Here is a 57,165-nt window from a genome sequence, read left to right on the forward strand (position 1 = left end):
ACGGCAGGATTGCGGCTGCTGACTCGACGCCCGTCGATGGTCAGGTCGCTCATGCGCGGATGCGCAGCCACCAGCGCCGCCAGCTTGTCAGGATCCGGCCGCACCGGCACGAAGGTATCGGTATGAAACCCCCACAGCTCGATCAGGCCGCCCAGCGCCGGATCGAATAGCTCATCACCCGCGGCCGCCAGGCGTTGCGCGTCGCGCAACATCGTCGCCAGCTCTTCCGACACCTCCATGGTCTCGCCGCGCGCAATGGCCGCATTCAGCGCTGTGAGCTCGGACGGCTCCCACGCATGATAGGCCCGATGCAGGCGGTCGAACTCGCGCAGCACCTCAGCGCTCGCGGCATCCGCCTGCGCCTTGTCCTCGCCATAGACCGCGACATCGACTCGGGTGCCGAAGACGAAGGACTCCTGGTGAAAGACCTGCGGCCGCGCGCATCCGCCAAGCACGAAGACGCAGGCAAGCAGCCACAGCGCCGCCCGCATGCAGGCGCAGAGACGCTCCGCACGAATCATCCGGCGCACACCTCTTCGAGCGTGTCGATCACCAGCCCGGGGACGTCGAATCCCTGCTGGGCGGTGATCTCGACCATGCACGTGGGGCTGGTGACGTTGATTTCGGTCAGATGGCCGCCAATCACGTCGAGGCCGACGATCAGCAGCCCGCGCGCCCACAGGATGGGGGCAAGATGCTCGGCGATCTCGCGTTCGCGGTCGGTGAGCGCCATGGCCACGCCACGCCCACCCGCTGCGAGGTTGCCACGCGTCTCGCCCTGCTTCGGAATACGCGCCAACGCGTAGGGCACGACCTTGCCGCCGATGATCAGTACACGCTTGTCGCCCTCGGCAATCTCGGCCAGGTAGCGCTGCGCCATGATCGTACGGCTGCCTTCGTGGGTCAGGGTTTCGACGATCACGTTGCGGTTGGGATCGTCCGCGCGCACGCGGAAGATCTGGCTTCCGCCCATGCCGTCGAGCGGCTTGAGAATGACGTCGCCCAGTTCGTCGATGAAGGCGTGCACATCGGCCGGATCGCGCGCCACCAGCGTCGTCGCGGTGAATTGGGCAAACTCGGTGATGGCGATCTTTTCCGAGTGGTCCCGGATCGAGCGCGGATCGTTGAACACCCGCACACCGGCCTGCGCGGCACGCTCGAGCAGCCAGGTCGCGGTGACGTACTCGAAATCGAAGGGCGGGTCCTGGCGCATCAGCACGGCATCGAACGCGGCCAGCGGCAAGGGCTGCGCCTCGCCTGCTGTATACCAGTCGTAGTTGTCGTTGCGCACAGTCAGCGGCACGCAGTCCGCGATCACGACGCCTTCGCGCCAGGTCAGTGCTTCACGGCGGATCGCCCACACCGCGTGGCCGCGCGCCGACGCCGCGCGCATCATCGCCACACTCGAATCCTTGTACGGTTTGAGTCCTTCGATCGGATCGAGGATGAAGGCAAGCTTGAGCGGACGGGACATGGTCGGGCTTCCTGGTGCGGACGGATCGGGCAGGCAGGATGTTACACCAAGCCCCGCACGGACTCGCCCCCGTGGCAGCGCAAGTGCTCGCCGCCTACAGATCCACCCGGCCCAGCGGCAGGCAGCGTTCGTCCTTGACGACCTCCATCACCACATAGGTGTGTGTCTGCTTGACGCAGGGCAGCTCCGAGATGCGTTCGCCCATCACCTTGCGATATTCGGTGATATCGCGCGTCCTGACCTTGAGCAGGTAGTCGAAATCGCCCGCGATCATGTGGCAGGACTCGATCTCGGGAATCGTCTTGACGCCATCGTTGAAGCGCTTCAGGTCATGCGCCGTGGTGCTCGACAGCAGCACCTGCACGACGACGATGTGCGCCGCGCCCACCGACTCGGGATCCAGTGCGGCGTGATAGCCCTTGATCACGCCCTGCTTCTCCAGCCGTCGCAGACGTTCCGCACACGGCGTCTTGCTCAGCCCGACGCGGCGCGACAGCTCAACCATGGAAATGCGGGCATCGGCCTGCAATTCGGCCAGAATTTTCAAATCGATCCGATCCATTGCGCTGCAGCAGACTTATTGTCTACTCCCTACGATAAATATGGTCATTGTGCCTGTATTAAATGCATCTTTGGAGCCATTAACTACTATTTATCAAGAACAATTCGAGCTCAGAGATGCATGTGCCAGCCGCTTTCCGCGGCAACCTTGAATCGTGATATCAGGAGTACGAGTCGTGACCCAGTCCGAGTTCCAGCCCGAAACCGCTGCCCTGCCCGCAGAGCACCGCCCTCTCCTGCGCCAGCGCATCGACGCTGCGTGGCGTACTCCGGAGCCCGAGTGCGTGCCGCAACGCATCGCCGAGGCGCGGATGGAGGCGGGACTGCAGGCGCGCACGCACGACATGGCGCACCAGCTCGTGGCCGGCCTGCGCAACAAGCGCAGCCGCTCGAGCGGCGTTGACGCACTGATGAAGGAATTCTCGCTTTCCAGCCAGGAAGGCGTGGCACTGATGTGCCTCGCCGAAGCCCTGCTGCGGGTGCCGGACAAGGCCACGGCGGATCGCCTGATCCGCGACAAGCTGGCACGCGGCAACTGGCGTGCCCACCTCGGAAACAGCCCCTCGCTGTTCGTCAATGCGGCCACCTGGGGCTTGCTCATCACCGGCAGGCTGGTGTCGACGAGCAGCGAGCAAAGCCTGTCCAACGCGCTCAACCGCCTCCTCTCCCGGGGCGGCGAACCCCTGATCCGCAAGGGCATGGACCTGGCGATGCGCATGCTGGGCGAACAATTCGTCACCGGACGCGACATCGACGAAGCGCTCGAGCGCGGACGCAGCACCGAAAAACGCGGCTATCGCTACTCCTTCGACATGCTTGGTGAGGCCGCCATGACCGCCGCCGACGCCAGGCGCTACCTGACTGCATACGAAACCGCCATCCACGCCATCGGCAAGGCCGCAGCCGGCCGCGGGGTGGTCGACGGCAACGGCATCTCGGTCAAACTCTCCGCACTGCACCCCCGCTACGTCTGGTCGCAGCGCGAACGCACGCTGGCCGAGCTGCTGCCACGGCTGAAAGCGCTGTGCATGCTGGCGCGCAAATACGACATCGGTTTCAACATCGATGCCGAGGAGGCCGACCGCCTCGACCTGTCGCTCGACCTGCTCGAAGCGCTCGCAATGGACCCCGAGCTGGGCAACTGGAACGGGCTCGGTTTCGTCGTTCAGGCTTACCAGAAGCGCGCGCCTTTCGTGCTCGACTGGGTCATCGAACTGGCGCGCCGCAGCGGTCGCCGCATGATGGTGCGACTGGTCAAGGGCGCGTACTGGGACGCCGAAATCAAGCGCGCCCAGATCGACGGCATGGACGGCTACCCGGTGTTTACCCGCAAGGTCTACACCGATGTGTCCTACATCGCCTGCGCTCGCCGCCTGCTGGCCGCCCGCGATGTCATCTACCCCCAGTTTGCAACGCACAACGCACATACGCTGGCGGCGATCTTCCATCTTGCCGGCCCCGACTACCAGACCGGCAACTACGAGTTCCAGTGCCTGCACGGCATGGGTGAGCCCCTGTACGATCAGATTGTCGGCAACGCGGACCGGCGCCGCCTCGTGCGCATCTATGCACCGGTCGGCAGCCACGAGACCCTGCTGGCCTACCTCGTTCGCCGGTTGCTGGAAAACGGCGCCAACACGAGCTTCGTCAATCGCATCGTGGACGAGAATGTGCCCATCAACGCACTGATCGCGGATCCGGTCGAAGAGGCGCAACTGCTTGCCGGCGCCCCTCACCCTCGCATCCCCCTTCCCGCTGATCTGTACGGCGCTAGCCGGCGCAATGCGGCGGGCTTCGATCTCGCCAGCGAACCGGTACGGGCACGGATCGCCGCCGCACTGGCAAGCAGCCGCAGCACGCCTCACATCGCCACACCGATGGTGGCAGGCGCCCCTGCGCTGACAGCGACCGGCATCCCGGTGCGCAACCCGGCGAATCACAACGACATCGTCGGCCATGTCATCGAAGCGGACACTGAGGTCGCCGCGGCCGCGCTTGCTGCCGCAGCCGACGACGGCACGGCCTGGAGCGCGCGCCCCCCGGGCGAGCGTGCGAACTGCCTGCTGCGCACCGCAGACCTGATGGAACGCGACGCCGGCACCCTGCTGGCACTGGCCGTGCGCGAAGCGGGCAAGTCATGGTCGAACGCCGTGGCCGAGCTGCGCGAAGCGGTTGATTTCTGCCGCTATTACGCCGAGGAAGCACGTCGCTTCGACAACGGCACTCACACCGCGCTCGGTCCGGTGCTGTGCATCAGTCCGTGGAACTTCCCGCTGGCCATCTTCAGTGGCCAGGTCGCGGCGGCGCTTGCCGCCGGCAATCCGGTGCTGGCCAAGCCGGCCGAGCAGACCCCGCTCATCGCCGCCGCCGCCGTGCGCCTGTTTCATGATGCCGGCGTGCCGGCGACAGCGCTGCAACTGCTGCCGGGCCGCGGTGAAACCGTGGGTGCGGCGCTGGTGGCCGATCCGCGCGTACGCGCAGTGATGTTTACCGGCTCGACCGAAGTCGCGCGCCTGATCAAGCGCAGCCTTGCCATGCGCGGCGGAAACATCCCGCTGATTGCCGAGACCGGCGGCCAGAACGCGATGATCGTGGATTCGACCGCACTTGCCGAACAGGTGGTCGTCGACGTGCTCGCCTCGAGCTTTGATTCAGCCGGCCAACGCTGCTCGGCCCTGCGCGTACTGTGCCTGCAGGAAGACGTGGCCGACGGCATCCTCGACATGCTGCAGGGCGCGCTGCGCGAATTGCGCATCGGCGACCCGGCCGATGTGCGCACCGACGTCGGTCCGGTCATCGATGCCGAGGCGCGCGAAGGACTCGAGTGCCACATCGATGCCATGCGCGCGGCAGGCGCCCGAATCACGCGCCTGGCGCTGCCGGACACCTGCGCCAGCGGCAGTTTCGTCGCCCCGACGATCATCGAGATCGGCAGCATGGCCGAACTCGGACGCGAACAGTTCGGTCCCATCCTGCATGTGTTGCGCTACCGCGCCGCGGATTTCGACCGCCTCATCGACGACATCAACGCCAGCGGTTACGGTCTCACCATGGGCGTGCATTCACGCATCGACGAGACCATCACGCGCGTGGCCGAGCGCGCGCATGTCGGCAACCTCTATGTCAATCGCAATATCATCGGTGCCGTGGTCGGGGTTCAGCCCTTCGGTGGCGAAGGTCTGTCGGGCACCGGTCCGAAGGCGGGCGGTCCGCTCTACCTGCACCGATTGCTGCGACGCAGCCCCGGGCCGGCGCTCGAGGGCGCGACGCAGATGGCGGAAAGCGATGCTTTCCTCAACTTCGTGACCTGGCTCGAAAGCGACGCCCGTGCGCTGGTCGAAGGCGACGACATCGCCATCCTGCGCGATCGCGCGGACGCCTATCGCCGGCGCCGCCTGTCGGGACTGCGCCTGATGCTGACGGGCCCGACCGGCGAGGACAACAGCCTGCGCTTCGTGCCACGCGGTGTGCTGGCCGGCACCGCCGACACCGCAGTCGGCGCACTGCACCAGATCCTCGCCGCGGTCGCGTCGGGCAATCGCATCGTCTTCCCCGATACACCGTTGTTCAAGCGCCTGCAGCACAACCTGCCCACAGCAGTCGCCAGTCAGGTGAGCGTCGATGCCAAGTGGCTGGAGACGCCGTTCGGCGCGCTGCTGTTCGATGGCGACGAAGCCGAGGCCGACATCTGGCGCAAACGCCTGGCCGACCGCGACGGTCCGCTGGTGGCGCTGGTGCAGGCGGAGCCGGAATATGACCCAGGTGCGCTGGTGCATGAACGCACCGTCAGCATCAATACCGCCGCCGCCGGCGGTAATGCAAGTCTCATGGCAATGGGCGCGTGAGGCCGGCGCAAAGGCCGGCGCACGCGCACGCACTTAGGGCAGACACGGATTGCATTAATCCTTGCCTGGCTTAACTTACAGGGCCTGCGCGGACGGCAATGTCCGCACATGTCATGTCACCACGAAGCGTCAGTAGAACCTCGCACAAAAGGAGATTACCCATGAAGAAGACTTTCCTCGCCGCTGCATGTATCGCGCTCGGCGCACTGAGCACCCCCGCACTGGCCGACCTGCCGGTGGCCATCGCCGGCCCGATGACGGGACAGTACGCCTCGGCCGGCGACCAGATCCGCAAAGGTGCGGAAATGGCCATCGCCGACATCAATGCACGCGGCGGCGTACTCGGCGAGAAGCTGACGCTGGAAGTGGGCGACGACGCCTGCGATCCGAAGCAGGCCGTGTCGGTCGCCAACACCATGGTGAACAAGGGCATCGTCTTCATGCATGGACACTGGTGCTCGAGCTCCACCATCCCGGCGTCGGATGTCTATGCGGAATCCGACATCCCCATGGCGACGGTATCGACCAACCCGCAGGTCACGGAGCGCGGGCTCAAGAACGTATTCCGCATCATGGGTCGTGACGACCAGCAGGGCCTGGTGGCCGGCAACTACCTGGCCAGTCATTTCAAGGGCAAGAAAATTGCCGTACTCGACGACAAGAGCGCCTACGGCAAGGGTCTGGCCGACGAAATCGCCAAGGCGATGACGGCCAAGGGCGCCAAGCCGGTGCTGCGCGAATCCATTACCGCGGGCGAAAAGGATTACTCGGGCATCGTCACCAAGCTCAAGCAGGCCGGCGTCGACGTGCTGGCCTACGGCGGCTACCACACCGAAGTGGCACTGATCCTGCGCCAGGCCCAGCAAGCCGGTCTGAAACTCACGGTGATGGGCGGCGACACCATGACCAACTCCGAACTGGTCACCGCCGCCGGCCCGACCGCCGACAACGTGATGTTCACCTTCTCCCCCGATCCGCGCAAGAACCCGGACGCCGCCCCGATCGTGGAGAAGTTCCGTGCCGCCAAGATCGAGCCTGAAGGCTACGTGATGTATGCCTACGCCGCGATGCAGCTGTTCGAGCAGGCCGCGACGAAAGCCAAGAGCACCAAGTACGCGGCGCTGGAAAAGGCCATGCGCGGCGGCACCTTCAAGACCGTGATCGGCGATCTGTCCTTCGACGCCAAGGGTGACCAGAAGGCGCCGGGCTTCGTCGTCTACCAGTGGAAGGACGGCAAGTACGATTACGCAAAGTAAGTCGTTCTCCCGCCCACCGGGCGGTGCGTGAAGCCGGCCCCCGGGCCGGCGTCTCCGCCCTGGAACTGAAGCGCGCTCATGCTCGCTGACGCCGCGCCACCGACAGGGCGACCAAAACCACAAGCTGCGCACGGCGGCCGCCAAGCGGCACCCGTCGCGCAACACCACTCCCGGAGATAACGTGGCCTACGCATTGCAACAACTCATCAATGGCCTCACGCTCGGCTCGATGTACGGGCTGATCGCAATCGGCTACACGATGGTGTACGGCATCATCGGCATGATCAATTTCGCCCACGGCGACATCTTCATGGTCAGCGCCTTCATTGCCGTCACCGCGTTCACGCTGCTCGCCGCGGCCGACGTCACCTCGGTCCCGCTGGCACTGACCTTCGTCCTCATCGTATCGATCTTCTTCACCTCGGCCTACGGCTGGGCAGTGGAGCGCATCGCCTATCGTCCGCTACGCGGCTCGACCCGGCTGGCGCCGCTGATTTCCGCAATCGGGATGTCGATCTTCCTGCAGAACGCAGTGCAGCTCACCCAGGGCGCACGGGTGAAACCCATTCCTCCGGTGATCCAGGGCGGCCTCGAGGTTTGGTCCACGCCCGAATTCACCGTTCAGATCGGCTGGAGCCAGCTCCTGATCATCGCCGTCACCGTAGTGATGATGGTCGGCTTCACCTGGCTGATCACGCAGACGCCGTTCGGTCGCCAGCAACGCTCCTGCGAGCAGGACCGCACCATGGCGTCGCTGCTGGGCATCAACGTCGATCGCACGATCTCCTTCACCTTCATGCTCGGCGCCTCGCTGGCCGCCGTGGCCGGGGTGATGGTGACGGTCTATTACGGCGTAATCGATTTCTACATCGGTTTTCTGGCCGGCATCAAGGCCTTCACCGCTGCCGTGCTGGGCGGCATCGGCTCATTGCCGGGCGCGATGCTGGGCGGTCTGCTGATCGGCCTCATCGAGTCGTTCTGGTCGGCCTACCTGTGGGCCGAGTACAAGGACGTGGCGACCTTCGCCATCCTCGTGCTGGTGCTGATGCTGCGCCCCTCGGGCCTGCTCGGCCGGCCCGAAGTGGAGAAAGTGTAATGAGCGCCGTCGTCTTCGCCCGCCATCAGATCACACCCGCAGAGCGCTTGCGCGACGCCGGATGGGTGGCCTTTGTCGCCCTCATCCTGGGCATCCCGCTGATCGGCCTGACCACTGTCGACGCCGGCGGCTCGCTGGAGGTCAGCACCCGCTTCGGTCTGCTCGCCGCATGTGTGGTTGCCGCATTTGGCGGCCGCCTCGGTCTACGCTGGATGATCGACACCATGGGCGCGCGCAAGCTCGAACGCCAGCGCGCGGACACCGGCAAATCGGTCGGCATCAGTCCGGTCAAGGTGGTCAACGTCATCGGCTGGATTGCGCTCGGCGCCTCCATCGCGCTGCCCATCATGTATTCGGACAACCGCTACGTGGTCGACACCGCCACCACGGTCCTGATCTACGTGATGCTGGGCTGGGGGTTGAACGTGGTAGTCGGTCTCGCCGGCCTGCTCGATCTGGGATACGTGGCCTTCTACGCGGTCGGCGCATACTCGTATGCGCTGCTGTCCACCCAGTACGGCTGGGGTTTCTGGGAAGCACTGCCGGTGTCGGGTGGTCTTGCCGCCACTTTCGGCATCCTGCTCGGCTACCCGATCCTGCGCCTGCGCGGCGACTACCTGGCCATCGTCACGCTGGGCTTCGGCGAGATCATCCGCATCATCCTGGTGAACTGGACCGAGTTCTCCAACGGCCCCAACGGCATCAGCTCGATTCCGCGCCCGACGCTGTTCGGACTCGAGTTCAGCCGCAGTGCAGCCGAAGGCGAGCAGACCTTTTCGACCTTCTTCGGCATCGACTACTCGCCGATGCACCGGCTGATCTTTCTCTACTACCTGATCCTGGTGCTGGCTCTGCTCACCCACGCCTTCGTGTCGCGCTTGCGCAAGCTGCCGATCGGACGCGCCTGGGAAGCGCTGCGCGAGGACGAGATCGCCTGCCAGGCAATGGGCATGAACACCACCAACATCAAGCTGTCGGCCTTTGCCATCGGCGCCATGCTGGGCGGTTTTGCCGGCATGTTCTTTGCCGCGCGCCAGGGTTTCATCTCGCCCGAGAGTTTCACCTTCACCGAGTCCGCCATCATCCTGGCCATCGTCGTGCTCGGCGGTATGGGCTCGCAGATGGGCGTAGTGCTGGCCGCCACGCTGCTGGTGCTGATCCCCGAATTCGGACGCAACTTTTCCGAGTACCGCATGCTGCTGTTCGGCGCTGCGATGGTGCTGATCATGGTCTGGAAACCAAGCGGCCTGCTGTCGCACCGCGAACCGACGCTGCGCCTGTCCAGGGGCGGCGCACGCAACCAGGATGCTCTCGAGGAGGCCGCACAATGAGCACATTGCTATCGGTGTGCGAACTGACGATGCGCTTCGGCGGCCTGACCGCCATCGACCAGCTGTCGCTGGAAGTGCCGGCCGGCAAGATCACCGGCATCATCGGCCCCAACGGTGCCGGCAAGACGACGCTGTTCAATTGCCTGACCGGTTTCTACAAACCGACCACCGGCACGCTGCGGCTGAATCATCCGACCCGCGGCGAATTGCGCCTGGAGTCGCTGTCCAGTCACCGCGTGGCGCGCGATGCCCAGGTGGTGCGAACCTTCCAGAACATTCGTCTGTTCCCCAAGATGACGGTGCTGGAGAATCTGATCGTGGCCCAGCACAACGTGCTGCAGCGGGCGTCGAAATTCTCCATTGCCGGCATTTTCGCCCTGCCGGTCTATCGCAAGGCCGAAGGCGAGGCCATGGCCCGCGCCGAGACCTGGCTGCGCCGCCTCAAGCTCGAACGGCTCGCCGACCACGCCGCGGGCGACCTGCCCTACGGCATTCAGCGCCGCATCGAGATCGCGCGCGCACTGTGCGTCAATCCGGTGCTGCTGTGCCTGGACGAACCGGCGGCCGGTCTCAATCCGCGCGAATCGGCCGAACTCAACGAACTGCTGCTCTACCTGTGCGGCGAAATGGGCATTGCGATCCTGCTGATCGAGCACGACATGAGCGTGGTCATGAACGTCTCCGACCATATCTGCGTGATCAACTACGGCCGCAAGATCGCCGAGGGTTCGCCGGAAAAGGTCCAGAACGATCCGCAGGTGATCAAGGCCTATCTTGGCGAAGACGACGAAGATGACGCAGACGATGCGTCCGGGGGGATCGCAGCATGATGCTGACAATGGAAGGGGTGCACGCCCACTACGGCCACATCCATGCCCTGCACGGCATCGACGTGGAAGTGCAGGTGGGCGAGATCGTCACCCTGATCGGCGCCAACGGCGCCGGTAAATCGACGTTGATGATGAGTCTGTTCGGGCGCCCGCAGGCCTCGGCCGGGCGCATCGTGTTCGACGGTGAGGACATCACCCACCTGCACACGCACGATATCGCCCGCCGCGGTATCGCGCTGGTGCCGGAGGGGCGGCGTATCTTTCCGCGCATGACGGTGCTGGAGAATCTGCAGATCGGTGCGGCGCAGGCCGATCCGGCCAACTACGATGCCGACATCGCGCGTGTATATGCGATGTTCCCCATCCTGCAGGAGCGTCAGTCGCAGCGCGCCGGCACGCTGTCGGGCGGTGAGCAGCAGATGCTCGCCATCGGTCGCGCGCTGATGAGCCGCCCCAAGCTGCTGCTGCTCGACGAGCCCTCACTCGGCCTGGCGCCGATCTACATCCGCCGTATTTTCCAGATCGTGCGCGAACTCAACCGCGACCATGGCATGACCATCCTGCTGGTGGAGCAGAACGCCAACCAGGCGCTGAAAGTGGCACATCGTGCCTACGTGCTTCAGCATGGCGAGATCACGCTGTCGGGCACCGGTGCCGAGCTGCTTGCGAGCCCCGAAGTGCGCGCAGCCTATCTTGAAGGCGGAGGTCACGCTTGAGCGACGGCACGACCGCAGCACCCGCACGCTGGCTGCCCTTCGCGGTGCTCGGCATCGGCCTGACGGCGATCTCCTTCGGCGCGGTACTGGCGCGTCTGGCGCAGGCCGAAGGGGTGAGTTCACTGGCGGTGGCCACCTGGCGGCTGGGGCTGGCAGCGATCATCATCACCCCGGTCGCGCTGATGCAGTCGCACCGCGACCTGGCACGACTGAGCGGCCGCCAGATGTTGATGGCGGTGGCGGCCGGCTTCTTCCTGGCGCTGCATTTCGCCACCTGGATCAGCTCGCTGGAATACACCTCGGTGGCCTCGAGCACAGCGCTGGTGACCACCAATCCATTGTGGATCGGCATCGCCTCCTTCGTGCTGTTTCGCGAGCGACCGAGCCTGATGATGGTCGGCGGCATCGCGCTGTCCCTGGCAGGCAGCCTGTTCATCTTCTGGAGCGACAGCCAGACTGCCGGCGTGGGGAGCAATCCGATGCTGGGCAACATGCTGGCGCTGGTCGGCAGTTGGTGCTTCTCCGCCTACCTGCTGATCGGGCGCCGGCTGCGCGCCGGGCTCGGCCTGTCTGCCTACATCTGGCTGGCGTATGGCGCGGCCGGACTCTTCCTGCTGGGCGCCAGCGGCATTGGCGGCGTCAGCCTGTTCGCTCACTCGAACGTGGCCTGGCTGGTGTTGCTGGGCATGGCGCTGGGACCGCAATTGCTGGGGCATACGTCCTACAACTGGTCGCTGCGCTACGTCTCGGCCACCTTCATTGCGGTGGTGACGCTGGGCGAGCCGGTGGGCAGCGCGCTGCTCGCCTTCATCGTCTTCGGCGAAGGCTTCGCGCCGCTGCAATTCGTCGGTTTCAGCCTGCTGCTGGCAGGCATCTACCTCGCGGCGCGCGGCGAGCGCTGATCAGGCAAAAGACTGGTTGAGGTAGCTGATCTCTTCCTGTGACAGACGGAGGCCGACACGCTCGAGGCGGGCGAGCGTGTCCTCCAGCTCCCAGGGCGCGGCGATGCAGTACTTTCGTCCGTCCGTGGCCTGCATGTGCAGCCAGAAGGCGTTGGTGTCGGACACACGGCGCAGATAGAGGCGAGCCACGCGGGCGGGCGCGGCCTCGGCGAGCGCGAGTCCGTCGATCTTCCTGCGCATGCCGCGAACGTACGACACCGCAAGCCCTGCACACACCAGCGCGACAACGCCTGCCACTTCAACCATCCTGACGCTCCTTATCCGTCTTGTCGCAGCCGCGGCGAGCGCAGCACATCCGCGCCGGACCGACTGCATTCAGTCACGATACGGAGGGAAGCGTAACCCAGAGCTTAGAACCGCCACATGCAGTTCAATCGATATCCTTAGATCGAATACCTATAAAAGTATCTGCAAAGGACCGCCACCCGGACGCGGGGAGACTCAGGGCAGGAAGGCCGAAAAGCTCGCCGGCAGGGGCGCATGCTCGAGGCTGCGCTGGGTGAATAGGAAGCGACCATCGCAGACGAAACCGAGATCGGCCCACGCCACCGCATTAAGCGCATCGCGGAAGGCGTCGAGATCCGCATCGGCGCGGCGAGGAAAAACCGCCAGCACGGCGCCGTCATAATCCGTGCACGGATGAATGAAGAAAGGTCTTGCCACCCGGGTACGTCCATTCACGTACACTCGCGGCAGGTTGCTGCGGTAGTGCAGGCGGCCCCACATCCACCAGTTGGACTCATCGAAGCGCGTCACCTTGCGCTGGAGCAGTCGCGCCTTGTGCGCCTTGAGCACCGGCGGCGGCGGCTCGCCGGGTTCGGTCCAGATCATGCGCCGGGTCTCGCCCGTGCTGACGGTGGATGAACAGACGAAGTCGCGGCTGCCATGGCGTGCATCGGCAAACAGCTCATCGGCGCCCGACACCGCCCCCACCTTGACGAAGGCCACATCGGCCAGACGCAGCGGATAGTCGCCGCGGGCGAACATCAGGTGCCCGCCCGCCTCGACGAAATGCCGGGTTTCCCACACCGGTTCGCGCAAGGCCGGCCCGATATCGTCACCGGTGCCGAGCTCGAGATACCGCATGCTGCGTTCGCTGCAGCCCTTCTCGAAGCGCCAGATCAGGCAGTTGGGCAGCGCACCATCGAACACCCGCGCGTCACCCAGCTCAATCGCATCGGTGATCGAACCGGTCTCGTACAGCAGTCGGTTCAGATGCACCGCCGACGTCGCCTTGAGGAAATCGCGCGGCGTGATGAAGATCAGTTCGCCACCGGGCGCGAGATGGCGCACGCACTTTTCGATGAAGAACAGATAGAGATTGGCGCGCCCGTCGAATCGCGCATGCGGGCGGGTTGCAGCCAGGCGCTTGCGGGTGGCTTCGGGCACATCCTGGAAGCGCACATAGGGCGGATTGCCGATGATGGTGTCGAACTGCTCGCTGTCCGGATAGGCGAAGAAGTCGATGTTGAGCGCCCCCGCCTGGCAATGGTCGGCGTCAAGCTCGATGCCGACCGCCCCGGGCAGGTGCTGCAGAAACGCACCGTCGCCGCAGGACGGCTCGAGCACCCTGCCGCGGTTGCGCCGGAGCGCGAGCATGGCCTGCACCACTGGCTGCGGGGTAAAGATCTGCCCCAGCGCAGCCACATCGCGCAGACCGAGTCCGAGCTGGGCGCTCATGCGCAGTCCAGCGGCGGAGTCGACATCGGGCACTTGCCGCACGGTCGGGCGAAACGGTGAAGGGCACTCATCATCGAAGCAGTCGAAACGCACAGGGGATGCGACGATAACCCCGCCCGCCAGCACATGCAAACCCTGTGATCACACGCGCATCGGAGGTGCATCGATGCCAGGCCTCGGTTACAGTCTCGGCACATCCAAGCCCCCCAGCGAGCACACCAGACTGACCATGCAACTTGTCGACTGCCGCCCCGAACGCCACGCCGACGCCATCCTCGACCTGCTCAATGAGGCGATCCTGCATTCGACCGCACTGTACGAGTACACCCCGCGCCCGCCACACAGCATGGACGCATGGTTCGCGGTCAAGCGCGAGGGCGGCTTTCCGGTGATCGGGCTGGAAGACGACGGTCGCCTCGCCGGTTTCGCCAGCTATGGCAGCTTTCGCGCCTACCCGGCGTTCAAGTACTCGGTCGAACATTCGGTCTATGTACACGCCGATTATCGCGGTCGCGGCGTAGGCCGGACGCTGCTACAGGCACTGATCGAACGCGCGCGCGGGCACCAGCGCCACCTGCTGATCGGCGCCATCGACGCTGACAACGCTGCGAGCATCGCGCTTCATACCGCACTGGGCTTCGTGCATGTCGGCACCCTGCCGCAGGCCGGCTTCAAGTTCGGACGCTGGCTCGACCTTGCCTTTTACCAGCTCACGCTCGATACGCCCACGGCTCCGGTTGACGGCTGAGTGCTTCGGGCCCCGAACCGGTCACCCGAAGCACGTCCACCCGCGCGTTTTCAGGCCGCGCGGTTCTGTCGCGCGGTGAGTTCCGGATCGTCGTCCTGGTAGGTGCGCTTGATGATGTCCCAGGCCTCTTCGGCCGATTCGGCGTAATGAATCAGCTCGAGATCACCGTAACTGATCACGCCCTCATCCGCGAGCGCCTCGAAATTGACCACCCGGTCCCAGAACGCCCGCCCGAAAAGCACGATCGGCCGCCGGCGGATCTTGCGCGTCTGCGCCAGCGTGAGCACTTCGAACAGTTCGTCCATGGTGCCGAAACCACCCGGAAAGCTGACCAGGGCCACCGCGCGCATAAGGAAATGCATCTTGCGGATGGCGAAATAGTGGAACTGGAAGCACAGCTCCGGCGTGATGTAGGGATTGGGGTCCTCCTCGAAAGGCAGGTGGATGCTCATGCCCATGCTGCGCCCGCCGGCATCGAAGGCGCCGCGGTTGCCCGCCTCCATGATCCCGGGGCCACCGCCGGTGGTGATGATCACCGGTTCCCCCAAGGCATCGGCATCGCGCGTGACGAGTTCAGCAAAGCGCCGCGCCTCATCGTAGTAGCGCACGTTGGCCATCATTCGCTCGGCGTGACGGATGGCATCCGTATGCCCTGCCGCCTTCGCCTTCTCCAGCATCTCCTCGGCCACCTCGCGCGGCTTGAAGCGAGCGCTGCCGAAAATGACGATGGTGGACTCGACGCCCTGATCCTGCTGGATCAGTTCGGGCTTCATCAGCTCGAGCTGCATCCGCACCGGGCGCAGCTCCTCGCGCAGCAGGAATTCGGTATCGGCGTAGGCCATGCCGAATGAGCTGCCGGGGCCCGCATAGCGGGAAGGCAGGCGCACGGTTGCCGCCTCGTCCTGGGCCGAGGGGAAGTTGCGCGCCTTGAGCGGGTTCTTCTTGTGCATGATGTTTCTCCGGAGCACGATCGATTCGTGCGTTCATTGTTGCACCGCAACATTTACCGGTGCAAGTACATTTTCCTGCGCGCTTCCACGCACCTCGCGCAGGTTTTCGTCCACCAGCCCTCAATATCCGAAAGGCCTTATCGCCATTGACTTCGGTCATGACGATTGGCACGGGAACCTCTTACACTACCGAAGCTCCATTTCATCGCAAGCAAGCACGACACACACCGGCAAGAAATTTCCGGCCGGCCCACCGCCAAGACGCGAGGAGACTCCCATGACCGACATCACATCGACGCAAGATGCCGAATTCGACAGCCTGCTGCCTGCGGCGCATCTCGATCGCCGCGCCTTCATCGCCACCGCAACCGCGGCCGGATTTGCCCTCGCCGTGCAGCCGGTCCAGGCCAGTACCGTGATCAATACGGACAGTACGGGACTCGACGCCGGCAATGCCGCGGTAGAGACAGCCAATGGCGCGCTTCCGCTCTATTTTGCCCGACCGCAGGGCGGAAAGAAGCTCGCGACGGTACTCGTGGTGCAGGAAATCTTCGGCGTGCACGAACACATCCGGGATCTCTGCCGCCGGCTCGCGAAGGCCGGTTATCTGGCGATCGCACCGGAGCTCTATTTCCGTCAGGGCGACCCGGGCAAGATGGACAATGTGGGTGCCATCCTGGAGGGCATCGTCGCCAAGGTGCCCGACGCCCAGGTAATGAGCGACCTCGATGCCAGCGCGGCCTGGGCGGCCACGCAAGGCGGCGACCCCGCTCGTCTGGCCATCACCGGATTCTGCTGGGGCGGACGCATCACCTGGCTGTACGCCGCCCACAACCCCAAGCTGCGCGCCGGCGTGGCGTGGTACGGACGCATCGACGGCGCCCCCTCAGAACTCACACCCAAGCACCCCATCGACGTCGTGGCCAGTCTGCATGCACCGGTGCTGGGCCTGTACGGCGGCAAGGATCAGGGCATTCCGGTGGCCGACGTCGATGCCATGCGCGAAGCGCTCAAGGCCGCAGGCAAGCCCGGCGAACTGATCGTGTACCCGGACGCGCCACATGCCTTCAATGCAGACTATCGCCCGAGCTACCGAGCGGCCGAGGCGGCGGACGGCTGGAAGCGCATGCTGGCGTGGCTCGAGCGCAACGGCGTGTAGTTTTTCACGACTTGTGTGTGTCTAGTGCCACAAATATCTGAATTTCGTCACAATAGAAACATGACATTACTTTACCGGTAAAGTAATGCTCACTTCTACCGTTGACTGTTCGCACTATGGCGCAATTCAATCGGCGTACATCAACGTGCCCACCTGGACGGGCAAGGCATGATCGGCTTTGCCCGTCTTCTTGAGATTCAACCTGCACACATGAAAACAATCTTTCTGGTCGACGACTCCGCCACCATCCTGCTGTCCATTTCGGGCATTCTGACCAAGGCCGGGTATGGCGTTGAAAAGGCATCCAATGCCGCGGATGCGTTGAAGAAGTTCCAGTCCGGCGTCAAGGTGGATCTGTTGATCACCGATCTCAACATGCCGGGCATGAATGGAATCGACTTCATCAAGGAAGTCCGCAAACTGCCGAATTACCGCTTCATGCCCATCCTGTTCCTGACCACCGAGTCGCAGCAGTCCAAGAAGGCGGAAGCCAAGGCTGCAGGCGCTTCCGGCTGGATCGTCAAGCCTGCATCCGCCGACGAACTGCTCAACACCATCAAACTCGTGATGCGCTGAAAAAAATGCCGCTCAATACACTACTTCGCCGCTCGACCATGGTCTTTGCAACCGTCGCCACGGGCGCCGGCCTTGTAGTGTTCTTTTTCAATGGGTGGTTTCACGAGGTTTTTCTACCCGGCGTCGGCTTGCCGCAGCCGGTTGGCGATGCCGTCGGCGCCATGCTGATCGTCGCCGTGGCCTACGTCGGGCAACGCATCGTGTCACTTGCGTTCTTCAAGGACAGGATGCTCGGCATGTCCACCCGGCAGAGCGAGCTCGAGCACGCATCGGAAAACGTCGGCGCGGTTGCGGATGAGGTCGCCCGGGAACTGCGCGTCGTGCCCACCTACAACGATGTGTTGCGCAAACAGCTCGACAGCGTCGTGCAGCAGACCGAGAAAGCGGCCTACGACATCACCGAGCGCCTGCAGGCCATCGACGACGTCGTAGGCCGCCTCGGCGCCTTCGTGGCTGAAAGCTCGGCCGAGTCGAACGAACTGGCGCACGCTTCCGAAGCCCGCATCGCCTCAAACCAGAAACTGATTGCGGACATGCGCAAGTACATCAGCTTCCGGATCGACGAAACGCAAGCCGACCAGGCGCGTGTGGGGCAGGTGGTCAAGGAAGCGCGCTCGCTGGAGTCGCTCACCCGCCTGATCAAGGATATTGCAGCCCAGACCAACCTGCTTGCGCTCAATGCTGCCATCGAAGCGGCCCGTGCAGGTGAAGCCGGGCGTGGATTTGCGGTGGTCGCTGACGAAGTCCGCAAGCTCTCGGCGGAAACCGAGAAGGCGGTTGTCCTGATCAATCAGGGAATTATCAACGTGGCCGGCACAATTGAAACGCAATTGCAGGAAAAGCTGTCCTCGGTCAATCTCGAAAGCGAACAGGCCGCGCTGAATCAATTTGCCGATCAACTGAGCGAGTTGGGACACAGCTACGAGGAAATCCTCGTGCATCAGGGCCACGTGATCGACACCGTGCGCAGCAGCAGCGAAGCGCTGGCAACCATGTTCATGTCTGCCTTGGCAAGTGTGCAGTTCCAGGACGTCACCCGCCAGCAGATCGAGCATACGTCGGACTCACTGATCCGCCTCGACGGTCATCTCGGCGTTCTCGCCGAGCGCCTCGGGCAATCGGATGAGCCGGACTTCAGCTACACCCCGCTGTCGCAACACCTGGACGAGATCTATTCGAACTACGTGATGGACCAGCAGCGTCATACGCACCATACGGCCCTGCACGAAACCGACAACGAAAGCAGTGGCCAGGGCGCCAAGATAGAACTCTTCTGAGGTGGCAATGAGCGATTCTCAATCCGGCACCCGGGTGGCGATCGTCGATGACATGACGATCTACAACGCCAGCGCACAGAAACAACAGCTGCTCGACGCACTTGCAGTACACGATGAATTCGAGATCGATCTGTCGGCGGTAGCAGAAATCGACACTGCGGGCATCCAGTTACTGATACTGGTCAAACGAGAGGCCGGCAGACTGGGAAAGCGCGCCGTTCTCGTCGCCCACAGTTCGGCGGTGCGTGAGGTGGTCGATTTCTTCAATCTCGCAGCCAGCTTCGGAGATCCGATGCTCATCCCCGCCCGAGAAGGCTAAGGCCCGGACCCATCATGGACGAAATCACCACCGTTTTCGTAACTGAAAGCCGCGAACAGCTTGCCGCGCTCGAGGATGCCCTGCTGCAACTCGAGGGCAGCCCTGAGGACAACGATATCCTCAACGCCGTGTTTCGATCCGCACACACGATCAAGGGCGGTGCGGGGGTCGTTGAGTGCAACTTCATCGTGTCCTTCACCCACGTCGTTGAGAACGTACTCGACCGGCTGCGCAATGGCGAGATCAAGCTCAACGGCGATCTCGTCGCCTTGCTGCTTGCCTGTTCGGATCATATCGGCAATCTGCTCGACGTCCTCGCCGCCGGTACGCCAGCCCCCGACGCGGACCTGGCCGCTGAAGGCAGCGCCCTGCTGAACCGGTTGCAGCGAGACTGGCTGGAGAAGGGTAGCGGTGGCGACGCACCGTCGTCGACGCCGCCGTCGGCGCGCGACGAGCCACTGCACAGTTCGGGCGGTGGCGAAGTGGAGACCGATTGCTGGCACATTTCACTTCGTTTCGGCCCCGATGTCCTTCGTAATGGCATGGACCCGCTGGCCTTTCTGCGTTACCTCACCTCGATCGGCAGGATCGTGCTGCTGGAAACGATTGCTGACAGCATGCCCAATGCCGACGAGATGAACGCTGAGAGCTGTTATCTCGGTTTCGAGATCAGCTTTGCGTCGACGGCAGACAAGGCCAGCATCGAGCGCGTGTTCGATTTCGTTCGCGACGATTGCACGCTGCACATCCTGCCACCGCACAGCAAGCTGTCCGACTATGTCGCCCTGATGAGTCAGCTGCCCGAAGATCCGATGCGGCTGGGTGAGATCCTGGTCCGGGTCGGGGCACTGACCCAGGCCGAACTCGACGACGGCCTCCGCAAGCAGCAGGCGCCGCCCGAAAACGACAGCGCCGATTCGGCTCCGCAGATGCCGCTCGGGGAAATTCTGGTCGAACAGAAGGTCGTCAGCCCCGAGCTCGTTGATGCGGCCATCATCAAGCAGAAGCAAGTCAATGACAAGCGTGCAGCCGAAGCTCGGCTCATCCGCATTCCCGCGGACAAGCTCGACAAACTCATCGATCTCGTCGGCGAGCTTGTCATTGCGGGGGCCAGCGTCAACCTGCTGGCGACCAATACCGGCATCGGCGAACTCATCGAAGCCACATCGCTTACCGGGCGCCTGGTCGAGAGTATTCGCGATGCTGCGCTGCAGCTGCGCATGGTGCAGATCGGCGAGACCTTCAACCGCTTCACCCGCGTTGTCCGTGATGTATCGAGAGAACTCGGCAAGGACATCGAGCTGTCCATTTCCGGCGGCGACACCGAACTCGACAAGTCGATGGTCGAGAAGATCGGCGATCCGCTCATGCATCTTGTGCGCAACGCCATGGACCACGGCATCGAAGCCCCCGATGTCCGCGTCGCCAATGGCAAGCCCGCGCGCGGGCGGCTCGAACTGAACGCCTTTCACGACTCCGGCAGCATCATCATCGAAGTCGCCGACGACGGCGGCGGACTCAATCGTGATCGCATCATGGCCAAGGCAGTCGAGCGCGGCCTCATCCAGCCCGGCCAGGTCCTGACCGATGCAGAGATATACAACCTGATCTTCGAGGCCGGCTTTTCAACCGCCGAGCAGGTCAGCAACCTTTCCGGTCGCGGCGTCGGCATGGATGTCGTGAGGCGCAATATCCAGAGCCTGCGCGGTACCGTCGAAGTCAGTTCGACAGTGGGCCAGGGCTCCCGCTTCGCGATCCGCCTGCCACTCACACTGGCCATCATCGACGGCTTTCTGGTCGGGGTGGGTCGGTCCGCCTACGTCATTCCGCTCGATTCGGTGGTCGAGTGCATCGAACTCACCCGGGATTCGAACGGACGCGATTACATCAACCTGCGCGGCGAAGTGCTGCCTTTCGTGCGCTTGCGCGAATTGTTCGAGTTCCGCGGCGAAGCCCCGGCACGGCAGAACGTCGTGGTGGTCCAGTATGCCGGGCTCAAGGCAGGCATTGTCGTCGACAGCCTGATGGGCGAATTCCAGACAGTGATCAAACCGCTGGGCACCATCTTTCACCATGTGAAAGGCATCGGCGGATCGACCATTCTCGGCAGCGGCGAAGTGGCGCTGATTCTCGACGTCCAGGCGCTCATACAGCGCTGCACTGCACACGAAACACAACGGGCCGAGCAACCCGCCTCGATCCGATAGCCAATCATCCAGATCTTTGAATTCAGCTTGTGAGGGAGAACGTTGTGAAGAACCTTAAGATTGGCGTCCGGCTTGGCATTGCATTCGCGCTTGTCATTTCCTTGCTAGTCCTGATCGCAGTCATGAGCCTGCAACGTATCGGAGCGCTTGCAGACGAAATCGACTTATTGGTTAACGACCGTTATGTCAAGACGGTCTGGGCGAACAACGTCATTGAGCAGGTTAACATCGTCGCGCTCGCGACGCGAAACGCACTGCTCGTGAACAGCGCGTCCGATGCTGAACGAGAGCTCTCGAGGATTCCGCCCGCATCGGCAACCATTACCGAGAACGTCGATCGCCTGAAGAACGGCATCACGACGGACAAGGGCAAGGAAATAATCGGCCTAGTCGGCAGAACGCGCGGCGAGTACGTCACCACACTGCGACAACTCGAGAGTCTGGTCAGGTCCAACGCCAAGACCGAAGCCGTAGCCTTGCTGCTCGGTGATATGCATAAAACGCAGACAAATTATCTGGACTCGATCCACAATCTCATCGAATACCAGAACTCGCTGATGACAGAGGATGGCAGACATGCGATCGAGATCGCCAGCGATTCGCGCCAGCTGATGATCATAATCGCAGCTGGCGCGGTCTTGCTCGCGGCGGCACTGGCGATGCTGATCGCACGTTCCATCACGCATCCGATCGGGCTCGCGGTCTCGGCCGCCAAGAAAATGGCCGTCGGAGACTTCAGTTTCGAGCTCCAGTCCGATGCGAAGGACGAGGTGGGTGAAGTCCTGCGTGCAGTCGCAAGCGTTCAGACCAGCGTAAAGACCATGGTCGACGATGCATCGATGCTGTCGGCTGCGGCGGTGGCAGGCAAACTGTCGACGCGCGCTGATGCCGACAAGCATCCGGGTGACTTCCGCAAGATCGTCGGCGGCGTGAACCAGACGCTCGACGCCGTCATCGGCCCGCTCAACGTCACTGCGAAGTATGTCGATGAAATCTCCAGAGGCATCATCCCGCCGACCATTACCGAGAAATACAACGGCGACTTCGACCTCATCAAGACCAACCTGAACAACATGGTCAAGATGATGAGCGATCTCCTCGCGCAGACGGACATCATCATCAAGGCTGCCGACGAGGGCGAACTCCAGAAGCGTGCAAATGCAGCACTATTCGTCGGCGGCTGGAACCAGCTGGTCAGCGGTATCAACCAGACGCTGGAGAACGTGGTCGGTCCGATCAACGACGTCCGCCGCGTCATGGCCGCAATGGAACAGGGCGACATGACCCAGACCATCACCGCCGGCTATCGTGGCGACTTCGACGCGCTCAAGCATGCGATCAACAACACCATTGCACGCCTGTCCGAAACCATCACCCAGATCAATACGGCAGCTGACGCGCTCAACAACGCAGCGGCTCAGGTATCGGCTACGGCGCAGTCGCTGAGCCAGTCTTCGTCCGAACAGGCCGCCAGTGTCGAGGAGTCCTCGGCATCGATCGAGCAGATGACTGCATCGATCAACCAGAACTCCGAGAACGCCAAGGTCACCGACGGCATGGCCACAAAATCTTCCACCGAAGCGGTGGAAGGTGGCGAAGCGGTCAAGAACACTGTGGCCGCGATGAAGGATATCGCCGGCAAGATCGGAATCATTGACGACATCGCCTACCAGACCAATCTGCTCGCCCTCAACGCTGCCATCGAGGCAGCGCGGGCCGGGGAGCATGGTAAAGGCTTTGCAGTGGTGGCGGCCGAGGTGCGCAAGCTGGCAGAGCGCAGTCAGGTTGCTGCACAGGAAATCGGTCAGCTTGCCGGTAATTCGGTCAATCTCGCGGAACGTGCCGGCAGTCTGCTTGACGAGATGGTACCGTCGATCCGCAAGACTTCGGACTTGGTACAGGAGATTGCCTCTGCCAGCCAAGAGCAGAGTGCGGGCGTGGTGCAGATCAACACTGCAATGGGTCAGCTCAACAAAGCGACCCAGCAGAACGCATCGGCCTCCGAAGAACTTGCCGCCACAGCCGAAGAACTCGGTGGTCAGGCCGGACAGCTTCAGGAGATCATGAGCTTCTTCAATGTCGGCAACAGTTCTTCTGGCCGCTCAAGCCCGGTTTCGCGCAAACCCGCCCAGCGCACCGCACAATCGGCCTCGTCTGCGCCTTCGGCCGCCGCCCGGGCCAATCGCGGCAAATCGGTCAGCTTCTCCGAAGCCGATTTTGAGAAGTTCTGAAGCGGACGACAGCGCAGGAGCGAAAGCAATGAATCAGGTCGTGGCCAACGGTACGCGCCAGGTGAGTACCAGCAAGGGAGCAGATGACAGTCCCACCCAGTACCTCACCTTCAGCCTCGGGGGCGAGGTTTTCGCCCTCGGAATCCTCAACGTCAAGGAAATCATCGAGTTCGGCAATGTAACCGAAATACCGATGATGCCGGTCTTCATTCGCGGCGTCATCAACCTGCGGGGAGCCGTAGTTCCGGTCATCGATCTCTCCGCGCGTTTTGGCGGAAACGCATCAGCAGTTTCCCGGCGCACATGCATCGTCATCGTCGAGATTGATTCGGAAGATGGCAAACAGGACCTCGGCGTGATTGTCGATGCGGTCAATGAAGTCCTGGAAATCCCGCGCGCTGAAATTGAGCCGCCTCCGAGCTTTGGCGCAAAGATTCGGGCTGACTTCATTCAAGGGATGGGCAAAGTCGACGGCCGTTTCGTGATCATCCTCAATGTCGAACGGGTACTGTCAACCGCAGAAATAGCAATGTTGGCGCGTATGGGCGGCGACGACGGCAACACCGCCACAGAATAAACAGCCCCCGGGCGCCGTCGGCAGGTGGAACGGGCGCCGCTCGGAATGGGCTTCGGGAGACATCATGCGTGATACCGGCTTTGGATGGCAGTCCATCCGTTTGCGTCTATTTTTCGTGTTTGCCCTTGTCGTCCTGGGCGCAGGCTATTACGCAACATCCGACCTGCTCCGGCAAATGCGCGCCGGAGCAGAGTTCAGGCGACTGGCAGTCCTTGGCGAGCTTTCCATCGCCTCCAGCGCTGTAGTGCACGAGCTACAAAAGGAGCGTGGGCTCTCTGCAGGTTACATTGCGTCCAAGGGGGCCCGCTTCCGCTCCGAACTCGACAGTCAGCGCAAGCAATCGCTTGCCGCCTCAGCCGCCATGGACGAGACACTCTCCGGGGCCGACCTGACCGAATTCGACGCCGACATCCGTTCCAGTGTCGAATCCGCGCGTACCCGGGTTGAGAATCTGTCTTCGATCCGCAACAACATCAGTGCAGGGGCTGCGACGCCTGGACAGTCCTTCACCGCCTACACGTCCGCAATCGACGACCTGCTCGCCATCGTCGAAAAAAGCGCAGCCAGTGCGATCGACGCAGAGATTTCCCGCGAGATCACCGCATACCTGATGTATCTGAATGCCAAGGAGCAGGCGGGCCGGGAGCGCGCCACCCTGAACGGCGTGTTTGCCTCAAACAGTTTCGACCCCTCGACTTTTCGTCGTTTTCTGACGCTGTTGGCGACACAGTCCACCTACTTGCACGCGTTCGCGATCTATGCCGACCCTGAAGCCGGAGCGCGGCACAAGGCATTGATGGAAGCCGCACCGAGCAGAGAGGTCGAACGCATGCGTCAGTTGGCGCTCGACAACGCGCTGGGCGGGGACATCGATGTCGACCCGTCGGTCTGGTTCATGCAGATCACGGCAAAGATCGATGGTATGAAGTCGGTTGAAGACTACCTGGCCGGCCGCATTGCGAACCTGAGCAAACAGATGTCGGATCGCGCCATCTACCAGGTCGCGTTGTCATTCACAACAATGCTTGTCATGACGGCGCTGGCGCTGATCTTCGGATGGGTCGTGCGCAACATGCTACGTACGCTCCATGCTACCGCAGTCAATGCAAAGCGGATCGCAAGCGGCGACCTGGACAATTCCATTACGGTAAGCCGGCGTGACGAACTGGGTGAAATAGACTCCGCACTCAGCGAAGTCCAGCGCAATGTGCATGCCATGATGGACGACGTCGTGACGCTCGGCGACGCGGCCGTCAGCGGGACACTGTCAGCTCGAGCCGACGCCAACCGCCATCAGGGCGGCTATCGCAAGATTGTCGAAGGCGTGAATGCAACGCTGGATGCAGTCGTCGGCCCCTTGAACGTTGCCGCTGATTACGTCGACCGTATCTCACGCGGCGCGATTCCGCCCCACATTACCGACAGCTACAACGGTGACTTCAACTCCATCAAGAACAACCTCAACACTGCGATTGATGCGATCAGCGCGTTGGTGGCGGATGCCGCCATGCTGTCCCGCGCGGCCGTGGACGGGCAACTCGAAACCCGGGCCGACGCCACGCGCCACCAAGGCGATTACCGCAAGATCGTAGACGGCGTCAACAGCACGCTCGATGCGGTAATTGCGCCCATCCACGATGTCAAGGCCGTCATGCTTGCGTTGAGTCAGGGCAACCTCACAAAGCGAATCGATGCCCGCTACGCAGGTGACTTCGAGGTCCTCGAAAATGCGGTTAACGAATCGCTTGAGACGCTTGGCACCATCATCGAACAAGTGCGCTCGGCAGCCGACGCGCTCTCGAACGCTGCAGGCCAGGTCTCTTCGACGGCCCAGAGTCTGTCTCAGTCTTCGTCCGAGCAGGCAGCCAGCGTCGAGGAGTCCTCGGCCTCGATCGAAGAGATCACAGCCTCGATCAATCAGAACTCAGAGAACGCCAAGATCACCAACAGCATGGCCACCCGATCCTCCACCGAAGCAGTGGAAGGCGGCGAGGCGGTGAAAAGTACCGTCACGGCAATGAAGGACATCGCCGGCAAGATTGGCATCATCGACGAAATTGCCTATCAGACCAACCTGCTTGCGCTGAACGCAGCAATCGAGGCTGCTCGCGCCGGAGAGCATGGCAAGGGCTTTGCCGTAGTCGCTGCCGAGGTGCGCAAACTTGCGGAACGGTGCCAGGTTGCGGCGCAGGAGATCGGTCAGTTATCGAGCAAATCCGTCGACCTGGCCGAGCGTGCAGGCAAGTTGTTCGACAGCATGTTGCCCTCCATCCGAAAGACGTCCGATCTTGTACAGGAGATTGCTTCGGCCAGTCAGGAACAGAGCACCGGCGTTGTTCAGATCAACAGCGCGATGGGACAGCTAAACAGGACGACGCAGATGAATGCGTCCGCCTCTGAGGAACTCGCGGCTACCGCCGAAGAACTGGGTGGTCAAGCAGGACAGCTGCAGGAAACCATGGCGTTCTTTACGGTCGAATCCGATAATCGCTGATATGAATAGCACGGCAAGAGCCAGCTCATGAGTTCCTGGCAGACCATGTCGGCACAGGAAATCGAACGCTTGGCGCGCAATATCGCGCCGGGCGGGTGGCTGGTCGAACGCGAGCGGCCGCTTTCCACCCTTCTTGGCTCTTGCGTGGCCGTCTGTCTGTATGATGAAGCTGCGCGCATCGGAGGCATGAATCACTTCATGCTGCCCACCATGCGCCGCAACGGCGCTCAAATGGATGTCGATAACCTCCTGTCAGGCGACTACGCAATGGAGGTATTGCTCAACGCACTCCTCGCCAAGGGAGCTGCGCGCCATCGCATCAAGGCCAAGGCGTTTGGTGCGGGCACGATCCTGACCGGTGCGGCATCATTGGGCATTGGGATCCGCAATGCCGACTTTGCGCGCAAATGGTTGAGCACCGAAGGCATTCCGCTGGTCGCATCAGACTTTCTCGGCCCATGGTCGCGCAAGGTCCTTTTTGTGCCTGAAGTGGGCGACGCCTACTGCCGTCGCATGCCGACATCACTCGCGACCGCTCAGGAAATCGCACGCGAAGAGGCTGCCTATGCCGAATCGCTGCAGCGTCGGCCACCTTCGTCCAACGTAGAGCTATTCTGACTCCCTCGCAAGGCCTCATGGACAGTCCATCAATTACCCAGCAGGAGTTCGCGCTGTTCCAGCGCCTGATATACCGGCTCGCCGGAATCAGCCTTGCGGACAGCAAGAAGATCCTCCTTGTGGGACGCCTTTCCAAGCGGTTGCGTCATTTCGGACTGGACACCTTTGGCGAGTATTACCGGATGCTTGCCAGCGGTGACCACCCGCAGGAAGTGCAGGTGATGGTCGACCTGCTCACGACCAACGAGACCTATTTTTTCCGTGAAGCCGCCCATTTCGATCTGCTTGCAGACATTGCCGCACAGCGCCGCGGCAATACATTCCGGGTCTGGAGCGCGGCATGTTCCTCCGGGGAGGAGCCCTATACCATGGCGATGGTCCTGGCCGAGACACTCGGCCTGAATGCGCCATGGGAAATTCTCGCCACCGACATCAGCCTGACCGTGCTCGAGCGCGCGGAAATCGGCTATTACCCCATGGAACGCGCAACCGGCATTCCACCCGAGTTGCTCAAGAAATACTGCCTGAGGGGCGTTCGCGAACATGCGGGCAATCTGCTCATCCAGCAGAAGCTGAGGGAGCGCGTGCAGTTCCGGCACTTCAATCTCATCGCGCCCGACTCACGCGACCTCGGCCAGTTCGACGTCATGTTCCTGCGCAATGTGATGATCTACTTTGACCAGGACACCAAACGCAAGGTGGTGGCGCACATGCTCCCCCACCTGCGCAAAGACGGCTATTTCGTGGTCGGGCACTCCGAGACGCTGAACGGGCTGAGCGACGATCTTGCGTCCCTGCGCCCGACGATATATTGCCGCCCCGAGTACAAGTCCCTGCGCCAGCTGCCTGCCTGACCGCCCTATCACGCAGCGCACACACAGACGGGAGCATCAGGTGAGGTCAAAAAAGATCAAAGTCCTGATCGTCGACGACTCGGCGGTCGTGCGCCAAGCCATCAGCCAGACGCTGGCGGCAGACCCTGGCATCGAAGTCATCGCCGCAGCCGCCGACCCCCTGTTTGCGATGCGAAAGATGGAGGCGCAGTGGCCCGATGTGATCATCCTCGACATCGAGATGCCCCGTATGGACGGGCTGACCTTCCTCAAGAAGATCATGAGCGAACGCCCGACCCCGGTGGTGATCTGCTCGTCCCTCGCCGAACGTGGTGCGGAAGCGACGATGAATGCCCTGTCCGCCGGCGCCGTGTCCATTATCACCAAGCCCAAGATGGGCGTGAAACAATTCCTCGAAGACAGCGCCAATGACGTCGTCCGGGCGGTCAAGGCAGCCGCGCGCGCCAACATGCGACGCCTCGGGCCGCGTACTGCGGTCAGCACCCCGCTACCGAAGCTGTCGGCAGACGCGGTGATCACCAGCGGGCTTGGCAGCGGCGCGTCGATGGTGCGCACGACCGACTGTGTTGTCGCCATCGGCACCTCCACCGGCGGCACCCAGGCACTTGAATCGGTGTTGACTCGGTTGCCCCCGGTGTGCCCCGGCATCGTCATCGTCCAGCACATGCCGGAGAGGTTTACCGCGATGTTTGCCGAACGCCTCAACAGCCTGTGCGAAATCGATGTGCGGGAGGCACGCCACGGCGACCGTGTCGTGCCCGGGCGAGCCTTGATCGCACCGGGAGGAAAGCACATGTTGCTGGCCCGCAGCGGGGCCCAATACACCGTCGAGGTTATCGATGGGCCGCTGATCAATCGTCATCGGCCGTCTGTCGATGTCCTGTTCCGCTCCTGCGCGAAGTTCGCCGGGCGCAATGCAGTCGGCGTCATCATGACCGGAATGGGTGACGACGGCGCCCGCGGCCTGAAGGAAATGCATGACGCAGGCGCGAGCACGGTAGCAGAAGACGAGTCCAGCTGCGTTGTCTTCGGCATGCCGAAAGAGGCGATCAAGCTCGGCGCAGTCGATACCGTACTGCCACTGGACAGGATTCCCGCAGCCATTCTTCGCGCAGGCAAGTCTTGAAACAGCGAATCGGCACGCACGACACCGATACCGGCGAAAAGGCCGAAAGCAATGCCGAAGGCGATCGCGAGCAATGTGGTCAGCCACCGCCAGAAACTCCCGCGCATTTCCTTCTCCCGCACCCGTTCGTTGCAAACTTGTAGGTGTGGGTTTGACGGTTTATCCCGAGCGGCGTTCCTCGGCTTCGAGCGCTTGAAGCTCATGCAGCAGGCGCCCCGCGATCAAGCCATTGACCAGACCAAAAATCACCGCCGCCGCGGAGAATATCGGCACCAGGTAGAACACACCGTCGTGCGGCACCAGCCACACGCGGGCAACCACCAGCTGCGCGCCGATATGGGCAAACGCGGCAAGGATGCTGTGGCTGACCGGTCCGAACCAGCGCTTTGGCAGGTGCATCGCCAGACCGAGCACGATCAGGCTGGCGAGCGCGCCGGACAGGCTGAGAAAGAACCCCGGTGCCAGGAACTGGCCCAATAGCAGACTGCCCGCCAGCACCCGCAGCAGCGCGACCCAGACCGCCTCGCGCCAGCCCCAGCGCGCCAGCACCACCAGGGTGACGATGTTGGCCAGCCCCGGTTTCACCCCGGGCAACGGCAGCGGGATCACCGCCTCGGCGACCGTCAGCACGATTGCCGCCGCCGCATGGCGCGCGATGCGGCGGTCGGTAACGGTGGGAACGAGTTCAATAGTTGAGCGAGTCATAGTCGCTGCCACGCCCGGTCAGCGTCAGGCTGACTTCGTTCGGCGCACAGATCGCCACCGCGCCGGCGCGGCTCAGCCAGCCCTGGCGCACACAATACTGACGCGGCCCAGGGTCGGACGCCACGCGTGCGCGGCCCGGCTCGACCTCGATCAGCGTGGTGCCCAGCGGGCCGGCCACCTCGATCTTGCGCGCACGCGACAGATCCGCCTCGGCCACCACCTTGCCACCGGCGCGCACGATGATGCCGTCGGGCGCGCCCCCCGACCAGAAACTCAGGGCCGAGTACACGCACAGCGCAAGCCCTGCCGCCACGACCAGCCAGTCGCCCGGTCGCAGCAGCGCCCGCCACCCGGCCTGCACGCGGATCACTTGCCTGCGGCAGCGCGATCGGCTTCGCGGCGGGCCGCCGAACGGTGCCGCACCAGCACCTGCGCACTGTCCTGGAAACGCTTGGCCAGCCACTCGGCGAGGTAGACCGAGCGATGCTGGCCGCCGGTGCAGCCGATCGCCACGGTCAAATAGCTGCGATTGTCACGCAGATAGCTCGGCAGCCAGTTGGCGACGAAGCGCCGGATGTCCTCCGCCATGCGTCCGACCTCGGGGATCTTCTCCAGAAAATCGATCACCGGCTTGTCGCGCCCGGTCAGCGGACGCAGTGTCGGGTCGTAGTGCGGATTGGGCAGACAGCGCACATCGAAGACGAGGTCGGCATCGATCGGGATGCCATACTTGAAACCGAAGGACTGGAACATCAGGGTCATGCCCGACGCGGCATCGACCTCGATGAAATCCTTGATCCATGCGCGCAGCGTATTGGCGTGCATATCGCTGGTATCGATCCGGTGCCCGAGCTCCGCGATTGCGGTCAATGCATCGCGCTCGCGCTCGATGGCCTCGTCGAGCGACACCCCGGAGGCGGCCAGCGGGTGGCGACGACGGGTTTCGGAGAAGCGCGCAATCAGGGTGTCGTCTCGCGCATCGAGAAAGATGAAGCGCAGGTCATCGACCATGTCGCGCAGGATGTCCAGCTGCTTCGGCAATGCCGAGATGCTGCCCCCGGAGCGCACATCCACCGCCACCGCCACCCGCTGGTAGCCGCTGCCACGCAGGGTCGTGACCAGCTGCGGCAAAAGCATGGCCGGCAGATTATCCACGACGAAATAGCTCGCGTCCTCGAGCACGTTGAGCGCAATGCTCTTGCCCGAACCCGAGAGCCCACTGATCAACACGATCTGCATGACTGCCATCTGAAATGAGGTGAATGCACTATAGCGGAAGCAGGCTGCAAAAACTTTAACCTGTACCGCCCGAGCCAGTCAGACACCCATGCCGGCGGAAAGGTCCGGGAACAGGCGGGTGCCCGACTCAGGATGCAACCAGATCCACGCCTTCGCGATGCGCCACCCCGGCGCGTTCGAGCTCCCGCACCAGCCAATCCGCCAGCGCCTCCGCGCCGAGGCCCAGAAAACGCGCATTGGCTTCGCGGTAGAGTGGGGTCTCGGCAAGATAGCGTGGCAAGTCCTCGAGTGCCATGCGGCGCGCATCGAGCAGGGCAAAGGTCACGCAGCCGCGGATGGCGTTGCGCGCCATGCGGGCACCGTCGTCCTCGAACGCGCGCAAGCGGGCAAAAGCGCGTTCGAGCGCGGCGTCGAAATCGGAAAAAGGTGCGCCGTGGCCCGGAATGACCGCGTCGACCGCAAGCCGTCCGATGGCCTCGAGCGCGCGCCGCGCCTCGCCCAGTCCGTCCCCACGCCCCAGCACATCGGCAAACAGGATGCCGAAGCCGTCGCGCCACAACGCATCGCCCGAGATCAGGATGCGACGTTCGGGGTTGTAGTACGCGAGCGCATCCATGTCGTGTCCGGGCACCGCAACTGCCTGCCACGCCAGCTCGCCGGCGATGAAATGCTCGCCGGCATCGAGCAAACCCGTCGCAACGAAGCGCTCGCCCTGCTGTGCCGCGGTGCTGAGCAGCAGCGCGTCCTCATCCCAGTTGGCAACCGCGTCGGCCATGCCGGACGGAATCGTGATCGAACAGCCGAACGTGCGCTGCACGGCCGCGTTGCCGCCAATGTGGTCGGAATGCGAATGCGTGTTGATGAGCCGGGCAAGTGAGCGCCCGTCCAGTCCGGCGCGCACCAGCGCGAGCGTCTGCGCGGCATGGCTGACGTAGCCGGAATCGATCAGCGTGGCCTCATCACCGTCAAACAGCAGAACGTTGTTCGCCGACAGCCAGCCGCGCTCGATGACGCGCACACTGGCTGGGAAATGCAGTGCTGCGCTCAATCGCTGCCCTCGCCCACCCTGGCCGCAACATTGGCCGGCAACGGCACGGGCTCGGCCGGCTTCAGGTCTGCCGGGGGCGGCGGAATGGGCACACCGTTGATTTCGTCGGTGGTGCGCCCGCAACCGATGCAGATGCCCTCGTCCCAATCGATCATGCACACCCCGACACACAGCGCATCGTTGCTCATGCATCTGCTCCGATGGTTTGCGGCAGGGGCGTAAGCCCCAGCAATTCCCGGCGTTCAGCCACTGCGGCGAGGATCTGCCAGCGTTCGGCATCGCTGGCCCGACTCCAGCGCGTGATCTCGTCGATACTGCGCTGGCAGCCATCGCACCAGCCGGTGTCGGGGCTCATGCGGCAAATGTTGATACAGGGCGAAGCAGGGCTCATGAAGGTCTCGATTCGATTTCAGGGGGCCGACTGCGCCCGTTTGGCCAGCACTGCACGGGCAACCCGCGACGCTGGCGAACGGCCGAGTTCGGCGCTGATCCAGGCGGCGATATCGACCACTGCCTCGAAATCGATGCCGGTGTCGATACCCATGCCCTTCAGCAACCAGACCACGTCCTCGGTGGCGACGTTCCCCGACGCACCCGCGGCATAGGGACATCCACCCAGCCCACCGACCGACGCGTCGAACACGGCCACCCCCATCTGCATGGAGGCAACGATGTTGGCGACTGCCATGCCGTAGGTGTCATGGTAGTGCCCCGCAAGCTGCGCCACAGGAACACGCCGGGCGACGGCCTCGAGCATGCGCTGCACCGTAACCGGGTTGCCGCTGCCGATGGTATCGCCGAGCGAGACTTCATAACACCCCATTGAAATCAGGGTTTCTGCGACATCCGCCACCTTTTCCGGCGCGACAGCACCTTCGTAAGGACAGCCGACTACGCAGGACACATAGCCACGCACCTTCACACCCGCAGCCTGCGCTGCCTCGGTCACCGGACGGAAACGCGCCAGCGATTCGGCGATCGAGCAATTGATGTTCTTCTGGCTGAACGATTCGGAGGCGGCACCGAACACCGCCACTTCCTTCGCCCCGGCGGCGAGCGCCGCCTCGAAGCCCTTCAGATTGGGCGTCAGCACCGGATAATCGACGCCGGCCGCGGGCGCGGCCAGCACCCGGCACAGCACCTCGGCATTGTCGCCCATCTGCGGCACCCACTTCGGCGACACGAAGGAGGTGACCTCGATCGATTTCATTCCGGCAGCGCCAAGCCGCCGGATGAGTTCGACCTTGGTGTCGGCGGACACCAGCTGCTTCTCGTTCTGCAGGCCATCACGCGGACCGACGTCGACGATACGGACGCGCTGCGGCAAGGATTTCGACATGGCTTGTGCTCCGATCAAGTGGATTTTGGGCGAATCAGGCCGTTTTCGCTTCGTCCAGCCCCAACTCCGCCTTCATCTGCTGGCGGATCAGGAATTTCTGGATCTTTCCGGTCACCGTCATCGGGAAGCTGTCCACAAAGCGGATGTAACGCGGCACCTTGTAGTGGGCGATCTGCCCGCGACAGAACGCGCGAACCTCGTCCTCGGTGAGCGAAGCTTCCTCGCGCGGGATGATCCAGGCGCACAGCTCCTCGCCGTACTTCTCGTCCGGTACGCCAACGACCTGCACGTCCAGCACCTTGGGGTGGCTGTAGAGAAACTCCTCGATCTCGCGCGGATAGATGTTCTCGCCGCCGCGGATCACCATGTCCTTGATACGGCCGACGATCTTGCAGTAGCCCTCCTCGTCGATGGTGGCGAGGTCGCCAGTATGCATCCAGCCGGCGGAATCGATCGCATCGGCGGTCCTGGCTTCATCCCCCCAGTAACCGAGCATCACCGAATAGCCCCGCGTGCATAGCTCACCGGGCGTGCCACGCGGCACGATACGGCCTTCGTTGTCGACGATCTTGACCTCGCAATGTGGCTGTATGCGTCCCACGGTGGACACACGGCGGTCGAGCGGATCGTCGGTCCCGCTCTGGAAGCTTACCGGCGAGGTCTCGGTCATGCCGTAGGCAATGGTGACCTCGCGCATGTTCATCTTGTCGACCACGCGTTTCATCACTTCTATCGGACACGGGCTGCCCGCCATGATGCCGGTGCGCAGCGCGGAGACATCGAATTCGGCGAAACGCGGATGATCGAGCATCGCGATGAACATCGTCGGCACGCCATAGAGCGCGGTGCACTGTTCGGTGGAGACGGCCTCGAGCACGGCCAGCGGCTCGAAAGCCTCGGCCGGATACACCATGGTCGCGCCGTGGGTGAGGCAACCGAGGTTGCCCATCACCATGCCGAAGCAGTGGTAGAGCGGCACCGGGATGCACAGCCGGTCACCCGCGGTCAGCCGGATCGCCTCGCCAACAAAATAGCCATTGTTGAGGATGTTGTGGTGCGACAGCGTCGCCCCCTTGGGGTGGCCGGTGGTACCGGAGGTGAACTGGATATTGATCGGATCGTCGAACTGGAGCCGCTCGCTCAACAGCGCAAGTGCGGTCAGCTCCTCGCGTGTCGGCGGTTTGAGCAGATCGTCGAAGTTGAGCATGCCCGGGCTGCGTTCGCTGCCCATGCGAATCACGAACTCCAGCGTCGGCAGGCCGTGGCTGCGCAGCAGACCCGGTTCGCAATGCCCGAGCTCGGGCGCCAGTTCCGCCATGATGGCCAGGTAATCGCTGCTCTTGAACGCCGGCGACAGCACCAGCGCACGGCAGCCGACCTTGTTCAGCGCGTACTCCAGTTCCGAGCGCCGATAGGCCGGGTTGATATTGACCAGCACCAGCCCGGCCTTGGCGCTGGCAAACTGCAGCAGCGTCCATTCCAGATTGTTCTGCGACCAGATGCCGATGCGCTCGCCGGGCTGCAGCCCGAGGCGCATCAGGCCGCAGGCGAGCGCATCGACCTTCTGCTTGAGCCCGGCATAGCTCAGGCGAACGCCCTGGTGACACACCACCAGCGCATCGCGCTCGGCATGGCGGGCGCAGGCCTCGTCAAAGAATCGTCCAATGGTCTGCCCGATCAGCGCCTTCTCCGAGGCACCATGTACGTAGCTGGCATTGCTCATTTCGGAACTGTCTCCTCTCACCCGGTAATCTTCACGACGGGCAGCAAGGCCCGTCGTTGTGCACATCAGGCCGCAGCAGCGACTTCGAACTCGACCAGTTCGGCACCGTCGCCGACCTGATCACCCACCGCAAAGCGGAAGGCCTTCACCGTGCCGGCGGCCGGGGCATTGATGGTGTGCTCCATCTTCATCGCCTCGAGGATCAGCAGCGGCGCGCCCTTTTCCACCTTGCTGCCGGCGGCGGCCACCAGCGCGATCACCTTGCCCGGCATCGGCGCCAGCAGACCGCCTTCCGAGCCGCCACCCTCTCCGCTGTGATGCAGCGGATCGACCGCAGCCAGTTGCCAGGCACGGCCCTGAACGAAGACATGACGACGGCCAGCTGCCGCAATGACGGTGGCGTCCATGCGCATGCCGTCGAGCTCGACCCGCAACAATCCGCGCGGATTGAGTTCGCCGCGCGCCACGACGCTGCGACCCTTGTAATCAAGGCGATAGGCGCCGGGAAGGTAGGACACCCTGACACTGTGGTCGGCGTCGCCCTGACGGAACATCAGCACGCGCTGCGCCGTCGCATTCATGCGCCAACCGTCGCGCGCATGCCAGGGCGAGCGCGGATCGGGATCGCGCACCGCGGCCTTGGCCGCACGCTCGGTCTCGCGCAGCAGTTCGGCCAGCGCGGCAACATGGAACACCTCGTCGGGCACTGCTTCACCTTCGGGGAAGAGGTAGGCCTTCTCGCGCTCGATAAGGCCGGTATCCAGATCGGCGGTGGCAAACGCCGGGCAGGCGGTCAGGCGCGACAGGAACTCGATGTTGTTCGACACCCCGACCACACGGTAGTCGGCCAGCGCCTGCAGCATGCGCGCCAGCGCGCGGTCGCGATTGACGTCCCAGACGATGAGCTTGGCAATCATCGGGTCGTAGTGCGGGCTGATCTCGTCGCCCTCTTCGACCCCGGTATCGACCCGCACATGCAGGTTCTCGGCCGGCGGCGCCAGATGCACCAGTTTGCCGGTCGACGGCAGGAAGCCCTTGTCCGGGTCTTCGGCGTAGATGCGCGCTTCCAGAGCATGACCGCGGATCTGCAACTGCTCCTGCGCCAGCGGCAGTTTTTCGCCGGCGGCCACCCGCAACTGCCATTCGACCAGGTCGAGGCCGGTGATCATCTCGGTCACCGGATGCTCGACCTGCAACCGGGTGTTCATTTCCATGAAGTAGAAGCTGCCGTCCTGGTTGGCGATGAACTCGACCGTGCCGGCGCCGACATAGCCCACTGCCTTGGCTGCATCGACCGCAGCCTTGCCCATCGCCGCACGACGCTCGGGTGTCATGCCGGGCGCAGGCGCTTCTTCCAGGACCTTCTGGTGACGACGCTGCACCGAACAGTCGCGCTCGAACAGATACACGCAGTTGCCGTGGCTGTCGCCAAACACCTGGATTTCGATATGGCGCGGCCGGGTGATGTATTTCTCGACCAGCACATGATCGTCGCCGAAGCTGGAGATGGCTTCGCGCTTGCACGAGGCCAGCAGGTCGATGAAGTCTTCCGAACGCTCGACCAGGCGCATGCCCTTGCCGCCGCCACCGGCTGCCGCCTTGATCAGCACCGGATAGCCGATGTCGTTGGCCTGCTGGTGGAGGTGAGCCGGGTCCTGCTCGTCGCCGTGGTAGCCGGGGGTCAGTGGCACGCCGGCTGCGCCCATGATCTTCTTGGCCTCGGACTTCGAGCCCATGGCGTGGATCGCCTCCACCGGCGGGCCGATGAAGACGATGCCGGCCTCGTCGCAAGCGTGGCAAAAGGCCTCGTTCTCGGACAGGAAGCCGTAGCCAGGATGAATGGCCTGGGCGCCGGTCTGCTTTGCCGCGGCGATGATCCTGTCGATCACCAGATAGCTTTCCTTGACGGCCGGCGGGCCGATCAGCACCGCCTCGTCGGCCATGCGTACATGGCGCGCGTTGGCGTCGGCCTCGGAATACACCGCTACGGTCTTGATGCCCATGCGACGCGCGGTCTTGATGACGCGGCAGGCAATTTCGCCTCGATTGGCGATCAGGATCTTGTCGAACATGTTGTCTCCATCCTTATTCTTGCACCTGTAGTGCTGCACACTGATTGGCACTCAAGCTGACACAACGACGCACCCTCCCCCTTTAAGGGGGGAGAGACCTGCTAACAGCGGCATCGGCACAAAGTCACCCTTGCGCCACCCAGCTCGCCAGACGCTTCGACAGAAAGGCGTCCAGCCCTTCCTTTGCCTCGGGCGTGGCACGCAGACTGGAGATGCGACGAGCGGTGTCTTCCACCACCTCGTCACAGACAGGCCGGTTGGCCACCGCGCGGATCAGGTCCTTTGCCGCTGCCTGCGCCTTGGGGCCGCCCTGCAGCAGCGCGGCGACGATCTCGCCCACCCTGGCGTCGAGCTCATCGCTGGCAACCACTTCGTGCGCCAGGCCGAGCTCGCCGGCACGCTCGGCACTGATGCGCTCGGCAGTCTGAAAGTAGCGGTAGGACTGACGCTCACCGATGGCACGGATCACATAGGGGCTGATCGCCGACGGGATGATCCCGAACTTGACCTCGGAGGTGGCGAACACCGCCTTCTCTGCGGCCACGCAGATGTCGCAGGCCGACGCCAGGCCCATGCCGCCGCCCAGCGCCGCGCCATGCACGCGGGCGATGGTCGGCTTGTTCATCTCCGCCAGCGTACGCAGCATGGCGGCCAGACGACGCCCGTCGGCGAGATTCTCTTCCACGCTGGCGTTGGCCGCAGCCTTCATCCAGTTGAGGTCGGCGCCGGCGGAAAAGCTCTTGCCGCGCCCACCCAGCACCACCACCCGCACGCTGTCGTCGGCGTCGAGCTCACGGCAGGCGGCGGTGATGTCGGCAATCAGTTGCGCGTTGAAGGCGTTGTGCACGTCGGGGCGGTTCATCCACACCGTCGCGACGCCATTGTTCAATTCGATTTCAAGTGCTTCGTACATCGTGTCTCCTCGCCTCCGGGGCGATGCAAGCAATATCCGCGGCCGGATTACATCCGGAACACGCCGAACTTGGTCGGCGCAATCGGTGCATTGAGCGCGGCGGACAGCGACAAGCCGAGCGTGCGCCGGGTCTGGGCCGGATCGATCACGCCGTCGTCCCACATGCGTGCGGTGGCGAAGTAGGGATGGCCCTGGGCTTCGTACTGGTCCCGGATCGGCGACTTGAAGGCCTCTTCTTCTTCCTTGCTCCACGCCCCGCCCTTGGCCTCGATACCATCACGACGCACGGTGGCGAGCACGCTGGCCGCCTGTTCGCCGCCCATCACCGAGATGCGGCTGTTGGGCCACATCCACAGGAAACGGGGGGAGTAGGCACGGCCGCACATGCCGTAGTTGCCGGCGCCGAAGGAGCCGCCGATCAGCGTGGTGATCTTGGGCACCTGCACGGTGGCGACCGCAGTCACCATCTTCGCGCCGTCCTTGGCGATGCCGGCGTTCTCGTACTTGCGCCCGACCATGAAGCCGGTGATGTTCTGCAGGAACAGCAGCGGGATGCCCCGCTGGCCGCACAACTCGATGAAGTGCGCCCCTTTCTGCGCCGATTCGCCGAACAGGATGCCGTTGTTGGCGACGATGCCCACCGGGTAGCCGTAGAGCTGGGCGAAGCCGCACACCAGCGTGGTGCCGTAACGCGCCTTGAACTCGTCGAAACGCGAACCATCGACCACGCGGGCAATGATTTCGCGCACGTCGAAAGGCTTGCGCGTGTCGCTCGGGATGATGCCGTAGATTTCTTCCGGGTCGTAGGCCGGCTCTTCGCCCGCGCCCAGCGCCATGCCCATCGGCTTGACCCGGTTCAGGTTGGAGACGATGCGTCGCGCCAGATACAGGGCATGGGCGTCGTTCTCGGCGAGATGGTCGGCCACGCCGGAGAGCCGGGTGTGCACATCGCCGCCGCCAAGGTCTTCCGCCGTCACCACTTCACCGGTCGCCGCCTTCACCAGCGGCGGGCCGCCGAGGAAGATGGTGCCCTGATTCTTGACAATGACGGTCTCGTCCGACATCGCCGGCACATAGGCGCCACCGGCGGTACATGAGCCCATCACCACCGCGATTTGCGGAATGCCCTTGGCCGACATGTTGGCCTGGTTGTAGAAGATGCGGCCGAAGTGGTCGCGATCCGGAAACACTTCGTCCTGCTTGGGCAGGAAAGCGCCGCCGGAATCGACCAGATACACGCAGGGCAGATTGTTCTGTTCGGCGATCTCCTGCGCCCGCAGGTGCTTCTTGACCGTCATCGGGTAGTAGGTGCCGCCCTTCACCGTGGCGTCGTTGGCCACGATCATGCATTCAACGCCCTGCACCCGGCCGATGCCGGTGATGACGCCAGCGGAGGGTGCATCGTTGTCATACATGCCGAAGGCCGCCATCTGGCCGACTTCGAGGAAGGGCGTGCCGGGATCGAGCAGATGCCCGACCCGGTCGCGCGGCAGCAGTTTGCCGCGCGCGGTGTGCTTGGCACGCGCCGACTCGCCGCCGCCGAGTGCGACCTCGGCAGCCTTGTCGCGCAGGTCATCGACCAGGCCACGCAGCACCTTTGCGTTGGCCTGAAACTCGTCGCTGCGGGTATTGATCGCTGATTTGATAATGCTCATGTCTCCTCGTCCTTTTCTTCTCGTGCCCGGCTGCGATGATTTTCACCCTCGCCTTCAAGGGGAGGGTCGGGGTGGGGATGGGTCTGACCCTGACCGTACTGACCCATCCCCCACCTGTCCTCCCTCTTGAAGGGGGAGGGACCTGCTAATAGGCTCCCCCGCTCACCTCGTTTCGGCAAACAACTCCCGCCCGATCAGCATGCGGCGGATCTCGCTGGTGCCGGCACCGATCTCGTACAGCTTGGCGTCGCGCCACAGGCGGCCGACGGCATATTCGTTGGTATAGCCCACCCCGCCCAGGGTCTGGATCGCCTCGCCCGCCATCCAGGTCGCCTTCTCGGCGGTGTAGAGGATCACGCCGGCAGCATCCTTGCGCAGGGTGCGAGCGTGATCGGTGCGGTCGCAGGCCTGACCCACGGCATAGGCATAGGCACGGCACGCGCTCCAGGTGGAGTAGAGATCGGCAACCTTGCCCTGCATGAGCTGGAACTCGCCGATCGGCGTATCGAACTGCTTGCGCTCGTGCAGATAGGGCACGACTGCATCCATGCATGCCGCCATGATGCCGAGCGGGCCGCCAGACAGCACGGCGCGCTCGTAGTCGAGACCGGACATCAGCACATTGACGCCGCGGCCGATGTTGGCCTCGCCACCAAGCACGTTCTCCACCGGCACCTCGACATCGTCGAAGAACAGCGGGAAGGTGTTCGAACCGCGCATGCCGAGCTTGTCGAGATGAGTGCCATGGGTGAAACCCTTCATGCCCTTCTCGATGATGAAGGCAGTGATGCCTTTCGGACCGGCATTGATGTCCGTCTTGGCATATACCACCAGGGTATCGGCATCGCCGCCGTTGGTGATCCACATCTTGCTGCCGTTGAGCACGAAATGGTCGCCCTTGCGGTCGGCACGCAGCTTCATGCTTACCACGTCGGAGCCGGCATTGGGTTCGGACATTGCCAGCGCGCCGATATGGTCGCCCGAGATCAGCTTGGGCAGGTATTTCTGCTTCTGTGCCTCGGTGCCGTTGCGGCGGATCTGATTGATGCACAGATTGGAATGCGCGCCGTACGACAGGCCCACGGATGCCGATGCGCGGGAGATCTCCTCCATCGCAATGATGTGGGCGAGGTAGCCCATGTCGGTGCCGCCGTATTCCTCGCTGACGGTCATGCCATGCACACCGAGATCACCCAGCTTCTTCCACAGATCGGCGGGGAACTCGTTGTCGCGATCGATCTCGGCCGCACGCGGCGCGATCTCGGCCGCGCAGAAATCGCGCAAGGTGTCTCGCAGCGCTTCGATGGTTTCGCCGAGATTGAAGTCGAGGCTCGGGATCTGCATGGTGTGGTCTCCTTCTCCGTGTATTTGTCCTGGTTCGGTCACAGCGCGGCAGTCGACGATCGACGCGTCTGCCCGGTCATGGAATAAGGGTAGACCGAAGTGCAGCGCGACAACTGCCATCGAGGTTGCAATTACTGCCAGCATGATTAGGATTGTGGGGCATGAAGATCCTCACACCTTCCGCAGCGGAATTGACCCGGGGCCGCGCCGCCACACCGATCGCCTTTATCCGCGCGATCGTGCGCGGGTATCGCGCACGAGGCATGAATCCGGCCAATGCACTGCAGCACGCGCAAATTCCGTCGGCGGCCCTGGACGACCCTGCGGCCCGCGTCACGGCCGCACAGATGGAGGTCATGTCCGGCCACGCCATGCAGGAACTCGACGACGAAGCCCTGGGCTGGTTCTCGCGCCGCCTGCCGTGGGGCAGCTACGGCATGCTGTGCCGCGCTTCGCTGACCTCGCCCACGCTGGAGGTGGCGCTCAAGCGCTGGTGCCGTCATCACCGCCTGCTCACCGACGAACTCACGCTGGCGTTCTGCCACCAACGCAACACCGCCACCATCCGCATCACCGAGGCGCGCGATTTCGGCGACATGCGCGAGTTCTGCCTGGTCACCATCATGCGCTACCTGCTGGGTTACATCAGCTGGCTGATCGACTCGCGGATCGCTCTCACAGAAACCTGCCTGCCCTTCCCCGCGCCGCCCCATGCGGACGCCTATCCCTACCTTTTTCCCGGCCCGCTAAGTTTCGGCGCCGAGGCGGCAAGCCTCAGTTTCGACGCCCGTTACCTGTCGCTGCCACTGCGCCGTGACGAACAGGCTCTGCAGATCATGCTGCAACGTGCGCTGCCGCTCACCGTCCTGCAGTACCGCCGCGACCGTCTGCTGGTACACAGCGTCACCCAGATCCTCGACTCCAACCCGGGCGCCCCCCACACCGCAGAGGACATCGCCGCCCAACTGAACCTGTCGGTCCGTACCTTGCACCGCCAACTCAAGGACGAAGGCGTGTCGCTACAGCGTCTCAAGAACGATAGCCGCCGTAGTCGCGCCATCAAGCTCCTGCTGCAGACACGCAAACCCGTCAAGCAAGTGGCATCAGCCGTCGGGTTCGATAGCGAAAAGAGTTTTGCACGGGCGTTTCGGGAATGGACGGGGGTCGCACCGAGCCGGTATCGAAGTGGCGCGGGAAACCCGTAAGGCGCGACCAGCGGACGACGCCCTTGAGAGCCCGATCGATCCGGAGAGGGACACCAGGCTGCCGCAGCGACAGCAGGATCGCATTCGAAACACCGACGGCTCCGAAGCCCGTCACTCAAGCCTGACCTGCGTGGATCTCCGGATAGAACCGAATCATGTTCTTGCCGTCCATTTTGGCCCTGTACATGGCCCGGTCAGCCCGTTTCAGCAATTCATCCAAGGTGGAATCATTTCCCACAAACGGCGTTACGCCGATGCTCACCGTGCAGTGATGCTCGACCGATGTCTCGCCCGCTTCACCCTGTCCCACCACAATGCGGTAAGGACGGGACAAGACCTCACAGATTTTTCGCGCAATGGCCTCGGCACGCGACATCGACGCTCGCCCGTCCGTGTCGAGTTCGCAGATCATGACGACGAACTCATCACCGCCGAAGCGGGCAACGGTATCCATTTCACGTACGCAGTGTCTCAACCGGTCGGCCGCCTCAATCAGGAGCAGATCACCTGCCTGATGGCCATGCGAATCGTTGATCGTCTTGAAATTATCCAGATCGAGGAACATCAGCGCACAGTGCGCCTTGCTACGGTTGCTTGAAGCCATTGCCTGCCGTATGCGGTCGAGCAGCAGCCTGCGGTTGGGCAGATTGGTCAGCAGATCGTGATAGGCCAGCTGTCTGATCTCCTCATCCGCCCGTTTGCGATCGGTAATGTCCTGCACCAGGCCAGCGATACGCACCACCCGGCCGCTGTCGTCACGCTCGGGGAAGCCCTTCACGAAACAGGGTCGCCGCTCGCCGTCAGGCTGCAGGGTCATCAGTTCCAGCTCGTAAGGTGTGCCGTCCGCCACTGCCCTATTGACCGCAGCGAACAGCCTTTGCGTCGACTCGGACGTATACAACTCGGCCTGTCCCTCGAGGTTTGGCACCCCCAACGCGGGGTCACGACCGAAGATCACGAACATCTCGGGCGACCAGGTCACGGTATTGGCATCCACATCCCACTCGAAGCTGGCCAGGCGCGCCATGCTTTCGGTGCGTTCCATCATGAGCTGCCGGTGCTGCAAGGCTTTGCCGATCCGCCTGGCCTCGGTGACGTCTCTTGCAATGTTTGAAGCACCGGTCACTTTGCCTGCGCGGTCCCTGATCGGAGAGATCGAGATCGACACATTGATCGACTGTCCGTCCTTGCGGCAGCGGATTGTCTCGAAGTGCCTCACCCGCTCTCCGCGGGAGATGCGCGCAATCGCGTCGGCCTCCTCCCCGGATCGACTCGGAGGAATCAGCATCGACAAGGGTTTCCCGATCACCTCACTCGAAGCGTATCCGAAGATCTTTTCCGCCCCGCCATTCCAGCTTTCGATGATGCCATCCAATGATGTGCCGATAATGGCATCCTCCGAGGCCGCTATGATTGCCGCGCTCGCCCCCAGACTGGCATTGGCTTGCTGCAAACGCAGCCTGGCAAGCCCCGTCTCCCCCATCACTTTGACCAGACGGGTGAAGAAGCTCATCATCGACTGAACCTGTTCGGCTGAAAATACGGGCGCCCGGTCCATGGCACTGATATAGCTGCTTTCATCGAAGCCGAATGTATTGGCCTGGCGAATGAAAAAGTTCCGGTCCGGCGGCGCCAGGAAAAACTGCCCGGTAAAGAAGTTCGCGACGTGTTCGCCGCCGATCTCTATCGGTACCGCGACATCGACCAGCCCGTTCCGGCACTCGTAGACGTTGTAGGCATCTCCCGCTTTCAGCCGACCGGCAAGAACCGTGTCACTCTCCAGGCAGCGCGCACAGCTTGACGGATTGACGCGGTGAAATCGGGTGCAGATATCCTGCCATCCAGTCGCGATCAACACCTTCCCCTCGAGATCGAGAACGGCGGTGACAGCCCCCGTGATTGCGGTGAAGCTCTCGCACAGTCCGCGGAGCTCATCGATATCCAGAACTTCCGAGAGGTTCAATCGGATCTCCTTTGGCGAAGGTCTCGCCCGCCACCCGCAATGGGGCCATGTTCAGCCCCCGTCTTCCGCACGAAGATACTCTGAGTATCAGTCTCCTGTCGCGGTTCTACGCGGTATGCGGGCTTCACACCGTGACGGACTCCGCGGTCGGCGCCATGGCAAAGGTTACGCCAAGCCCAAGCAAGGCTGCCTTGCCGCGCACGGTCAGATCGGTCACGAAGCGGAACTGCTGGCGCGCATCTACAGGATAGGCCTTGAGGCGGTACCACGTTCCCCACGGCTTCTCATGCACGATCACGGTGACGGGCTGACCAAAATGCAGGAAGGCACTGGAGAGTGCCACATCCGACAGGATCTGCTTGACCTCAGCCGCGTCGTGCTCCGGGTGCAGGTAGAAGTCGGCAACGCACTGCAACCGCGGCGAGCCGTCGTTGGAATTGTGGATGGGTGTGTTCCACAACCGCGAGTGGGGAATCGACACCACGTCGTCGGTCGGGGTCACGACTTGCACCGTGCGCATGCCGACGTAGCGCACCTCGCCATAGATACCATCAATCTTGATCCAGTCGCCATTCCGGTATGGCATCTCCCCCACCGCCACGACCCCGGCGATCAGGCTGCTGACAAGGTCTTTCAGTGCAAAGCCGATCGCGAGGCCGACGGTGCCGAGCAAGGCCACCATGTTCTGCACCGAAGGATTGATCACCAGGGGCACGATGGTCGCGAACGCGACGACGATGATCAGCAATCGCAACACCGGCACGAGCGCCAGCACGAACAGTCGCCGCCTGCCGTGCAGGCGGTTTCCGATCCACGGCAACGCACGCTGGGTGGCGGCGATCAGCAGCGTGGCAATCACGACGACAGCACCGACCTCAAGCGCCATCGTCCAGTCCGGCTGTCTGAAAATCTGTGACATCGAGTTGTCTTCAAGCATGGCGGGCACTCAACAAGTTGCTTGCATCAAGTGGGCAATCAAAAATCGTCAGCCAGAAAACCACGACCACGCAGCCAGCGTCGCACCAGTTCGTAACCCAGCGCCGAGACACGCCAGCGGCCTTCGTGGCGCTCGAGCAAGGTCAGTTTCTGCAAGCGCAGCACGATGGCCATGCAGAGGTGACGGGGCAAGGGCAGCACTTCGGCCAGCATCTCATCACCCAGGCCGTTGTGAATCAGCAACGCATGCAGGACCAGCGCCACATCCTCATCGGCCTCTACCGGAAGGGCGGGCTCAGGCTGGGTGGCCGAGACCCAGATCACTTCAGCATCCGATTCGTCCACTTCACTCGTGCCGGCTTTGTCCTTGTCGAACTCCACCGCCGAGTCGGACACCGCCCGCAGTCGCTGCCGCCAATAATCGCGTGCCGTGCCCACATTGCCCCGGCAGTGCGCAGCAAGCTGCGCCACCTCTTCACTGGCAGTGTCGCCATCATGGGGAACGGTCAGCGCCGTATTCCCGCTTCGGGCATTGCGAAACAGAAGCTGGCGCTGCCCATCGACATCCGCCAGTTGCGCAAGCAGCCTCGCGAGCCGGGGGCCATCGAAAGCCTGAAGAGTCAGCGCTCCCGGCAACGGAAGCGCGGAAACCCGCTGCAGGAAGGCCCATGCCCAGCTATCGCAACCAATCAGCCCCGCCCCCCTTCGTCCGCTGACGATTTCCTCGAGCAGATTGCGCACCAGCGCCAGGCCGTTGGCGCTGCGCAGGAAAAACCGTTCGAGGCATGGTATCGCCCAGGCCTGGCCGACTGCGGGCCAAGTCGCACGCCAACATCCCTTGCTCGACAGCACCTCCTCGTATGACGGCGGTTCGATGATCTGCGCACCGTGGCGGACAGCCCAGTCGGCGACGATTTCGGGATGCCCGCAGTGGGGCTGACCGATCAGGAACTGCACGCCAGTCGCGCCATCGCCACTCGGCTCTCGCAGCGCCGCATCGAGCGCAGCAGACGCCTTGCGCCAGTCAATCGGCCTCACCAGGTGTTCGAGGTGCATCCCGGGCAGCGCGCGCAGCGCGTCCTCCTGCCTCACCGGCACCAATTCTTCCTTGTGCTCACTGCGGAACAACTGCCTGAACGTTGCCCACGCCGCGACCGCAGCACTTCTGGCTGCCAGTTCGGGCTGCGCATACGCGGACAGCGGCACGAACTGCCACAGTTCGAGTTGGGCCTTTTCCGCTTCGGTGGGGGCGTCTTCACTCATTCCTCCATTCTGGCGCAGAAGCCTGCTGATGTCGCTTCGGAAAGCATCGGGCACTGGCCCATCGCCGCCACCGCCCGGGGCAAGGGCTTGATCCGAGAGAGGACTGATGCAACCCTGGCTCGATGCGAAACGCATGCAGGGCGATTGCACCCAAGCCGAGCCGGACACGACCGGCGCAGGTAGCCGCCCTCCGCCAATGCATGCATAATGATTCGCTTATTTACGCAAGAATCAGGATCTACCCGATGAAACGACGCTATCTACGCCCCATTGTTCCCGCGCTGCTGACCCTCTCAGCGGTCTCGGCGATCGCCGACGACACCGCTTTGCTCAACGAGGCGCGCGCTGTTGCAACCAGCATTCCACCCAAGCTGATTGCGGTGTTGAAGGATGAAATCGCACACGGCGGACCGGAAGGTGCGATTGCCGTGTGTCGCGACAAGGCGCCTCAGATGGCGAAGGCGGCGTCGGCGCAAAGCGGCTGGAGCATTCGCCGCGTGAGCCTCAAGAACCGAAATCCCAAAGCCGTTCCCGATGCCTGGGAGCGGGCGGTGCTCGAGGACTTCGAGCGCCGCGCGGCGACCGGCGAAGCACCGGAGACACTGGAGGCCGGTGAAGTCGTGGTTGACGCTGGCAAGAAGTCATACCGTTACATGAAGGCGCTGCCCACCCAGACGCTGTGCCTGGCCTGTCACGGCAGCGATGTCGAGATCAGCCCGGCGGTCAGGACGAAGCTGCAGGCGCTCTATCCGGATGACAAGGCCACGGGCTACGCCTTGGGCGAAATCCGCGGCGCGATGACGATCCGCCGCCCGCTGTAACCCCGGCGCCGCGACGCCGCACACGCCAGCCAGCGTGCATCAGCGGATCAGTTCGGACGCCAGGCTGCGGACCATGCGCTCGGCCTGTCCGAGATAGGCACGGCCGAAGAGATTCAGATGATTCAGCACATGGTAGAGGTTGTAGAGCGTCTTTCTCAGCTCGTAGCCCTCTGCCGGCGGCCAGGCCGTGCGGTATGCGGCATAGAACGCGCTCGGAAAGCCGCCGAACAGCTCGCACATCGCCAGGTCGGTTTCGCGGTCGCCACGATAGACGGCGGGATCGAAGATCACCGGCCGACCTTCCGCATCCATGGCCGCGTTGCCATGCCACAGATCGCCATGAAGCAGACTCGGGCGCGGACAATAATCCAGGAACATTGCCGGCACACGCTCGAGCAGCGGATCGAGGCTGCGCACGATGGTCGCGCCGTGCCCTGCCGAGCGGGCCAACGCCAACTGCGGCATCAGGCGTTGCCGGACAAAGAACTGGGCCCAGCCGGGATGTGGCGTGTTGGTTTGCGCGCTGGCACCGACGAAGTTGTCGCTCACCCAGCCGAAATTCTCGCCCGTATCGCGGTGCAGTTGCACCAGCGCCTCGGCAAAGCGTCGGCCATCCTCCGCGCTCGACAACGGGCGCATCTCGATGTACTCGAGCAACAGGTATGCGGCGTCCGCGGTCGCACCGCAGGTCAGCACGCGCGGCACGCGAAAGGCGCCGTTGGCGGCCAGCGCAACCAGGCCATCCGCTTCCGCCTCGAACATCGGCAGCGCACCCGCATCGTTGAGCTTGAGACAGCACGTGTGAGCGCCCGCACGCAGCTCGAGCACACGATTGATGCAACCGCCACCGATCTCCCGCGTCCCGGCGCGCGAAAAATCGAGCCCGCAAGCTTCCTTGAGGGCCCGCACCAGTTCGGCATCCAGGCATCGCGCGTTCGTCACCACACGAGCGCCTGTACGCGGTCGAATTCGATAGCAGCGAGCGAGCTGAGAGGGGCAGTGAGAGATGCGTGCATAGGGTTCACCGGACCTGGATGCGCGCCATTCTAGCGGGCCTCGCCCCGTCGTGGCGGTGCCGGCAAGCGCAAACCGTCCCGCTCCCTGCCGGCAGGCCCGAGATGCACGGCATTTGCGCAGGGATACATGCGGACACATCAGACACGGATCGGGCGCAAAGGACGGCTGCGTCTTGCTTTGCGGCCGATACCCCACCCCCGCCCACCAGCGAAGCGCCGCCAGAGCCTGACTGCATCGCCGCTTTGTAGTAGCCTTGCGCCTTTTTCGCCACGATGGCGTCGGTTTCGGTATGGCGCAAGGACTGCCGCGTACAAGCTTCAATCGCTCCAGCCTGGTCCGAACGCTTGCCGACCTGGCAGTGGCGGAGGTCGCCGAATCCCGGCAGTCCTTTGCCGAGCGGCTCGGGCAGTGGCTGGAATTCAAGGATGCGCTGCCGCTGTACTCGGTGCTCAATGCGGGCGCCGACACTGCGATCGGGCACGGCGTGGCCTCGCCGCAAACCGCCGCGATACGGGAGGATTTGGCCCGCGTACGCAGCACCCTGGCCGATTCGATCGTCGCCGATGGCGTGAGCGGCCCAGGTAAGGTTCGAATCCAGCTGCCCACCCCCTCGCCGGGCGCATCCGCGGATAGTGCAGCCGAGTTCGCGCCCTACCATCGCTACTATCTCGCGCACCAGCGTGACATGACGGCAAGCATCGGCCCGCTGCGGGTCAATGCGCGGGCAGCGCTTTCCGCATGCTCGGTATCGCTCAAGCAGCTCGCAGCGCTGGATGCGGTACTGGAGCAGGCCCTGCAGACTCGCGAGCGCAGCCTGCTGGCGAGCGTTCCCGCGCTGCTGGCAAAACGCTTCGAGAAACGGTACGCGGACCACCTGGCAGCACGCGTTGACGCGGATACGGCCGACGATCCCTGTCAGTGGATGCAGCCTGGCGGATGGCTCGCGGTGTTCTGCAAAGAGATGCAGAACGTATTGTTGGCGGAACTGGACCTTCGATTGCAGCCGATCGTAGGCATGATCGATGCAGTCGGTAACGAGGTGGCAAGAGAGCAATGAACAGAATCATCTACGTCGCGGCCTTCGTCGTGGGCATGGCCGTCGTGTGCTGGGTCGGTGCAGGATATGTCGGCACCAGTGCACTGGCGCTGACGGTGACCGCACTCATCGGCGTGGTCTACGCGGCCGGTGCACTGGAACTGCTGCGATTCGATCGCGCCACCTCCGCACTGGCAGACGCACTGCACACCATTCCCGAGAACCTGTCGCATCCGGGCGAGTGGATTGCCGGGCTGCCACCTTCGCTGCAAAACCCGGTGCGCCTGCGCATCGATGGCGAGCGGGTGGCCATGCCAGGCCCGGCGGTCACCCCATACCTGGTCGGCCTGCTGGTGATGCTGGGCATGCTGGGCACCTTCCTCGGCATGGTCGTCACCCTCAACGGTGCGGTGATCGCCCTCGAAAGCACCACCGACCTCCACACCATCCGCAGCGCACTCAGCGCCCCGGTCAAGGGTCTGGGCGTGGCGTTCGGCACGTCGATCGCCGGCGTGGCCGCCTCGGCCATGCTGGGCCTTATGTCCGCGCTGTGCCGGCGCGCGCGGCAGCACACGACACAGGTCCTCGAAGCGAAGATCGCCACCGTGTTGCGCGGCTTCTCGCTCACCCACCAACGCCAGGAAACCTTCAAGGCGGTGCAGCGTCAGGCCGACGTGCTGCCGGAACTGGTCAACACGCTGCAGGCGATGATGGCGCAGATGGAACGCCAAAGCAGCGAGTCGAACGCACGCCTGCTCGCCGAACAGGACCGCTTCCACCGCGAAGCCAGGGAGACGTACTCCGCACTGGCAGCCTCGGTCGACAGCTCGCTCAAGACCAGCCTGACCGAGAGCGCCCGCCTTGCCGGCGACACCATCGCGCCGGTGGTCACCGCCACGATGAGCGCCATTGCACGTGAAACCGGGGCGCTGCAGGCGCACCTGAGCGACACCGTGAAGGTGCAGCTCGATGGTCTTTCGGAACGCTTCGACACCACCGTGACGAAGGTCGCGGACACCTGGACGACTGCGCTGGCGCAACACAAGGACAGCAACGCACGCATGAGCGCGCAGCTGCAGGACGCGCTCGCGGCCTGGACCGGCACCTTCGAACAACGCAGCACCGCCCTGCTCGACTCGGTGGCGCGAGCACACGCCGGCCTGCGCGCAGATCTTGCCGCCACCACGACCGCCATGACGCAGGAGGCCGGCGCGCTCAACGCCAGACTGGCAGATGCGGTCGAAGCCCAGCTCGACGGCGTATCCGCCCGCTTCGCCACCACGGCGAACACCGTGACCGAGCACTGGCATGCTGCGCTGTCGCGCCACGAGGAGGTCAGTGGACGGCTCAACGCGCAAACCGAGGCCGCGCTGGCATCCCTTGTCGACACCTTCGCCGAGCGCTCGGCCATCCTGCTCGAAAGGCTTGGCGAAGCGGCCGCGCGCCTGCAGACAGAACTCGCCGCCCGGGACGAGGCGCGACTGGCAGCACAATCGCAGGCGATGGAAACCATGACCGCCACGCTGCAGCAGGCGTGGCAACACGCAGGTGCGGTCACCCTCACCCAGCAGGCACAGATCTGCGAGCATCTGGGCGACACCGCCCGCGACATCAGTGCCGAAGCGAAGGCCCAGGCGAAGGCCACGATCGAAGAGGTCTCCCGCCTGATGAACGCGGCAGCGGAGGCCCCGCGCATCGCGGCCGACGTCATCGGCGAACTGCGCCAGGAACTGTCCGCCAGCATGGCGCGCGACAACGCGCTGCTGGCTGAGCGCAGCCGCATCATGGAAACCCTGGGCGGCCTGCTCGATACCATCAACCACGCATCGACCGAACAGCGCAGCGCGATCGATGCCCTGGTGGCGTCCTCGGCGGCGATGCTGGACGGTGTCGGCAGTCGCCTGACGGCGCACATCGAAGCGGAGTCGGACAGGATCGGCGCGGCCGCCGACCAGGTCACCGGCGGCGCCATCGAAGTGGCAAGCCTGAGCGAAGCCTTCGGCGTCGCGGTGCAACTGTTCAGCGAATCCAACGACAAGCTGATGATCACGCTGCAGCGCATCGAGGGCGCGCTCAACAAGTCGGTGGTACGCAGCGACGAGCAGCTCGCGTATTACGTCGCCCAGGCGCGCGAAATCATCGATCTGAGCATCATGTCGCAGAAGCAGATCGTCGATGATCTGCAACAGCTCTCCGGCCGCCAGCCGGCCCTGACGGACGAGGCCTGAGGATGGAAGAGGTCGATACCAGCGTCGAGCACTCGACGCCGGTCTGGGCGGTCTTCGGCGACCTGATGTCCGGCCTGCTCGGCGCCTTCGTGCTGATCCTGGTCGGCGTGCTCGGGGTACAGCTCGAACTGATGAACAGCCTCGAAACCGAAGTACACAAACGCCACCTCGAGGAGCAGCGGCGCGAGGCGCTGGAGAAGGCGCTGGCCGTGCCGCTGGCCAGCGGCCGGGTCACGCTCGACAACGGCCGCATCGGCATCAGCGGCAGCGTGCTGTTCGCGCTCAACTCGGACCAGCTGCAGCCCGAAGGCCGGCAACTGCTCAAGAGCCTCGCACCGCCGCTGGCGGCCTACCTCGGCGTGCGCGACGAGATGCTGATGGTCAGCGGATTCACCGATGACCAGCCGGTACGCGAGAGCAACCGCCAGTTTGCCGACAACTGGGAACTCTCGGCCCAGCGCGCTCTGAACGTGACCCGCGCCCTGATCGAAGAGGGCCTGCCCGCTTCGGCGATCTTCGCCGCCGCATTTGGCCCCGAACAGCCGGTGGCATCCAACGCCGACCCCGAGGGACGGGCGCGCAACCGGCGGGTGGAGATGGCGCCGGTACCGAAGTCGGCAAAGGCGCAGTTGCAACCCAATGGATGAAAACGCGCTGCTCGATGACCTGCGCGCGCGGGGAGCGGATCGGTTCGACCCCGTCGGCTGGCGCTTTATCGAAGCCCTTGCACAGCGGGTCGCCCTGCATCGCGGCAACACCCGGCGCGTGCTGGATGCCAGACTGGCCGAGGTGCTGGCCCGATTCGACGCGCGCTTCGACCTCGCCAGGCAAGCGACGCTGGAAGCCCTGGCCCGCGCCAAGGCGCAATTCCCGCAGGCGGGCGATAGCCTGCAGGCGCACTATGATGCGGCCGACTTCGGTGCGCTGCGCCGCGTGCTCGCCCGTCTCGAGGGGGCGGGCAGCTGCACCGCACTGAGCGGGCTGCTCTCTGATCTGGGCCACCCTGCGGACGCGCCCGCGCCGGACATCTCAGGCGTCACACGGCCGCCTGAGGGTGGCACCACCGCGCACCGCGGTGAACTCAAGTCACTGAGCCATTTTCGCCGCACCTGGTCGAGGCTGAGTGTCGACCAGGCCTTGTCCCATTCCCTGGCGCAAGCGCCCGAAAACGCCGGTCCGCTGAACTCGCATCACCTCATGCTGCAGTCGCTGTCGCAGATGCGCAAGATTGCGCCGGACTACCTCGAGCACTTCATGGCCTATGCCGACACCCTGCTATGGCTGGATCTGGTCGAAGGCGGCCGCCCCCCCGCAAAACGCGGCAGGACGAAACGCTGACCATGACGTACGCAACGCAATGATTCGGCAGTCCGGCTGACGCCGCCGGCCTGGATTCGCCCCTCATGCCCCCTTGCAGGGGTCTGAAACATGGCACCGCACTGAAAGCACCAACGCGTGCCAGCTGGGTATAGTGCGGTATTTGCAGCCGTGATGCGGGTCCACTCCGTTCCCGCAGCGGAAGGGGAGTCAGCACATGCTCACAGTGGTTGCCACATGTATTGCGATGTTGTGCATCAGCACGCTGATCCACTTTGAAGTGCTCACGGGTCTGACGCGCGTCTTACCCACCATGCGCCTGAGTTCCCGATTCAAACTCCTGGTCGTGCTTGGCGGCGTCTTCTTCGCACACGTTATCGAGATTGCGCTTTACTCGCTGGCACTCCTGATACTGGTCAGACTGGGCATCGGCTCAATGACGAATGCCGACCCGCTGGGCTTTCAGACTGCGCTCTATTTTTCCGCCGAAACCTACACTTCACTCGGCTACGGGGATCTGGTTCCCACCGGCAGCGTGCGTCTGCTGGCGAGCTCCGAAACGCTGACAGGCCTGCTGCTCATCGGCTGGTCAGCGTCCTACATCTACATCGCCATGGAGCGCTTCTGGGCACCGGATCTTGCCGCATTCAGAAAGGGCGGCTGATGCGGACGGCCGCGCCAGTGCCGGGCCTCTCCTGGCGATAGGCCTGGCCTAGTGCGGCTCCGCCCCTCCGGCCGCGCATGCGGTTTCGCCCTCCGCTCGCGCCGCAGCGAGATAGTCGCGCCACAAATGCCCGTAGCGGTCGTCGAAGCCATCTCCGCAGATCATGACCGCCTCGATGCGGTCAACGCGAAAGGTCCGGAAGCACTGCCGCAACTCACACCACGCACCCAGCGTCCAGCAATGCCCCCAGAACACCAGGCCAAGCGGCCACAACATGCGCCGCGAGATCTCGCCGTCGGCGCGGCGGTAGCGCACCTCCACCTTCAGGCCTTTTTCCATCCCCTGCCGCAACAGCGTCATCGGCTCGCGCAGCGGCGCCGGCTGCATGAAGCCGGGTGCACAGAAACGCATCTCGCTGGCGGCGATGCGCGCCTCCAGCGCACGCGGCAGCACCGCCTCGACCCGTGCCATCGCCTGTGCCGCCGCCTTGCCCAGCGCCGGATCGGCCCACGCCTGCACCAGCTTGGCACCAATCACCAGGGCTTCGAGCTCATCACCGGTGAACATCAGTGGAGGCACCTGGTAGCCCCTTCGCAGACGATAGCCGACCCCGGCTTCGCCATCGATCGGCGCCCCGCTGGCGACGAGATCCGCAATGTCGCGGTAGATGGTGCGCTCGGACACCTCGAGCGCGTCGGCCAGCGCCCGCGCCGTGGTGACGCGGCCATGGCGCAACATCAGGATGATCTGGAACAGGCGGTCGGCAGGGCGCATGGGTGATGTCGCGGAATGTCGGACGCTTCACATTAGCACGGCTGGCCGGGCCGGTTTCGCCCCTCCTGACACCATGCTGTCAGGAGGCCTCGATGACAATGGCTCCATCCGCTGCATCCCGCGGCGTGACCCTGAACAGGAGAAATACCATGAACAATCCGATCTGCTGGTTCGAGCTGCCCGTGATCGACCTCGAACGCGCGACGCGCTTCTACGAAGCCGTGTTCAGCATCGCCCTGCGCCGTGAGTCCTGCGGCGGACACCCGATGTCGATCTTTCCATACGCCGACCCCCAACCTTCGGGCGCACTGGTGCAGATGCCGCAACTGGCGCCCCGCGACAACGGCACGCTGGTCTATCTGAACGGCGGAGAAGATCTCAACCTGGCACTCGGCCGGGTAAAGCCGGCAGGGGGTGAGGTCGTGATGGAGAAGACCGACCTCGGCAACGACATCGGTCATATCGCGCTGTTCATCGACAGCGAGGGCAACCGGGTGGGGCTGTATTCGAAGTTCTGAGCGCCGGCGTCAGAACCCTCCGCTCGCCAGCCAGCGCTCGATCTGCGGCAGACGATCGACACCCCAGAACGGCTCGCCGTCGATAATGACATAGGGCGAGCCGAACACCCCGAGTGCGAGCGCCTCGTCGCACACCGCCTTCAGCCGCGCCCTGGCCTCGTCGCCGGCCAGCGCCTGGGCCAGGGCTGCGCGCTCGACGCCGACGGAGGCCGCCACGTCGAGCACCTGTTCGAGCACCGAAATATCGTGGCCGTCGACAAAGAAATCGCGATAGACGGCCAGCGCAAAGCGCCGCGCGAGCGCCGGTTCCTGCTGCTCGAGATGATAGAAGGCGCGCGCGGCATGCTGCGTCGGCACCGGAAACGGCTGCGGCATGGAAAACGGCACGCCCAGAAAGCGGGCGCTGCGCGCCAGGTCCCGGATCGAGTACGGACCCTTGAGCGGAATCGAGGTCAGCGGCTGGCCACCGACTGCCTTGTACACCGCTCCCAGCAGGAAGGGGCGCCAGCGCACGGTACGGCCATGCGCGGCCGCGACGGCATCGATGCTTTCCGCCATCAGGTAGCCGTAAGGCGAGGAGAAGTCGAACCAGAAGTCGATCGGTAACACGGCATCGTTCACGTCGGACACTCCTTCATCAATGAAAAAATCCTGCGGGCAGGGCAAAGGGAAGAGAGGGAGGGAAACCCGCTGCACGCCACCCGCAGGATCGAAAAACTGCGCGACGTCAGGTCGCCAGCGCGCGGCCGATCACCAGCTTCTGGATATCGCTCGCGCCTTCGTAGATCTGACACACCCGCACGTCGCGGTAGATGCGTTCGACCGGAAAGTCGCTGACATAGCCGTAGCCGCCATGCACCTGAATGGCATCGGAGCAGACCCGCTCGGCCATCTCGGAAGCGAACAGCTTGGCCATCGACGCCTCCTTGAGGCAGGGACGGCCGGCATCCTTGAGCGAGGCGGCGTGCCACACCAACTGGCGCGCCGCTTCGAGTTGCGTGGCCATGTCGGCGAGACGGAAATTGACCGCCTGATGCTCAAAGATCGGCTTGCCGAAAGTCTCGCGCTCCTGCGCATATTTGACCGCGGCTTCGAGCGCGGCGCGCGCCATCCCCAGACACTGGGACGCGATGCCGATGCGACCGGCTTCGAGGTTCGACAGCGCGATCTTGTAACCCTCACCCTCGGCCCCGAGCATGGCCGATGCCGGCACCTTGCAGTTCTCGAACAGGATCTGAGCGGTGTCCGAAGCCTTCTGCCCCATCTTTTCTTCGAGGCGGCCAACGATATAGCCCGGCGTATCGGCCGGCACCAGGAAGCAGGAGATGCCCTTCTTGCCGGCGGCCTTGTCGGTGACCGCAAAAACAATGGCGACATCGGCATACTTCCCGGTGGTGATGAACTGCTTGACGCCGTTGAGCACCCAGCCATCGCCTTCACGCGTCGCGGTGGTGCGAATGGCCGACGCGTCCGATCCCACGTGCGGTTCGGTCAGGCAGAAGCATCCGAGCTTCTCACCGCGCGCGAGCGGCTTGAGCCATTCCTCTTTCTGCGCATCGGTGCCGTAACGGTTGGGGATACCGCAGGCGAGCGAGTTCTGCACGCTGACGATGGTCGAGGTCGCGCCATCGCCGGCGGCAATCTCCTCAAGCGCCAGCACTAGGCTCATGTAGTCCATGCCAGCACCGCCCCACTCCTCCGGCACCACCATGCCCAGTGCCCCCAGCTCGGCGAGTTCCTTCAGCGCCTCGCGCGGGAAGGTGTGGTTGCGGTCCCAGTCGGCCGCAAAGGGGGCGAGACGCTCCTGCGCAAAGGTGCGGATGGCGTCGCGGATCATTTCCTGTTCAGCAGTCAGAATCATTGAGTGTCCCAAGGAAGACTAGCGCCTTCATTGCATTGATTAGGGAGGGCACACCAACCAAGCCGGTCGTGTCGGGTGCTTGAGGAGTGCGCGAGGACTGTCCGAGGCCGCAGGCCAAGTTCCGCAGCGCACGGAACAAGCACGCGGCGCGACCGGCGGTTTCGCGCACGGGTCCTTCTGGTTTCAAACCATCAGCCGCAGCTCACCGAGGTGTTCACCTCGATCGCCATTGCCGTCGCCTCGCCACCGCCGATGCACAGGCTGGCCACGCCACGCTTGAGACCCTGCCGACGCAGCGCGCCGATCAGCGTCACCAGGATGCGGGCGCCGGACGCACCGATCGGATGGCCCAGCGCGCATGCCCCGCCATTGACGTTGACCTTGTCGTGCGGCAGCTTCATTTCCTTCATCGCGGCCATCGTCACCACCGCGAACGCCTCGTTGATCTCCCACAGGTCGACGTCTTCCACCGCCCAGCCCGCCTTGGCCAGCACCTTCTGCATCGCCCCGACCGGCGCCGTCGTAAACCACGCCGGCTCCTGCGCATGGGTGGCATGGCCGATGATGGTGGCCAATGGCGCCAGACCAAGCTTGTCCGCGGTGGACTTGCGCATCAGCACCAGCGCCGCCGCGCCAT

At 63.7% G+C, this 57,165-nt stretch carries 53 protein-coding genes (2 of these 53 running past the window's edge); 27 read left to right on the forward strand and 26 right to left on the reverse strand.

Going from position 1 to position 57,165, the window contains the following annotated elements; all coding sequences use genetic code 11:
• The 3 genes from J5J83_RS12500 to J5J83_RS12510 form a co-directional block, all read right to left on the reverse strand.
• Nucleotides 1-491: the beginning of an FAD:protein FMN transferase gene (locus J5J83_RS12500; RefSeq protein ID WP_212353073.1), read on the reverse strand. The gene continues 535 nt to the left of window position 1, outside the view; 491 of the gene's 1,026 nt are visible here — the first part of the coding sequence; it begins with the start codon at nt 489-491; the stop codon falls past the left edge of the window.
• Between the two features lie 26 nt (nt 492-517).
• Entirely contained in the window at nt 518-1,474 is a 957-nt protein-coding gene (gshB, locus tag J5J83_RS12505; RefSeq protein WP_212349581.1) for a glutathione synthase, read from the reverse strand.
• Nucleotides 1,475-1,568: 94 nt separating this feature from the next.
• The gene (locus tag J5J83_RS12510; protein ID WP_212349583.1) at nt 1,569-2,036 is read right to left on the reverse strand and encodes an Lrp/AsnC ligand binding domain-containing protein; all 468 of its coding nucleotides are present in this window, start codon (nt 2,034-2,036) and stop codon (nt 1,569-1,571) included.
• Between the two features lie 175 nt (nt 2,037-2,211).
• Here J5J83_RS12510 and putA point away from each other — a divergent pair, with 175 nt between their 5' ends.
• The 7 genes from putA (at nt 2,212) to J5J83_RS12545 (ending at nt 12,011) form a co-directional block, all read left to right on the forward strand.
• Nucleotides 2,212-5,880, forward strand: coding sequence for a trifunctional transcriptional regulator/proline dehydrogenase/L-glutamate gamma-semialdehyde dehydrogenase (gene putA / locus J5J83_RS12515; protein ID WP_212349585.1), 3,669 nt, complete (start codon nt 2,212-2,214; stop codon nt 5,878-5,880).
• Nucleotides 5,881-6,041: 161 nt separating this feature from the next.
• The gene (locus J5J83_RS12520; protein WP_212349587.1) at nt 6,042-7,136 is read left to right on the forward strand and encodes a branched-chain amino acid ABC transporter substrate-binding protein; all 1,095 of its coding nucleotides are present in this window, start codon (nt 6,042-6,044) and stop codon (nt 7,134-7,136) included.
• Nucleotides 7,137-7,317: 181 nt separating this feature from the next.
• Complete coding sequence (locus J5J83_RS12525) at nt 7,318-8,232, forward strand: branched-chain amino acid ABC transporter permease LivH (RefSeq protein WP_212349589.1); 915 nt, start codon at nt 7,318-7,320, stop codon at nt 8,230-8,232.
• The gene (livM, locus tag J5J83_RS12530; RefSeq protein ID WP_212349591.1) at nt 8,232-9,563 is read left to right on the forward strand and encodes a high-affinity branched-chain amino acid ABC transporter permease LivM; all 1,332 of its coding nucleotides are present in this window, start codon (nt 8,232-8,234) and stop codon (nt 9,561-9,563) included. Before J5J83_RS12525 ends, livM begins: the two co-directional genes overlap by 1 nt.
• Nucleotides 9,560-10,393 carry an ATP-binding cassette domain-containing protein gene (locus J5J83_RS12535; protein ID WP_212349593.1) on the forward strand — a complete coding sequence of 278 codons (834 nt, stop codon included), beginning with the start codon at nt 9,560-9,562 and terminating at the stop codon, nt 10,391-10,393. The genes livM and J5J83_RS12535 overlap by 4 nt, the downstream gene beginning before the upstream one ends.
• Nucleotides 10,393-11,109, forward strand: coding sequence for an ABC transporter ATP-binding protein (locus J5J83_RS12540; RefSeq protein WP_212353076.1), 717 nt, complete (start codon nt 10,393-10,395; stop codon nt 11,107-11,109). The genes J5J83_RS12535 and J5J83_RS12540 overlap by 1 nt, the downstream gene beginning before the upstream one ends.
• Nucleotides 11,106-12,011 carry a DMT family transporter gene (locus J5J83_RS12545; protein ID WP_212349595.1) on the forward strand — a complete coding sequence of 302 codons (906 nt, stop codon included), beginning with the start codon at nt 11,106-11,108 and terminating at the stop codon, nt 12,009-12,011. Before J5J83_RS12540 ends, J5J83_RS12545 begins: the two co-directional genes overlap by 4 nt.
• Here J5J83_RS12545 and J5J83_RS12550 read toward each other — a convergent pair whose 3' ends face one another.
• Together J5J83_RS12550 and J5J83_RS12555 are read right to left on the reverse strand one after the other, a co-directional pair.
• Nucleotides 12,012-12,317 carry a hypothetical protein gene (locus J5J83_RS12550; RefSeq protein WP_212349597.1) on the reverse strand — a complete coding sequence of 102 codons (306 nt, stop codon included), beginning with the start codon at nt 12,315-12,317 and terminating at the stop codon, nt 12,012-12,014.
• A 195-nt stretch (nt 12,318-12,512) separates the two neighbouring features.
• Entirely contained in the window at nt 12,513-13,751 is a 1,239-nt protein-coding gene (locus tag J5J83_RS12555) for a class I SAM-dependent methyltransferase (RefSeq protein ID WP_212349599.1), read from the reverse strand.
• Between the two features lie 229 nt (nt 13,752-13,980).
• Here J5J83_RS12555 and J5J83_RS12560 point away from each other — a divergent pair, with 229 nt between their 5' ends.
• Complete coding sequence (locus J5J83_RS12560) at nt 13,981-14,499, forward strand: GNAT family N-acetyltransferase (RefSeq protein WP_212349600.1); 519 nt, start codon at nt 13,981-13,983, stop codon at nt 14,497-14,499.
• Nucleotides 14,500-14,549: 50 nt separating this feature from the next.
• Here the strand turns inward: J5J83_RS12560 and J5J83_RS12565 are convergent, their stop codons facing one another.
• Nucleotides 14,550-15,449, reverse strand: a complete 900-nt coding sequence (locus J5J83_RS12565) for an LOG family protein (RefSeq protein ID WP_212349602.1) — start codon at nt 15,447-15,449, stop codon at nt 14,550-14,552.
• A gap of 277 nt (nt 15,450-15,726) precedes the next feature.
• On the opposite strand from J5J83_RS12565, the gene J5J83_RS12570 reads away from it, so the two are divergent.
• From J5J83_RS12570 to J5J83_RS12620, 11 genes are all read left to right on the forward strand, one after another.
• Entirely contained in the window at nt 15,727-16,608 is an 882-nt protein-coding gene (locus tag J5J83_RS12570) for a dienelactone hydrolase family protein (protein ID WP_212349604.1), read from the forward strand.
• A gap of 210 nt (nt 16,609-16,818) precedes the next feature.
• Entirely contained in the window at nt 16,819-17,184 is a 366-nt protein-coding gene (locus J5J83_RS12575) for a response regulator (protein WP_212349606.1), read from the forward strand.
• Between the two features lie 38 nt (nt 17,185-17,222).
• Nucleotides 17,223-18,461 (forward strand): methyl-accepting chemotaxis protein, encoded by a 1,239-nt coding sequence (locus J5J83_RS12580; RefSeq protein ID WP_249115705.1) that lies wholly within the window; start codon nt 17,223-17,225, stop codon nt 18,459-18,461.
• A 7-nt stretch (nt 18,462-18,468) separates the two neighbouring features.
• Nucleotides 18,469-18,780, forward strand: a complete 312-nt coding sequence (locus tag J5J83_RS12585) for an STAS domain-containing protein (protein WP_212349610.1) — start codon at nt 18,469-18,471, stop codon at nt 18,778-18,780.
• A 14-nt stretch (nt 18,781-18,794) separates the two neighbouring features.
• The gene (locus tag J5J83_RS12590; RefSeq protein ID WP_212349611.1) at nt 18,795-20,987 is read left to right on the forward strand and encodes a chemotaxis protein CheA; all 2,193 of its coding nucleotides are present in this window, start codon (nt 18,795-18,797) and stop codon (nt 20,985-20,987) included.
• Between the two features lie 44 nt (nt 20,988-21,031).
• Nucleotides 21,032-23,218, forward strand: a complete 2,187-nt coding sequence (locus J5J83_RS12595) for a methyl-accepting chemotaxis protein (RefSeq protein WP_212349613.1) — start codon at nt 21,032-21,034, stop codon at nt 23,216-23,218.
• A 28-nt stretch (nt 23,219-23,246) separates the two neighbouring features.
• Complete coding sequence (locus J5J83_RS12600) at nt 23,247-23,795, forward strand: chemotaxis protein CheW (protein WP_212349615.1); 549 nt, start codon at nt 23,247-23,249, stop codon at nt 23,793-23,795.
• A 64-nt stretch (nt 23,796-23,859) separates the two neighbouring features.
• On the forward strand, nt 23,860-26,289 hold the full coding sequence (locus tag J5J83_RS12605) for a nitrate- and nitrite sensing domain-containing protein (RefSeq protein WP_212349617.1): 2,430 nt from the start codon (nt 23,860-23,862) through the stop codon (nt 26,287-26,289).
• A gap of 27 nt (nt 26,290-26,316) precedes the next feature.
• Nucleotides 26,317-26,907, forward strand: coding sequence for a chemotaxis protein CheD (locus tag J5J83_RS12610; protein ID WP_212349619.1), 591 nt, complete (start codon nt 26,317-26,319; stop codon nt 26,905-26,907).
• A 17-nt stretch (nt 26,908-26,924) separates the two neighbouring features.
• Nucleotides 26,925-27,761 carry a protein-glutamate O-methyltransferase gene (locus tag J5J83_RS12615; RefSeq protein WP_212349621.1) on the forward strand — a complete coding sequence of 279 codons (837 nt, stop codon included), beginning with the start codon at nt 26,925-26,927 and terminating at the stop codon, nt 27,759-27,761.
• Nucleotides 27,762-27,801: 40 nt separating this feature from the next.
• Nucleotides 27,802-28,887, forward strand: coding sequence for a chemotaxis response regulator protein-glutamate methylesterase (locus J5J83_RS12620; RefSeq protein WP_212349623.1), 1,086 nt, complete (start codon nt 27,802-27,804; stop codon nt 28,885-28,887).
• 159 nt (nt 28,888-29,046) lie between these two features.
• Here the strand turns inward: J5J83_RS12620 and J5J83_RS12625 are convergent, their stop codons facing one another.
• The 12 genes from J5J83_RS12625 to J5J83_RS12680 all read right to left on the reverse strand — a co-directional run bounded on the left by J5J83_RS12625 (nt 29,047) and on the right by J5J83_RS12680 (nt 40,925).
• Nucleotides 29,047-29,592 (reverse strand): Gx transporter family protein, encoded by a 546-nt coding sequence (locus J5J83_RS12625; protein ID WP_249115706.1) that lies wholly within the window; start codon nt 29,590-29,592, stop codon nt 29,047-29,049.
• The gene (locus J5J83_RS12630; protein ID WP_212353082.1) at nt 29,573-29,959 is read right to left on the reverse strand and encodes a NusG domain II-containing protein; all 387 of its coding nucleotides are present in this window, start codon (nt 29,957-29,959) and stop codon (nt 29,573-29,575) included. Before J5J83_RS12630 ends, J5J83_RS12625 begins: the two co-directional genes overlap by 20 nt.
• Nucleotides 29,959-30,831: an RNase adapter RapZ gene (gene rapZ, locus J5J83_RS12635; protein WP_212353085.1), complete on the reverse strand. Its 873-nt coding sequence runs from the start codon at nt 30,829-30,831 to the stop codon at nt 29,959-29,961. Before rapZ ends, J5J83_RS12630 begins: the two co-directional genes overlap by 1 nt.
• Before the next feature lie 127 nt (nt 30,832-30,958).
• Nucleotides 30,959-31,879, reverse strand: coding sequence for an MBL fold metallo-hydrolase (locus tag J5J83_RS12640; protein ID WP_212349625.1), 921 nt, complete (start codon nt 31,877-31,879; stop codon nt 30,959-30,961).
• Entirely contained in the window at nt 31,876-32,067 is a 192-nt protein-coding gene (locus J5J83_RS12645) for a DUF1289 domain-containing protein (protein ID WP_212349627.1), read from the reverse strand. Before J5J83_RS12645 ends, J5J83_RS12640 begins: the two co-directional genes overlap by 4 nt.
• Nucleotides 32,064-32,270, reverse strand: coding sequence for a DUF1289 domain-containing protein (locus tag J5J83_RS12650; RefSeq protein ID WP_212349629.1), 207 nt, complete (start codon nt 32,268-32,270; stop codon nt 32,064-32,066). The genes J5J83_RS12645 and J5J83_RS12650 overlap by 4 nt, the downstream gene beginning before the upstream one ends.
• 18 nt (nt 32,271-32,288) lie before the next feature.
• Entirely contained in the window at nt 32,289-33,218 is a 930-nt protein-coding gene (locus J5J83_RS12655; protein WP_212349631.1) for a hydroxymethylglutaryl-CoA lyase, read from the reverse strand.
• A gap of 34 nt (nt 33,219-33,252) precedes the next feature.
• Entirely contained in the window at nt 33,253-34,941 is a 1,689-nt protein-coding gene (locus J5J83_RS12660) for an AMP-binding protein (protein WP_212349633.1), read from the reverse strand.
• A gap of 65 nt (nt 34,942-35,006) precedes the next feature.
• Nucleotides 35,007-37,013: an acetyl/propionyl/methylcrotonyl-CoA carboxylase subunit alpha gene (locus J5J83_RS12665; protein ID WP_212349635.1), complete on the reverse strand. Its 2,007-nt coding sequence runs from the start codon at nt 37,011-37,013 to the stop codon at nt 35,007-35,009.
• Nucleotides 37,014-37,137: 124 nt separating this feature from the next.
• Complete coding sequence (locus J5J83_RS12670) at nt 37,138-37,926, reverse strand: enoyl-CoA hydratase/isomerase family protein (protein ID WP_212349637.1); 789 nt, start codon at nt 37,924-37,926, stop codon at nt 37,138-37,140.
• 47 nt (nt 37,927-37,973) lie between these two features.
• On the reverse strand, nt 37,974-39,581 hold the full coding sequence (locus tag J5J83_RS12675; RefSeq protein ID WP_212349639.1) for a carboxyl transferase domain-containing protein: 1,608 nt from the start codon (nt 39,579-39,581) through the stop codon (nt 37,974-37,976).
• A gap of 162 nt (nt 39,582-39,743) precedes the next feature.
• Nucleotides 39,744-40,925 carry an isovaleryl-CoA dehydrogenase gene (locus J5J83_RS12680; RefSeq protein WP_212349641.1) on the reverse strand — a complete coding sequence of 394 codons (1,182 nt, stop codon included), beginning with the start codon at nt 40,923-40,925 and terminating at the stop codon, nt 39,744-39,746.
• A gap of 161 nt (nt 40,926-41,086) precedes the next feature.
• Here J5J83_RS12680 and J5J83_RS12685 point away from each other — a divergent pair, with 161 nt between their 5' ends.
• Nucleotides 41,087-42,130, forward strand: coding sequence for an AraC family transcriptional regulator (locus J5J83_RS12685; RefSeq protein WP_212349643.1), 1,044 nt, complete (start codon nt 41,087-41,089; stop codon nt 42,128-42,130).
• A 115-nt stretch (nt 42,131-42,245) separates the two neighbouring features.
• Here J5J83_RS12685 and J5J83_RS12690 read toward each other — a convergent pair whose 3' ends face one another.
• The 3 genes from J5J83_RS12690 to J5J83_RS12700 all read right to left on the reverse strand — a co-directional run bounded on the left by J5J83_RS12690 (nt 42,246) and on the right by J5J83_RS12700 (nt 46,292).
• A complete protein-coding gene (locus tag J5J83_RS12690) occupies nt 42,246-44,093 on the reverse strand; it encodes a PocR ligand-binding domain-containing protein (RefSeq protein ID WP_212349645.1) in 1,848 nt (615 codons plus the stop codon).
• Nucleotides 44,094-44,217: 124 nt separating this feature from the next.
• Nucleotides 44,218-45,030: a mechanosensitive ion channel domain-containing protein gene (locus tag J5J83_RS12695; RefSeq protein ID WP_212349647.1), complete on the reverse strand. Its 813-nt coding sequence runs from the start codon at nt 45,028-45,030 to the stop codon at nt 44,218-44,220.
• 38 nt (nt 45,031-45,068) lie between these two features.
• Nucleotides 45,069-46,292 carry a hypothetical protein gene (locus J5J83_RS12700; protein ID WP_212349649.1) on the reverse strand — a complete coding sequence of 408 codons (1,224 nt, stop codon included), beginning with the start codon at nt 46,290-46,292 and terminating at the stop codon, nt 45,069-45,071.
• Between the two features lie 245 nt (nt 46,293-46,537).
• Here J5J83_RS12700 and J5J83_RS12705 point away from each other — a divergent pair, with 245 nt between their 5' ends.
• Nucleotides 46,538-47,113, forward strand: a complete 576-nt coding sequence (locus tag J5J83_RS12705) for a DUF3365 domain-containing protein (protein ID WP_212349651.1) — start codon at nt 46,538-46,540, stop codon at nt 47,111-47,113.
• 39 nt (nt 47,114-47,152) lie between these two features.
• Here the strand turns inward: J5J83_RS12705 and J5J83_RS12710 are convergent, their stop codons facing one another.
• Nucleotides 47,153-48,055 (reverse strand): fructosamine kinase family protein, encoded by a 903-nt coding sequence (locus J5J83_RS12710; protein ID WP_349251889.1) that lies wholly within the window; start codon nt 48,053-48,055, stop codon nt 47,153-47,155.
• A gap of 364 nt (nt 48,056-48,419) precedes the next feature.
• Between J5J83_RS12710 and J5J83_RS12715 the strand changes: the two genes are divergently transcribed.
• From J5J83_RS12715 to J5J83_RS12735, 5 genes are all read left to right on the forward strand, one after another.
• Nucleotides 48,420-49,187 (forward strand): DUF3348 domain-containing protein, encoded by a 768-nt coding sequence (locus J5J83_RS12715; protein WP_212349655.1) that lies wholly within the window; start codon nt 48,420-48,422, stop codon nt 49,185-49,187.
• Nucleotides 49,184-51,394 (forward strand): DUF802 domain-containing protein, encoded by a 2,211-nt coding sequence (locus J5J83_RS12720; RefSeq protein WP_212349657.1) that lies wholly within the window; start codon nt 49,184-49,186, stop codon nt 51,392-51,394. The genes J5J83_RS12715 and J5J83_RS12720 overlap by 4 nt, the downstream gene beginning before the upstream one ends.
• 2 nt (nt 51,395-51,396) lie before the next feature.
• Entirely contained in the window at nt 51,397-52,041 is a 645-nt protein-coding gene (locus J5J83_RS12725; protein WP_212349659.1) for an OmpA family protein, read from the forward strand.
• Nucleotides 52,034-52,732, forward strand: coding sequence for a DUF2894 domain-containing protein (locus tag J5J83_RS12730; RefSeq protein WP_212349661.1), 699 nt, complete (start codon nt 52,034-52,036; stop codon nt 52,730-52,732). The genes J5J83_RS12725 and J5J83_RS12730 overlap by 8 nt, the downstream gene beginning before the upstream one ends.
• A gap of 196 nt (nt 52,733-52,928) precedes the next feature.
• The gene (locus tag J5J83_RS12735) at nt 52,929-53,375 is read left to right on the forward strand and encodes a two pore domain potassium channel family protein (RefSeq protein ID WP_212349663.1); all 447 of its coding nucleotides are present in this window, start codon (nt 52,929-52,931) and stop codon (nt 53,373-53,375) included.
• 48 nt (nt 53,376-53,423) lie between these two features.
• Here the strand turns inward: J5J83_RS12735 and J5J83_RS12740 are convergent, their stop codons facing one another.
• Nucleotides 53,424-54,149: a YafY family protein gene (locus J5J83_RS12740; protein WP_212349665.1), complete on the reverse strand. Its 726-nt coding sequence runs from the start codon at nt 54,147-54,149 to the stop codon at nt 53,424-53,426.
• Between the two features lie 149 nt (nt 54,150-54,298).
• On the opposite strand from J5J83_RS12740, the gene J5J83_RS12745 reads away from it, so the two are divergent.
• The gene (locus J5J83_RS12745) at nt 54,299-54,667 is read left to right on the forward strand and encodes a VOC family protein (protein ID WP_212349667.1); all 369 of its coding nucleotides are present in this window, start codon (nt 54,299-54,301) and stop codon (nt 54,665-54,667) included.
• Between the two features lie 9 nt (nt 54,668-54,676).
• Here the strand turns inward: J5J83_RS12745 and J5J83_RS12750 are convergent, their stop codons facing one another.
• From J5J83_RS12750 to J5J83_RS12760, 3 genes are all read right to left on the reverse strand, one after another.
• Nucleotides 54,677-55,288 (reverse strand): 2-hydroxychromene-2-carboxylate isomerase, encoded by a 612-nt coding sequence (locus tag J5J83_RS12750; protein ID WP_349251890.1) that lies wholly within the window; start codon nt 55,286-55,288, stop codon nt 54,677-54,679.
• 106 nt (nt 55,289-55,394) lie between these two features.
• Nucleotides 55,395-56,528: an acyl-CoA dehydrogenase gene (locus J5J83_RS12755; protein WP_212349669.1), complete on the reverse strand. Its 1,134-nt coding sequence runs from the start codon at nt 56,526-56,528 to the stop codon at nt 55,395-55,397.
• A 191-nt stretch (nt 56,529-56,719) separates the two neighbouring features.
• Nucleotides 56,720-57,165: the end of an acetyl-CoA C-acetyltransferase gene (locus J5J83_RS12760; protein ID WP_212349671.1), read on the reverse strand. The gene runs 763 nt beyond the window's last position; 446 of the gene's 1,209 nt are visible here — the last part of the coding sequence; its start codon lies off the right edge, out of view; its stop codon occupies nt 56,720-56,722.

It is taken from the genome of Azoarcus sp. L1K30 (genome assembly GCF_018122735.1).
GTDB lineage: Bacteria > Pseudomonadota > Gammaproteobacteria > Burkholderiales > Rhodocyclaceae > Parazoarcus.

What these genes read in the sequence shown, in the direction of transcription:
- J5J83_RS12675 (WP_212349639.1), bottom strand. Translation starts at nt 39,581, where the DNA reads ATGAGCATTATCAAATCAGCGATCAATACCCGCAGCGACGAGTTTCAG.
- J5J83_RS12590 (WP_212349611.1), top strand. Translation starts at nt 18,795, where the DNA reads ATGGACGAAATCACCACCGTTTTCGTAACTGAAAGCCGCGAACAGCTT.
- J5J83_RS12600 (WP_212349615.1), top strand. Translation starts at nt 23,247, where the DNA reads ATGAATCAGGTCGTGGCCAACGGTACGCGCCAGGTGAGTACCAGCAAG.
- J5J83_RS12720 (WP_212349657.1), top strand. Translation starts at nt 49,184, where the DNA reads ATGAACAGAATCATCTACGTCGCGGCCTTCGTCGTGGGCATGGCCGTC.
- J5J83_RS12615 (WP_212349621.1), top strand. Translation starts at nt 26,925, where the DNA reads ATGGACAGTCCATCAATTACCCAGCAGGAGTTCGCGCTGTTCCAGCGC.
- J5J83_RS12570 (WP_212349604.1), top strand. Translation starts at nt 15,727, where the DNA reads ATGACCGACATCACATCGACGCAAGATGCCGAATTCGACAGCCTGCTG.
- J5J83_RS12510 (WP_212349583.1), bottom strand. Translation starts at nt 2,036, where the DNA reads ATGGATCGGATCGATTTGAAAATTCTGGCCGAATTGCAGGCCGATGCC.
- J5J83_RS12715 (WP_212349655.1), top strand. Translation starts at nt 48,420, where the DNA reads ATGGCGCAAGGACTGCCGCGTACAAGCTTCAATCGCTCCAGCCTGGTC.
- J5J83_RS12575 (WP_212349606.1), top strand. Translation starts at nt 16,819, where the DNA reads ATGAAAACAATCTTTCTGGTCGACGACTCCGCCACCATCCTGCTGTCC.
- J5J83_RS12705 (WP_212349651.1), top strand. Translation starts at nt 46,538, where the DNA reads ATGAAACGACGCTATCTACGCCCCATTGTTCCCGCGCTGCTGACCCTC.
- rapZ (WP_212353085.1), bottom strand. Translation starts at nt 30,831, where the DNA reads ATGCAGATCGTGTTGATCAGTGGGCTCTCGGGTTCGGGCAAGAGCATT.
- J5J83_RS12655 (WP_212349631.1), bottom strand. Translation starts at nt 33,218, where the DNA reads ATGTCGAAATCCTTGCCGCAGCGCGTCCGTATCGTCGACGTCGGTCCG.
- J5J83_RS12580 (WP_249115705.1), top strand. Translation starts at nt 17,223, where the DNA reads ATGGTCTTTGCAACCGTCGCCACGGGCGCCGGCCTTGTAGTGTTCTTT.
- J5J83_RS12660 (WP_212349633.1), bottom strand. Translation starts at nt 34,941, where the DNA reads ATGAGCAATGCCAGCTACGTACATGGTGCCTCGGAGAAGGCGCTGATC.
- J5J83_RS12730 (WP_212349661.1), top strand. Translation starts at nt 52,034, where the DNA reads ATGGATGAAAACGCGCTGCTCGATGACCTGCGCGCGCGGGGAGCGGAT.
- J5J83_RS12520 (WP_212349587.1), top strand. Translation starts at nt 6,042, where the DNA reads ATGAAGAAGACTTTCCTCGCCGCTGCATGTATCGCGCTCGGCGCACTG.
- J5J83_RS12735 (WP_212349663.1), top strand. Translation starts at nt 52,929, where the DNA reads ATGCTCACAGTGGTTGCCACATGTATTGCGATGTTGTGCATCAGCACG.
- J5J83_RS12665 (WP_212349635.1), bottom strand. Translation starts at nt 37,013, where the DNA reads ATGTTCGACAAGATCCTGATCGCCAATCGAGGCGAAATTGCCTGCCGC.
- J5J83_RS12555 (WP_212349599.1), bottom strand. Translation starts at nt 13,751, where the DNA reads ATGAGCGCCCAGCTCGGACTCGGTCTGCGCGATGTGGCTGCGCTGGGG.
- livM (WP_212349591.1), top strand. Translation starts at nt 8,232, where the DNA reads ATGAGCGCCGTCGTCTTCGCCCGCCATCAGATCACACCCGCAGAGCGC.
- J5J83_RS12700 (WP_212349649.1), bottom strand. Translation starts at nt 46,292, where the DNA reads ATGAGTGAAGACGCCCCCACCGAAGCGGAAAAGGCCCAACTCGAACTG.
- J5J83_RS12550 (WP_212349597.1), bottom strand. Translation starts at nt 12,317, where the DNA reads ATGGTTGAAGTGGCAGGCGTTGTCGCGCTGGTGTGTGCAGGGCTTGCG.
- J5J83_RS12680 (WP_212349641.1), bottom strand. Translation starts at nt 40,925, where the DNA reads ATGCAGATCCCGAGCCTCGACTTCAATCTCGGCGAAACCATCGAAGCG.
- J5J83_RS12755 (WP_212349669.1), bottom strand. Translation starts at nt 56,528, where the DNA reads ATGATTCTGACTGCTGAACAGGAAATGATCCGCGACGCCATCCGCACC.
- J5J83_RS12540 (WP_212353076.1), top strand. Translation starts at nt 10,393, where the DNA reads ATGCTGACAATGGAAGGGGTGCACGCCCACTACGGCCACATCCATGCC.
- J5J83_RS12535 (WP_212349593.1), top strand. Translation starts at nt 9,560, where the DNA reads ATGAGCACATTGCTATCGGTGTGCGAACTGACGATGCGCTTCGGCGGC.
- J5J83_RS12560 (WP_212349600.1), top strand. Translation starts at nt 13,981, where the DNA reads ATGCAACTTGTCGACTGCCGCCCCGAACGCCACGCCGACGCCATCCTC.
- J5J83_RS12610 (WP_212349619.1), top strand. Translation starts at nt 26,317, where the DNA reads ATGAGTTCCTGGCAGACCATGTCGGCACAGGAAATCGAACGCTTGGCG.
- J5J83_RS12645 (WP_212349627.1), bottom strand. Translation starts at nt 32,067, where the DNA reads ATGAGCAACGATGCGCTGTGTGTCGGGGTGTGCATGATCGATTGGGAC.
- J5J83_RS12740 (WP_212349665.1), bottom strand. Translation starts at nt 54,149, where the DNA reads ATGCGCCCTGCCGACCGCCTGTTCCAGATCATCCTGATGTTGCGCCAT.
- J5J83_RS12685 (WP_212349643.1), top strand. Translation starts at nt 41,087, where the DNA reads ATGAAGATCCTCACACCTTCCGCAGCGGAATTGACCCGGGGCCGCGCC.
- J5J83_RS12650 (WP_212349629.1), bottom strand. Translation starts at nt 32,270, where the DNA reads ATGAGCCCTGCTTCGCCCTGTATCAACATTTGCCGCATGAGCCCCGAC.
- J5J83_RS12745 (WP_212349667.1), top strand. Translation starts at nt 54,299, where the DNA reads ATGAACAATCCGATCTGCTGGTTCGAGCTGCCCGTGATCGACCTCGAA.
- J5J83_RS12565 (WP_212349602.1), bottom strand. Translation starts at nt 15,449, where the DNA reads ATGCACAAGAAGAACCCGCTCAAGGCGCGCAACTTCCCCTCGGCCCAG.
- J5J83_RS12670 (WP_212349637.1), bottom strand. Translation starts at nt 37,926, where the DNA reads ATGTACGAAGCACTTGAAATCGAATTGAACAATGGCGTCGCGACGGTG.
- J5J83_RS12605 (WP_212349617.1), top strand. Translation starts at nt 23,860, where the DNA reads ATGCGTGATACCGGCTTTGGATGGCAGTCCATCCGTTTGCGTCTATTT.
- J5J83_RS12725 (WP_212349659.1), top strand. Translation starts at nt 51,397, where the DNA reads ATGGAAGAGGTCGATACCAGCGTCGAGCACTCGACGCCGGTCTGGGCG.
- gshB (WP_212349581.1), bottom strand. Translation starts at nt 1,474, where the DNA reads ATGTCCCGTCCGCTCAAGCTTGCCTTCATCCTCGATCCGATCGAAGGA.
- J5J83_RS12625 (WP_249115706.1), bottom strand. Translation starts at nt 29,592, where the DNA reads ATGACTCGCTCAACTATTGAACTCGTTCCCACCGTTACCGACCGCCGC.
- J5J83_RS12695 (WP_212349647.1), bottom strand. Translation starts at nt 45,030, where the DNA reads ATGCTTGAAGACAACTCGATGTCACAGATTTTCAGACAGCCGGACTGG.
- J5J83_RS12585 (WP_212349610.1), top strand. Translation starts at nt 18,469, where the DNA reads ATGAGCGATTCTCAATCCGGCACCCGGGTGGCGATCGTCGATGACATG.